This is a genomic window from Microbacterium pollutisoli (assembly GCF_053586795.1).
Genome location: NZ_JBNYWT010000001.1, coordinates 737,723 through 794,163 on the forward strand (window position 1 = coordinate 737,723; position 56,441 = coordinate 794,163).

General features: G+C 70.5%; 56 protein-coding genes and 2 riboswitches (2 of these 58 running past the window's edge). Of the genes, 27 read left to right on the forward strand and 29 right to left on the reverse strand.

Annotated features, from left to right (window positions below):
* Positions 1-479, forward strand: the 3' portion of a protein-coding gene (locus tag ACQ143_RS03600) for a PH domain-containing protein (RefSeq protein WP_449569335.1). Its footprint begins 127 nt before the window's first position; the window shows 479 of its 606 coding nt (coding positions 128-606); its start codon lies off the left edge, out of view; the stop codon is at positions 477-479.
* A 14-nt stretch (positions 480-493) separates the two neighbouring features.
* On the opposite strand, the gene ACQ143_RS03605 is transcribed toward ACQ143_RS03600, so the two are convergent.
* The 3 genes from ACQ143_RS03605 to ACQ143_RS03615 form a co-directional block, all read right to left on the reverse strand.
* On the reverse strand, positions 494-1,546 hold the full coding sequence (locus ACQ143_RS03605) for an ABC transporter permease (protein ID WP_449569336.1): 1,053 nt from the start codon (positions 1,544-1,546) through the stop codon (positions 494-496).
* Entirely contained in the window at positions 1,546-3,081 is a 1,536-nt protein-coding gene (locus ACQ143_RS03610; protein ID WP_449569337.1) for an ABC transporter permease, read from the reverse strand. The genes ACQ143_RS03605 and ACQ143_RS03610 overlap by 1 nt, the downstream gene beginning before the upstream one ends.
* Before the next feature lie 155 nt (positions 3,082-3,236).
* Positions 3,237-5,012, reverse strand: coding sequence for an ABC transporter family substrate-binding protein (locus ACQ143_RS03615; RefSeq protein WP_449569338.1), 1,776 nt, complete (start codon positions 5,010-5,012; stop codon positions 3,237-3,239).
* A gap of 161 nt (positions 5,013-5,173) precedes the next feature.
* Between ACQ143_RS03615 and ACQ143_RS03620 the strand changes: the two genes are divergently transcribed.
* Positions 5,174-5,977 carry a CPBP family intramembrane glutamic endopeptidase gene (locus ACQ143_RS03620; protein ID WP_449569339.1) on the forward strand — a complete coding sequence of 268 codons (804 nt, stop codon included), beginning with the start codon at positions 5,174-5,176 and terminating at the stop codon, positions 5,975-5,977.
* Positions 5,978-5,996: 19 nt separating this feature from the next.
* Here the strand turns inward: ACQ143_RS03620 and gcvP are convergent, their stop codons facing one another.
* The 4 genes from gcvP to ACQ143_RS03640 form a co-directional block, all read right to left on the reverse strand.
* Complete coding sequence (gene gcvP, locus ACQ143_RS03625) at positions 5,997-8,813, reverse strand: aminomethyl-transferring glycine dehydrogenase (protein WP_449569579.1); 2,817 nt, start codon at positions 8,811-8,813, stop codon at positions 5,997-5,999.
* 53 nt (positions 8,814-8,866) lie between these two features.
* Positions 8,867-9,244, reverse strand: coding sequence for a glycine cleavage system protein GcvH (gcvH, locus tag ACQ143_RS03630; protein ID WP_449569340.1), 378 nt, complete (start codon positions 9,242-9,244; stop codon positions 8,867-8,869).
* The gene (gcvT, locus tag ACQ143_RS03635) at positions 9,241-10,380 is read right to left on the reverse strand and encodes a glycine cleavage system aminomethyltransferase GcvT (RefSeq protein WP_449569341.1); all 1,140 of its coding nucleotides are present in this window, start codon (positions 10,378-10,380) and stop codon (positions 9,241-9,243) included. The genes gcvH and gcvT overlap by 4 nt, the downstream gene beginning before the upstream one ends.
* A gap of 45 nt (positions 10,381-10,425) precedes the next feature.
* Positions 10,426-10,519, reverse strand: a riboswitch (glycine riboswitch).
* Positions 10,520-10,609: riboswitch (glycine riboswitch) on the reverse strand. It lies immediately after the preceding riboswitch.
* A gap of 50 nt (positions 10,610-10,659) precedes the next feature.
* On the reverse strand, positions 10,660-11,832 hold the full coding sequence (locus ACQ143_RS03640; RefSeq protein ID WP_449569342.1) for a MarP family serine protease: 1,173 nt from the start codon (positions 11,830-11,832) through the stop codon (positions 10,660-10,662).
* A gap of 117 nt (positions 11,833-11,949) precedes the next feature.
* Here ACQ143_RS03640 and ACQ143_RS03645 point away from each other — a divergent pair, with 117 nt between their 5' ends.
* The 6 genes from ACQ143_RS03645 to ACQ143_RS03670 are packed head-to-tail and all read left to right on the forward strand — an operon-like array spanning position 11,950 to position 18,531.
* Positions 11,950-12,654: an NUDIX hydrolase gene (locus tag ACQ143_RS03645; RefSeq protein ID WP_449569343.1), complete on the forward strand. Its 705-nt coding sequence runs from the start codon at positions 11,950-11,952 to the stop codon at positions 12,652-12,654.
* A 25-nt stretch (positions 12,655-12,679) separates the two neighbouring features.
* A complete protein-coding gene (gene nadA / locus ACQ143_RS03650) occupies positions 12,680-13,990 on the forward strand; it encodes a quinolinate synthase NadA (protein ID WP_449569344.1) in 1,311 nt (436 codons plus the stop codon).
* Complete coding sequence (nadB, locus tag ACQ143_RS03655) at positions 13,987-15,579, forward strand: L-aspartate oxidase (RefSeq protein ID WP_449569345.1); 1,593 nt, start codon at positions 13,987-13,989, stop codon at positions 15,577-15,579. The genes nadA and nadB overlap by 4 nt, the downstream gene beginning before the upstream one ends.
* Positions 15,579-16,433, forward strand: coding sequence for a carboxylating nicotinate-nucleotide diphosphorylase (nadC, locus tag ACQ143_RS03660; protein WP_449569346.1), 855 nt, complete (start codon positions 15,579-15,581; stop codon positions 16,431-16,433). Before nadB ends, nadC begins: the two co-directional genes overlap by 1 nt.
* Positions 16,433-17,572 carry a cysteine desulfurase family protein gene (locus tag ACQ143_RS03665; RefSeq protein ID WP_449569347.1) on the forward strand — a complete coding sequence of 380 codons (1,140 nt, stop codon included), beginning with the start codon at positions 16,433-16,435 and terminating at the stop codon, positions 17,570-17,572. Before nadC ends, ACQ143_RS03665 begins: the two co-directional genes overlap by 1 nt.
* Positions 17,569-18,531 carry a glycosyltransferase family 2 protein gene (locus tag ACQ143_RS03670; RefSeq protein WP_449569348.1) on the forward strand — a complete coding sequence of 321 codons (963 nt, stop codon included), beginning with the start codon at positions 17,569-17,571 and terminating at the stop codon, positions 18,529-18,531. The genes ACQ143_RS03665 and ACQ143_RS03670 overlap by 4 nt, the downstream gene beginning before the upstream one ends.
* 13 nt (positions 18,532-18,544) lie before the next feature.
* Here ACQ143_RS03670 and ACQ143_RS03675 read toward each other — a convergent pair whose 3' ends face one another.
* Positions 18,545-20,491, reverse strand: coding sequence for an ABC transporter ATP-binding protein (locus ACQ143_RS03675; RefSeq protein ID WP_449569580.1), 1,947 nt, complete (start codon positions 20,489-20,491; stop codon positions 18,545-18,547).
* A gap of 194 nt (positions 20,492-20,685) precedes the next feature.
* On the opposite strand from ACQ143_RS03675, the gene ACQ143_RS03680 reads away from it, so the two are divergent.
* Complete coding sequence (locus tag ACQ143_RS03680) at positions 20,686-22,155, forward strand: MDR family MFS transporter (protein WP_449569349.1); 1,470 nt, start codon at positions 20,686-20,688, stop codon at positions 22,153-22,155.
* A gap of 83 nt (positions 22,156-22,238) precedes the next feature.
* On the opposite strand, the gene ACQ143_RS03685 is transcribed toward ACQ143_RS03680, so the two are convergent.
* Positions 22,239-22,367 carry a hypothetical protein gene (locus ACQ143_RS03685; RefSeq protein ID WP_449569350.1) on the reverse strand — a complete coding sequence of 43 codons (129 nt, stop codon included), beginning with the start codon at positions 22,365-22,367 and terminating at the stop codon, positions 22,239-22,241.
* 184 nt (positions 22,368-22,551) lie between these two features.
* Here ACQ143_RS03685 and adhP point away from each other — a divergent pair, with 184 nt between their 5' ends.
* Positions 22,552-23,574, forward strand: coding sequence for an alcohol dehydrogenase AdhP (adhP, locus tag ACQ143_RS03690; protein ID WP_449569581.1), 1,023 nt, complete (start codon positions 22,552-22,554; stop codon positions 23,572-23,574).
* 115 nt (positions 23,575-23,689) lie between these two features.
* On the opposite strand, the gene ACQ143_RS03695 is transcribed toward adhP, so the two are convergent.
* Genes ACQ143_RS03695 through ACQ143_RS03705 form a run of 3 tightly spaced genes read right to left on the reverse strand, consistent with a single transcriptional unit; the run spans position 23,690 to position 25,988 of the window.
* Positions 23,690-24,649, reverse strand: coding sequence for a cation diffusion facilitator family transporter (locus ACQ143_RS03695; RefSeq protein ID WP_449569351.1), 960 nt, complete (start codon positions 24,647-24,649; stop codon positions 23,690-23,692).
* Positions 24,646-25,107, reverse strand: coding sequence for a hypothetical protein (locus tag ACQ143_RS03700; RefSeq protein WP_449569352.1), 462 nt, complete (start codon positions 25,105-25,107; stop codon positions 24,646-24,648). The genes ACQ143_RS03695 and ACQ143_RS03700 overlap by 4 nt, the downstream gene beginning before the upstream one ends.
* Positions 25,108-25,109: 2 nt before the next feature.
* Positions 25,110-25,988 carry an SDR family oxidoreductase gene (locus ACQ143_RS03705; protein WP_449569353.1) on the reverse strand — a complete coding sequence of 293 codons (879 nt, stop codon included), beginning with the start codon at positions 25,986-25,988 and terminating at the stop codon, positions 25,110-25,112.
* Between the two features lie 189 nt (positions 25,989-26,177).
* On the opposite strand from ACQ143_RS03705, the gene ACQ143_RS03710 reads away from it, so the two are divergent.
* The 3 genes from ACQ143_RS03710 to ACQ143_RS03720 all read left to right on the forward strand — a co-directional run bounded on the left by ACQ143_RS03710 (position 26,178) and on the right by ACQ143_RS03720 (position 28,472).
* The gene (locus ACQ143_RS03710) at positions 26,178-26,786 is read left to right on the forward strand and encodes a flavodoxin family protein (protein ID WP_449569354.1); all 609 of its coding nucleotides are present in this window, start codon (positions 26,178-26,180) and stop codon (positions 26,784-26,786) included.
* Positions 26,787-26,907: 121 nt separating this feature from the next.
* Positions 26,908-27,945 carry an FUSC family protein gene (locus ACQ143_RS03715; RefSeq protein WP_449569355.1) on the forward strand — a complete coding sequence of 346 codons (1,038 nt, stop codon included), beginning with the start codon at positions 26,908-26,910 and terminating at the stop codon, positions 27,943-27,945.
* Positions 27,946-28,175: 230 nt separating this feature from the next.
* Complete coding sequence (locus ACQ143_RS03720; RefSeq protein ID WP_449569356.1) at positions 28,176-28,472, forward strand: hypothetical protein; 297 nt, start codon at positions 28,176-28,178, stop codon at positions 28,470-28,472.
* A gap of 122 nt (positions 28,473-28,594) precedes the next feature.
* Here the strand turns inward: ACQ143_RS03720 and ACQ143_RS03725 are convergent, their stop codons facing one another.
* Complete coding sequence (locus ACQ143_RS03725) at positions 28,595-29,197, reverse strand: acyl-CoA-like ligand-binding transcription factor (RefSeq protein WP_449569357.1); 603 nt, start codon at positions 29,195-29,197, stop codon at positions 28,595-28,597.
* Positions 29,198-29,292: 95 nt separating this feature from the next.
* Between ACQ143_RS03725 and ACQ143_RS03730 the strand changes: the two genes are divergently transcribed.
* Positions 29,293-30,930: an FAD-binding protein gene (locus tag ACQ143_RS03730; protein WP_449569358.1), complete on the forward strand. Its 1,638-nt coding sequence runs from the start codon at positions 29,293-29,295 to the stop codon at positions 30,928-30,930.
* A gap of 207 nt (positions 30,931-31,137) precedes the next feature.
* On the opposite strand, the gene ACQ143_RS03735 is transcribed toward ACQ143_RS03730, so the two are convergent.
* Entirely contained in the window at positions 31,138-31,653 is a 516-nt protein-coding gene (locus ACQ143_RS03735; protein ID WP_449569359.1) for an AAA family ATPase, read from the reverse strand.
* Between the two features lie 7 nt (positions 31,654-31,660).
* Positions 31,661-32,731 carry a redox-regulated ATPase YchF gene (gene ychF / locus ACQ143_RS03740; RefSeq protein WP_449569360.1) on the reverse strand — a complete coding sequence of 357 codons (1,071 nt, stop codon included), beginning with the start codon at positions 32,729-32,731 and terminating at the stop codon, positions 31,661-31,663.
* A gap of 211 nt (positions 32,732-32,942) precedes the next feature.
* On the opposite strand from ychF, the gene ACQ143_RS03745 reads away from it, so the two are divergent.
* Both ACQ143_RS03745 and ACQ143_RS03750 read left to right on the forward strand, forming a co-directional pair.
* Positions 32,943-33,530 carry an exonuclease domain-containing protein gene (locus ACQ143_RS03745; RefSeq protein WP_449569361.1) on the forward strand — a complete coding sequence of 196 codons (588 nt, stop codon included), beginning with the start codon at positions 32,943-32,945 and terminating at the stop codon, positions 33,528-33,530.
* Between the two features lie 43 nt (positions 33,531-33,573).
* Positions 33,574-34,857 carry a DNA recombination protein RmuC gene (locus ACQ143_RS03750; RefSeq protein ID WP_449569362.1) on the forward strand — a complete coding sequence of 428 codons (1,284 nt, stop codon included), beginning with the start codon at positions 33,574-33,576 and terminating at the stop codon, positions 34,855-34,857.
* A gap of 26 nt (positions 34,858-34,883) precedes the next feature.
* Here ACQ143_RS03750 and ACQ143_RS03755 read toward each other — a convergent pair whose 3' ends face one another.
* Entirely contained in the window at positions 34,884-35,075 is a 192-nt protein-coding gene (locus ACQ143_RS03755) for a UDP-N-acetylmuramyl pentapeptide phosphotransferase (RefSeq protein ID WP_449569363.1), read from the reverse strand.
* A 158-nt stretch (positions 35,076-35,233) separates the two neighbouring features.
* A complete protein-coding gene (gene glpX, locus ACQ143_RS03760) occupies positions 35,234-36,226 on the reverse strand; it encodes a class II fructose-bisphosphatase (RefSeq protein ID WP_449569364.1) in 993 nt (330 codons plus the stop codon).
* 185 nt (positions 36,227-36,411) lie between these two features.
* Here glpX and fbaA point away from each other — a divergent pair, with 185 nt between their 5' ends.
* Positions 36,412-37,443: a class II fructose-bisphosphate aldolase gene (gene fbaA, locus ACQ143_RS03765; protein ID WP_449569365.1), complete on the forward strand. Its 1,032-nt coding sequence runs from the start codon at positions 36,412-36,414 to the stop codon at positions 37,441-37,443.
* Positions 37,444-37,524: 81 nt separating this feature from the next.
* Here the strand turns inward: fbaA and ACQ143_RS03770 are convergent, their stop codons facing one another.
* Both ACQ143_RS03770 and ACQ143_RS03775 read right to left on the reverse strand, forming a co-directional pair.
* Complete coding sequence (locus tag ACQ143_RS03770) at positions 37,525-38,067, reverse strand: DUF6264 family protein (protein WP_449569366.1); 543 nt, start codon at positions 38,065-38,067, stop codon at positions 37,525-37,527.
* A complete protein-coding gene (locus ACQ143_RS03775; protein WP_449569582.1) occupies positions 38,064-39,053 on the reverse strand; it encodes a 4-hydroxy-3-methylbut-2-enyl diphosphate reductase in 990 nt (329 codons plus the stop codon). Before ACQ143_RS03775 ends, ACQ143_RS03770 begins: the two co-directional genes overlap by 4 nt.
* A 142-nt stretch (positions 39,054-39,195) precedes the next feature.
* Between ACQ143_RS03775 and xseA the strand changes: the two genes are divergently transcribed.
* Genes xseA through ACQ143_RS03810 form a run of 7 tightly spaced genes read left to right on the forward strand, consistent with a single transcriptional unit; the run spans position 39,196 to position 45,098 of the window.
* Entirely contained in the window at positions 39,196-40,503 is a 1,308-nt protein-coding gene (gene xseA / locus ACQ143_RS03780) for an exodeoxyribonuclease VII large subunit (RefSeq protein WP_449569367.1), read from the forward strand.
* A gap of 10 nt (positions 40,504-40,513) precedes the next feature.
* The gene (locus ACQ143_RS03785) at positions 40,514-40,735 is read left to right on the forward strand and encodes an exodeoxyribonuclease VII small subunit (protein ID WP_449569368.1); all 222 of its coding nucleotides are present in this window, start codon (positions 40,514-40,516) and stop codon (positions 40,733-40,735) included.
* A complete protein-coding gene (locus ACQ143_RS03790; protein WP_449569369.1) occupies positions 40,732-41,361 on the forward strand; it encodes a DUF4245 family protein in 630 nt (209 codons plus the stop codon). The genes ACQ143_RS03785 and ACQ143_RS03790 overlap by 4 nt, the downstream gene beginning before the upstream one ends.
* Positions 41,358-41,996, forward strand: coding sequence for a carbonic anhydrase (locus ACQ143_RS03795; protein ID WP_449569370.1), 639 nt, complete (start codon positions 41,358-41,360; stop codon positions 41,994-41,996). Before ACQ143_RS03790 ends, ACQ143_RS03795 begins: the two co-directional genes overlap by 4 nt.
* Positions 41,997-42,050: 54 nt before the next feature.
* Entirely contained in the window at positions 42,051-43,457 is a 1,407-nt protein-coding gene (locus ACQ143_RS03800; protein WP_449569583.1) for a class II fumarate hydratase, read from the forward strand.
* Between the two features lie 10 nt (positions 43,458-43,467).
* Positions 43,468-44,445 carry a sensor histidine kinase gene (locus ACQ143_RS03805; RefSeq protein WP_449569371.1) on the forward strand — a complete coding sequence of 326 codons (978 nt, stop codon included), beginning with the start codon at positions 43,468-43,470 and terminating at the stop codon, positions 44,443-44,445.
* The gene (locus ACQ143_RS03810) at positions 44,442-45,098 is read left to right on the forward strand and encodes a response regulator transcription factor (RefSeq protein WP_449569372.1); all 657 of its coding nucleotides are present in this window, start codon (positions 44,442-44,444) and stop codon (positions 45,096-45,098) included. Before ACQ143_RS03805 ends, ACQ143_RS03810 begins: the two co-directional genes overlap by 4 nt.
* Positions 45,099-45,131: 33 nt before the next feature.
* Here the strand turns inward: ACQ143_RS03810 and ACQ143_RS03815 are convergent, their stop codons facing one another.
* The 3 genes from ACQ143_RS03815 to ACQ143_RS03825 form a co-directional block, all read right to left on the reverse strand.
* Positions 45,132-46,496 carry a PhoH family protein gene (locus tag ACQ143_RS03815; protein ID WP_449569373.1) on the reverse strand — a complete coding sequence of 455 codons (1,365 nt, stop codon included), beginning with the start codon at positions 46,494-46,496 and terminating at the stop codon, positions 45,132-45,134.
* Between the two features lie 167 nt (positions 46,497-46,663).
* Positions 46,664-47,842, reverse strand: a complete 1,179-nt coding sequence (locus tag ACQ143_RS03820; protein WP_449569374.1) for an aminotransferase class V-fold PLP-dependent enzyme — start codon at positions 47,840-47,842, stop codon at positions 46,664-46,666.
* A 54-nt stretch (positions 47,843-47,896) separates the two neighbouring features.
* Positions 47,897-48,682, reverse strand: a complete 786-nt coding sequence (locus tag ACQ143_RS03825; protein ID WP_449569375.1) for an isoprenyl transferase — start codon at positions 48,680-48,682, stop codon at positions 47,897-47,899.
* Positions 48,683-48,782: 100 nt separating this feature from the next.
* On the opposite strand from ACQ143_RS03825, the gene trhA reads away from it, so the two are divergent.
* Complete coding sequence (gene trhA / locus ACQ143_RS03830; protein WP_449569584.1) at positions 48,783-49,481, forward strand: PAQR family membrane homeostasis protein TrhA; 699 nt, start codon at positions 48,783-48,785, stop codon at positions 49,479-49,481.
* Here the strand turns inward: trhA and ACQ143_RS03835 are convergent.
* Positions 49,459-49,749, reverse strand: a complete 291-nt coding sequence (locus ACQ143_RS03835; RefSeq protein ID WP_449569376.1) for a hypothetical protein — start codon at positions 49,747-49,749, stop codon at positions 49,459-49,461. The two genes, trhA and ACQ143_RS03835, sit on opposite strands and share 23 nt — an antisense overlap.
* 60 nt (positions 49,750-49,809) lie before the next feature.
* Between ACQ143_RS03835 and ACQ143_RS03840 the strand changes: the two genes are divergently transcribed.
* Together ACQ143_RS03840 and greA are read left to right on the forward strand one after the other, a co-directional pair.
* Entirely contained in the window at positions 49,810-50,205 is a 396-nt protein-coding gene (locus tag ACQ143_RS03840) for a DUF4307 domain-containing protein (RefSeq protein ID WP_449569377.1), read from the forward strand.
* 91 nt (positions 50,206-50,296) lie between these two features.
* On the forward strand, positions 50,297-50,785 hold the full coding sequence (gene greA / locus ACQ143_RS03845) for a transcription elongation factor GreA (protein ID WP_449569378.1): 489 nt from the start codon (positions 50,297-50,299) through the stop codon (positions 50,783-50,785).
* 9 nt (positions 50,786-50,794) lie between these two features.
* Here greA and ilvA read toward each other — a convergent pair whose 3' ends face one another.
* The 6 genes from ilvA to ACQ143_RS03875 all read right to left on the reverse strand — a co-directional run.
* Positions 50,795-52,039 carry a threonine ammonia-lyase gene (ilvA, locus tag ACQ143_RS03850; RefSeq protein ID WP_449569379.1) on the reverse strand — a complete coding sequence of 415 codons (1,245 nt, stop codon included), beginning with the start codon at positions 52,037-52,039 and terminating at the stop codon, positions 50,795-50,797.
* Positions 52,036-53,226, reverse strand: a complete 1,191-nt coding sequence (locus ACQ143_RS03855; protein ID WP_449569380.1) for an AI-2E family transporter — start codon at positions 53,224-53,226, stop codon at positions 52,036-52,038. The genes ilvA and ACQ143_RS03855 overlap by 4 nt, the downstream gene beginning before the upstream one ends.
* A 48-nt stretch (positions 53,227-53,274) precedes the next feature.
* The gene (locus tag ACQ143_RS03860; protein WP_449569381.1) at positions 53,275-54,159 is read right to left on the reverse strand and encodes a M48 family metalloprotease; all 885 of its coding nucleotides are present in this window, start codon (positions 54,157-54,159) and stop codon (positions 53,275-53,277) included.
* A 15-nt stretch (positions 54,160-54,174) separates the two neighbouring features.
* Positions 54,175-54,741 carry a LemA family protein gene (locus tag ACQ143_RS03865; protein ID WP_449569382.1) on the reverse strand — a complete coding sequence of 189 codons (567 nt, stop codon included), beginning with the start codon at positions 54,739-54,741 and terminating at the stop codon, positions 54,175-54,177.
* A gap of 77 nt (positions 54,742-54,818) precedes the next feature.
* The gene (locus tag ACQ143_RS03870) at positions 54,819-56,132 is read right to left on the reverse strand and encodes a D-arabinono-1,4-lactone oxidase (protein ID WP_449569383.1); all 1,314 of its coding nucleotides are present in this window, start codon (positions 56,130-56,132) and stop codon (positions 54,819-54,821) included.
* Positions 56,129-56,441, reverse strand: the 3' portion of a protein-coding gene (locus tag ACQ143_RS03875) for an alanine racemase (protein ID WP_449569384.1). 923 nt of this gene lie beyond the right edge of the window; 313 of the gene's 1,236 nt are visible here — the last part of the coding sequence; the start codon falls outside the window, past its right edge — the gene reads right to left on this strand; the stop codon is at positions 56,129-56,131. Before ACQ143_RS03875 ends, ACQ143_RS03870 begins: the two co-directional genes overlap by 4 nt.

Consider the following 56,441-nt stretch of genomic DNA (forward strand, 5'->3'; position numbering starts at 1 on the left):
CGGCCGCCGCCGCGACGAGCGTGCTCGCCTGGGTGGCGCTGTGGCGCCCCTGTGTGGAAGTCGTGGATGCCGGAGTCCGACTGCAGAACGTGACCCACCAGGTGCTGGTGCCCTGGGAGGCGCTCGTGCACGTGGATACGCGCCGCGCTCTGACGCTGCGCACCCCGGCCGGCGATTTCGTCGCCTGGTCGGCTCCCGCGCCGGGTCTGCTGTCGGCGTTGGGCTCGAACGCCCGCGCCGCGCGGCGCGAGGCACGTGCGGCCGGCCAAGAGGTGCGCAACAGCGACCTGGTCGGCTCCGACTCGGGCAACGCGGCCGTCGTGGTGCGTGAACAGTGGGCGCGGCGACGCGAAAGCGGTCAGATCGAGCTCGGGGTGGCCGGCAGCACGGCGGTGCGCCGCCACTGGGAACCCGTCCTGCCGGCGCTGGCCGTCGCGCTGATCGTCGCGACCATCTGGGTGATGATCGCCACGGCGTGAAACCCGCTGGTCGATCACGGCTGCGCCTTCGCGTCTTCCTCCGCTGCGGCGCCGTCCGTCACCACCGCCGCGTCCTCGGGCAGCTCCTTCACCCGCCGGAACACGATGCGCTTCTGCCGCGGGTCGAACGCGTCGCGCAGACCGTCGCCGACGAAGTTGACCAGCAGCGACAGCAGCACGATCAGCGACGCGGGCCACCAGAACAGCCAGGGGCGGGTCTGGAACGCCGCTTCGTTGTCCGCGATGAGCAGGCCCAGGGACACGTCCGGCGGCCGCACGCCGTAGCCGAGGAACGACAGCGACGTCTCGAGGATCACCGCGGCGGCGATCAGCAGGGTCGTCGACACGATGACGACGCCGATGGCGTTGGGCAGGATGTGCTTGAAGATGATCCGCGCGTCCGAGGCACCGGCCACCCGGGCCGCTTCGACGAACTCCCGCTCGCGCAGGCTCAGGAACTCGGCGCGCACCAGACGGGCGACACCCGTCCAGGCGAAGAAGCCGAGGAAGATGGCCAGCACGACCGGACCGAATCCGCCCGCGGCAGAACCGACGACGGCGCCGATCACGATGATCGGGATGACGATGACGACATCGGTCAGGCGCATCAGCACGGCATCCACCCAGCCGCGGTAGTAGCCGGCCACGGCGCCGATCACGACGCCGATGAAGGATGCCAGCAGGCCGATCACGAACATGATGTAGGACGAGTTGACCAGACCGCGCATCACCATCGCGAAGTAGTCCTTGCCGACGGTGTTCTGACCGAACGGGTGCTCGCCGAGCGAGAACGGGAACAGGGTCAGCGTCGGACGCCCGCCCTCCACCGGCGGGAGCAGCTGGGTGTGGTTCCACTTCCACCAGCCCGCCCACGATCCGATGCCGGTGGCGCTCACGGCGAAGGCCACGATGAGTATGAACAGGATCGCGCTGATGACGGCGGGTTTGTGTGCCAGGAACCGGCGCAGCGTCAGGCGGCCCTGGCTGATACCGCGTTCGTCCGACGTGACGACGTGGGCCTTCGGCGCCTCTTCTCCGGCGTGGCCGCGTTCAGTGGGAAGTGCCATCACTTGACCCTCACTCTCGGATCGATGGCGGAATACGCAAGGTCGGCCAGGAAGTTGAACGTGATCGCGAAGATCGCGATGACGATGAAGTACGCCATGACCGGATTGGGGTCACCCCGTTTGAGGCCGGAGTCGAACAGCGCGCCCATGCCGCTGAAGGCGAAGATGCGCTCGGTGATGATCGCACCACCGATCAGCGCGCCCACATCGGCGGCGACGATGGTCGTGATGGGGATCAGCGAGTTGCGCAGCGCGTGACGCACGACGACCGTCCGCTCGGGCAGACCCTTGGCCCGCGCGGTGCGGATGTAGTCCTGGTTGAGGGTCTCCAGCATCCCGCCACGCGCGTACCGCGTGTAGCCGGCGAACGAGATGAGCATGAGGCTGATGGTGGGCAGCAGCAGGTGGGTGAACGAGTCGATCCCCGAGATCCAGAAATCGCCGCCAAGGTTCGGCGTCTCGGCGCCGACGGTCGCGATCGGGCGCCCGCGCACACGCGGGTGGCGCACGTAGGAGTTCCAGTGCTGCATGAACTGGTCGAGCACGATCACGCCCGCGCCCAGCAGACCGCTGAGCGCGCCGATGCGCATCGCCTGCCCCTTGTCGTACTCGCCGAGCAGCCAGCCGGCCACCAGACCCACGACGAGCGCGAAGACGAACAGGCCGACGGCGCCCCAGCCGCCCCATGCGGCCAGCACGGGCTGCAGCGCGAAGTAGCAGATGATGACGACGATCGCCGTGGCACCCGCCGTGCGCCAGGCGTAGCGGGCGCGGGCGCCGGCGATCATGACGACCATCGCGGCGGCGAATGCGGCGATCAGCAGCGGCGCGACGACCGGGCCCAGGGCCGGGTCGAGGAACCACGCGGTCACGCTCATGAAGTAGAGGATGACGATCGTCGCGACGGTGCCGGCGGCGAAGGTGATGAGCCGGCGCGTGCGGGGCCCGCCCACCATGGCCTGCAGGAAGACGCCCATCAGCAGTGATGCGACGATGATGAACGGCCAGGTGAAGACGGGTTCGGCGAGCCAGTCGTTGAAGGTGAGGGCGACGAACACCTTCAGCAGAACCGCCATGACGAACGACGGGAGCGAGTAGAAGAGGAAGCTCGCGAAGGTGAACGTGTAGTCGATGGCGCTGTACTGGCGCAGCGCGGAGACGATGCCGACGATGATGCCCAGGACGATCGCGAGGAGCGTCGAGGCGGTGACCAGCTGGAGGGTCGCGCCCATGGCGCGGCCGAGGAGGATGGTGACCGGCTGGTTCTGGATGGTGACGCCGAGGTCGCAGCCGGCGAACGGGACGACACAGCGGGCCGCACCGACGAACCAGTTGAACCAGCGCACCGGGATGGGCTGGTTCAGACCGAGCCATTCGACCCGCTGCTGGATGAGCTGGTCCCGGTTGGGACTGTTCGACGCGTAGAGGTCTTCAAGTGGGTCGCGGGCGATGGCGACCATGCCGTACATGAGGAACGACGCGGCGATCAAGATCAGGATCGATACGCCGATGCGTCGAAGGATGAAGCTAAGCACGGGGTTGGCCCTTCATGCAGAGAACGTAGCAGGCGTGCCGGGGGGAACTCGTGATTCCGCGCGTCGGCAGGCTGCCGGTGGACGGTCTGCACGCGCATGGGGCGCCGGGTTACGAGACCCGACGCCCCTGCGTCGTACGTCAGGCGGTCAGCCGATTACTCGGAGACCGTCCACTCCCAGAAGTTCCAGATCGGACCGGTCTGGTTGCCCATGTAGGTGATGCCCTGGACACGGTCGGTGTGGGCCTCCAGGCCCGCGCTCTGGAACAGCGGCAGGCCGTAGCCGTCCGCGAACAGCTCGCCGTCCGCCTCGATCGTCAGCGCGTCGATCTCCTCGGGGTCGAGGGTGACCGGGATGGTGCGCGCGATCTCGTCGACGCGGTCGTTGGCGTACTTGTTGAAGTTGCTACCACCGAAGCTCGCGAAGATCTGCGGGATGGTGCCGTTGCCGACACCGGGCGAGGCCCAGCCGAAGATCACGGCGTCGTAGATGTCGGAGCCCAGCTGCGAGCCCCAGTCCTCACGACCCACGTCCTCGACGGTGATACCGGCCTCAGCAGCCGAAGCCTGGATGGCCTCGAACGCGTTGACGCGGTTCGGGTTGTTGATGTTGTACATCAGGCGCACGGTCGGGGTGGCACCGGCGAGCAGCTCCTTGGCGCCCTCGATGTCGACCTCGGCGTAGGCGTCCGAGCCGTTGTTCGCGATCGCGTCGGCGTAGGCCGGCTGCGCGGGGATGAACAGCTGCGAGTTCAGCACCTCGGCGGCCGGGTTGACCGGCTTGATCAGCGTGTCGACGATCTGCTGACGCGGGATCGTCTTCAGGAACGCCTCACGCACGTTCTGGTCGGCGAACACGCCGGCGAAGGTGAGGTCGATGTGGTCGTACGACAGCTCGTCGCCCTGAAGCACCTGGATGCCGTCGATGCCCTCGAGCGCGGTGAGCACGTCGCCGCTGGCCTGCGGGACGATCAGGTCGACCTCGCCGTTCTGGAGGGCCGTGACCTGCGCCTGCGAGTCACCGATGAAGCGGATGACCATCTCGCTGAACTGCGGCTTGAGGTCGCCCTGGTAGCTCTCGTTCAGGGTGAGCGTCATCGACTGCGACGGCTCCCACGACTCGATGATGAACGGGCCGCTCGACAGGTACAGCGACTCGTCCTCGGGCAGCGACGTCATGTCGAAGCCGGTGTTCCAGAAGTCGGCCGCGGCCTTCAGCGTCTCGTTGACGGGCGCCGGGTTCTCGGCGTCGCCACGGGGGCTGGTGAGGATCGTGTCGACGAGGTCGGCGATCTCGACGCCCGCCTTCTCGGCCAGCACATGGATCGGCTGGTCGATGAGGCCGTTGAGGTTCCAGTCCACGAAGGGCTGGTCGTACTCGAGCACGAGCGAGAGCTTGTCGTCGCTGACCTCGGTGATCGTCGAGGTCTTCAGGCCCTCGGTGCTGCCGGCGTACTGGAAGTACTGCGTGCCTTCGGTGACGTTGCCTTCGGCGTCGAAGGACGCGTCGTCGAAGATGCCCGAGCTCACAGCCCAGCCGAGGACGAGGTCGTCGGTGTCGATCGCGTCGCCGTCCGACCAGACGAGGCCCTCGTTGAGGGTGTACTTCACCTGGAGCGGGTCTTCGGAGACGATCTCCATCGTGCCGAACGACTCGTCGGGGACGATCTCGTAGGAGTCGTTGACGTAGTAGAAGCCGGCGCGGGTCAGGTAGTTGACCTTGCCGTTGATGTCGAGGTTACCCGTCGCGCTGATCGCGTTGGTGCTGGTGAACTCGTTGACCTCGGCGATGGTGACGGTCGCGGCAACGACGTCGCCCTCGTCAGGCTCGTTCGTTTCCGGGGTGGTCGAGCAGCCGGCGAGTGCGAGGGTGGTAACCCCCACACCGGCGACGAGCCCGAGGGCGCGATTGCGCCATGTCCTCTGAGACACGCTGATTCCTCCTGTGCAGGTTGATGTGCCTGCCGCGGACATCAGCCCCCGGCGGCACGGATAGGAACACAATAGGCATCACTGCCGAGTCGACCAAAACAACTGCCCAAAACGTTACAGAGCCTTAACTCAAACCGCCTTCGATGTGACACTCTGACAAGGTGAGCCCCGATCACGCCTTCGACGCCGACCCCGCCGAGCAGGCTCGCCGACGCACCCGACTGTGGTGGGAGATCAGCATCGTGCTGGCACTGTCGGTGGGGCGGTCGGCCGTATATTCTGTGCTGTCCCTGGTGCGGGCGCTCACCCGCGAGACGCCGCTGGGCGACCAGTCCACGTCGCTGAACCCCGGTGCCGCGGCCGAGCAGTTCTGGGAGGTGCTGAACCAGTTCCTGTCGCAGCTGTTCGCCCTGGCGCCGGTCGCACTGGCGGTCTACCTGCTGTGGGAGCCGGGCCGCAACGCCTTCCGGCGGATCGGTCTGGATTTCCGCGTCTTCGGTCGCGATCTGGGCGCCGGCATCCTGCTGGTCCTGGTCATCGGAGTACCCGGACTCGCGCTCTACGCGGGCGGGCGGGCCCTGGGCATCACCGTGCAGGTCGACGCCTCACCGCTGGCCGGCACGTGGTGGACGATCCCGCTGCTGCTGCTGGCGGCGCTGCGGGCGGGACTGACCGAAGAGGTCATCATGATCGGCTACCTGTTCGACCGGCTGCGTCGTCTGGGCTGGGGCCCGTGGACGATCATCCTGGCCTCCGCCGCCCTGCGTGCGGCCTACCACGGCTACCAGGGCTTCGGCCCCCTCGTCGGCAACTTCGCGATGGGTGTCGTGTTCGGCTGGGTCTACCAGCGGTGGGGGCGGGTCATGCCCCTCGTGGTCGCCCATACCCTGATCGACATCGTCGCCTTCATCGGCTACCCACTCGCCGCCGCCTGGATGCCGGGACTGTTCGCCCCGGCATCCTGACCCTCGCCGGCACCGGACGTCAGGCGAAGGCTTCGATCGGCGGGCAGGCGCACACGAGGTTGCGGTCGCCGTAGGCGTTGTCGATGCGCCGCACCGGCGGCCAGTACTTGGCGCGCACGAGCCCGCGCACCGGGTACACCGCGACCTCCCGGGAGTACGGGTGCGTCCACTCGCTCGCGACCGCGGCCTGCGCGGTGTGCGGCGCGTTGGCGAGCGGGTTGTCGTCGGCCGGCCACTCCCCCGCAGCGACCGCCTCGGCCTCGGCGCGGATCGCGATCATCGCTTCGACGAACCGGTCGAGCTCGTTGAGGTCCTCCGACTCGGTCGGCTCCACCATGAGGGTGCCCACGACCGGGAACGACATCGTCGGCGCGTGGAATCCATAGTCGATGAGCCGCTTGGCCACGTCGTCGACCGTGATGCCGGTGCGCTCCTTCAGCGGCCGCAGGTCGAGGATGCACTCGTGGGCCACGAGGCCGCCCTCCCCCGCGTACAGCACGGGATAGTGGTCCCGCAGCCGCGCCGCGATGTAGTTGGCAGCCAGCACCGCGGCACCGGTCGCCTGCCGCAGCCCCTCGGCGCCCATCATGCGCACGTACGCCCACGAGATGGGCAGGATGGATGCCGAGCCGTACGGCGCCGCCGACACCGGCCCGCCGTCGAACACATACCCGCCGGCGTGCTCGGCGCGCTGCGCGAGCGGGTGCGCGGGCAGGAACGGTGCCAGGTGCGCCTTGGCCGCCACCGGCCCCACCCCCGGCCCTCCGCCGCCGTGCGGGATCGCGAACGTCTTGTGCAGGTTGAGGTGCGACACGTCGCCGCCCAGGTCGCCGAACCGCGCATAGCCGAGCAGCGCGTTGAGGTTCGCGCCGTCGACGTACACCTGGCCGCCGGCGTCGTGGACCGCAGCGGTGATGTCGACGACATCGTGCTCGTACACGCCGTGCGTCGACGGGTAGGTGATCATGAGCGCCGCCAGGCGCTCGGCGTGCGCGTCGACCTTGGCCCGCAGGTCAGCCAGGTCGACGTTTCCGGCCTCGTCGCACGCGACGACCACGACCCGCATCCCGGCCAGCACCGCCGACGCCGCATTGGTGCCGTGTGCCGACGACGGGATGAGGCAGACGTCCCGCTGCACGTCGCCCCGCGACCGGTGGTAGCCGCGGATCGCGAGCAGTCCGGCCAGTTCGCCCTGCGATCCCGCGTTGGGCTGCAGCGAGACGGCGTCATACCCGGTGACCTCGGCCAGCCACGACTCGAGCTGCTCGATCATGACCAGGTACCCGGCCACATCCTCGACGGGCGCGAACGGATGCACGCGCGCGAACTCGGGCCACGACACGGCGGCCATCTCGGTCGCCGCATTCAGCTTCATCGTGCACGACCCCAGCGGGATCATGCCGCGGTCCAGGGCATAGTCCCGGTCGGCGAGCTGCTTGAGGTAGCGCATCATCGCCGTCTCGGACCGGTGCGCCGAGAACACGGGGTGGGTGAGGTACTCGTCGGTGCGGCGCAGGTTCTCGGGCAACCGCACGCCACCCTCATCCGCGGCGAAGCCGAAGGCCCGCTTCTCGGGACCCCCGAACACCTGCGCGAGCGCGTGCAGCTCGGCGACGGTCGTGGTCTCGTCGACCGAGATCCCCACCGAGTCCGAGTCGCGGAACCACAGCTGGAATCCGCGGCTCCGGGCCAGCGCGACGATGCGCTCGGCGTCACCGGGCACGGCGACCACGAGCGTGTCGAAGAAGCTGTCGCACAGCACCGACGCGCCCGCATCTTCCAGCCACCGGGCCAGCAGCGCCGCCTTGCCGGCGACGTCCGTGGCGATCGCGCGCAGCCCGTCGGCCCCGTGGTAGACCGCATACATCGCGGCCATGACCGCCAGCAGCACCTGCGCCGTGCAGATGTTGCTCGTGGCCTTCTCCCGCCGGATGTGCTGCTCGCGCGTCTGCAGCGAGAGCCGGTAGGCGGGCTGTCCCGCGGCATCCACCGACACGCCGACCAGCCGCCCCGGCAGCTGGCGCTCGAGTCCCGACCGCACCGCCATATAGCCGGCGTGCGGGCCGCCGAAACCCATCGGAACGCCGAAACGCTGCGTCGTGCCGACCGCGACATCGGCGCCCAGCTCCCCCGGTGAGCGCAGCAGGGTCAGCGCGAGCAGGTCGGCGGCCATGACCGCGAGCCCTCCCTGCGCGTGCACGGCCGCGATCACCGCCGACGGATCCCACACGCGGCCGGTGGCACCCGGGTACTGGATGAACACACCGAAGGCGTCCGGCTGTTCCTGGGCACCGGCATCCGTGCCGGCGAAGTCGACCTCGACGAGCTCGATGCCCACCGCGGCCGCCCGGTGCGCGAGCACCGCTTTGGTCTGCGGGAGCGCGTCCGCGTCGACGAGGAACACATCCGACGCGGTCTTCGACGCGCGGCGCGCCAGCAGCATGCCCTCCACCACCGCGGTGGCCTCGTCGAGCATCGAGGCGTTCGCGGTGTCGAGCCCGGTCAGGTCGCTCACCATCGTCTGGAAGTTGATGAGCGCCTCCAGGCGCCCCTGCGAGATCTCGGGCTGGTACGGCGTGTACGCGGTGTACCAGGACGGGTTCTCGAACACGTTGCGTGTGATGACCGCAGGGGTGATCGTGTCGTAGTAGCCCAGTCCGATCATGGCGCGGGCCGGCCGATTCTGGGAGGCGAGCTCGCGCAGCTCGGCGAGGGCCTCGGCCTCGGTGGCCGCCGGCGGGATGACGCTCTGGTCGGTCGGCGACATCTGAATGGATGCCGGGACCGCACGCTGCACGAGGTCGGCGACCGTCGCGTGGCCCAGCACCTGAAGCATCCGCTCCTGGGCGGACGAGTCGGTGCCGATGTGCCGCGAGCTGAAGCCGGCGGTCACGCCTCGCCGCCCGTGAGTGCGGCGTAGCCGGCACGGTCGAGCAGTCCCTGCGGCTCCGCGGTGACGGTGACCTTCATCAGCCACGCGGCGTAGGCGTCGGCGTTGATCAGCGACGGGTCGTCGACGACCGCATCGTTGACGGCGGCGACGGTGCCGGTCACGGGGGCGTACAGTTCGCCGACCGACTTGGTCGACTCGATCTCGCCGCACACCTCGCCGGCGGTGACCGCCTGGCCGACGGCGGGCAGGTCGACGTAGACGACGTCGCCGAGCTGGTCGGCGGCGTAGTCGGTGACGCCGACGGTCGCCTCGTCGCCGTCACGGGCGATCCACTCGTGCTCGGCGGTGTAGGACAGGGCGTTGCGGTCGGTCATTTCTTCCTCCGGTAGAACGGCAGCGGGGTGACGGTCGCGGGGATCCTCGTCCCGCGCACGTCGATGGTCAGTGCGGTGCCGTCGGCGGCGACGGCGGGGTTCACGAAGGCCAGCGCGATCGGGTGACCCAGCGTCGGGCTGAGCGCACCGCTGGTCACCGTGCCCACCGGCGCGTCGCCGTCGTGGACCGCGTAGCCCGCCCGCCCGGCGCGCCGCCCCTCGCTGACGAGACCGACCAGCACCGGCGCCTGCGCCGACACGATCGATGCGAGCGCGGCCTGGCCGACGAACGAATCCTTGTCGGCGGCGACGATGCGCGACAGACCCGCCTGTGCCGGCACGATGTCCGTCGACAGCTCGTGCCCGTACAGCGGCATGCCGGCCTCCAGGCGCAGCGTGTCGCGGGCGGCGAGCCCGGCGGGCACGAGTCCGTGCGGCGCGCCCGCGGTCGTCAGCGCCTCCCACAGCGCCGCCCCGGCGGCGGCGGGCACCAGCAGCTCGAAACCGTCTTCACCGGTGTAGCCGGTGCGGGCGATCAGCAGGGGCTCCTGGCCGAAGCGGCCGCGCGTGACCGCGTAGTAGGGCAGGTCGGCGAGCGGCCGGGCGAGCTCGGTGATCGCGGCCGTCTGCTCGACGATCAGGCGCGCCTGCGGACCCTGGACAGCCAGCAGCGCGAACCGGTCGGTGGCGTCGTCGACGACGACGTCACCGGCGACGCGTTCGGCGAGCGCCGCGGCGACGGTCTCTCTGTTGCCGGCGTTGGCGATGACGAGGAACCGGTCCTCCTCGAGCCGGTAGACGATCACGTCGTCGAGGATGCCGCCGGATTCGGCCAGCAGCAGCGAGTACTTGGCCTTGCCGGTGCCGAGCGTCGACAACCGGCCGGCCAGCGCGTAGTCGAGGAACGGGCCGGCCTCGGGCCCCTCGACGAAGAACTGCGCCATGTGCGACACGTCGAACAGGCCGGCCGCCTGCCGTACCGCGTGATGCTCGGCCAGGTCCGACGTGTACCGCACCGGCATGAGCCAGCCGCCGAAGTCGGTGAACGTCGCGCTGAGCCGTTCGTGCACATCCGCCAGGGGGCTGCGGCGCGGTGGGGGCGCCGAGCCCGGTGTGGCGTGCTCTGCCTCGCTCATGTCGAGGAACTCCTTTCCCGGGCATCGGTGCCCGTTGTGGTGAGTTCCTCCCGTTCTGTCATATCGGCCTGAGAGTTTCCGCGCGACCTCTTCGCGCTTGCCCCGTCGGCGGGCGCCTGCGCGCCGCTTTCCAGAGTGACCTGCCGTCACGGTACGGGTGCCTGAGAGATTCCGGGAGGGGTTGCTCCTACGGCAGCCGCGCTCGGCGGCGTTCTCCCGTGACGGGTGGACGGTCGTTTTCGGTTGTCACCAGGAGTCTAGCCCGACCGGGCCCGCGGATCACGCTATGCAGCGCCCCGGCGTGACAGCGCCGTCCAGGGCGGGGGCGCGTTCGGCGATGGTGGCCACCTCCGCGACGGTCATCGCGTAGCCGAGCTCGGGGTCGCCGTCGGCGCGCGCGAACACCAGACCGGCCACCTCGCCGTCGTCGGTGACGAGCGGGCCGCCCGAGTTGCCGGGACGCACCCGGGCCTGCAGGGCGGCGATGTCGCGCGCGTTCCACGTCTCGTCGTAGATGTCCGGCACCGGCACGATCCCCGTCGACAGCACGACGGCCGGGGCACCCGTGAACGGGCCGCCGTGAGGGTACCCGAGCACGACGCCCGTGCTGCCGACGATGTCGCCGTCCGCCAGGGGCAGGGCGGCCGCCGCGAGATCGGGCACGGCGATCACGGCGATGTCGTCGATGGGGTCGAAGTAGACCACCCGGCCCTCCCGGGCGCCCACACCGGGCAGTTCGACCACCGGGCGGTCGACGCCGGCCACGACGTGGGCGTTGGTCACGATGCGGTCGGCGGCGATGACGAAGCCGCTGCCGGTCATGCTGCGCCCGCACGCATACGCTGTGCCCGACACCCGGGCCACCGAGGCGGCCGCGGCGGTCACCTCGGGATCGTCCAGCGCCACGGGCGCGGCCGGCTGCACCGCACCAGGCGTGAGCAAGGTGCCCAACCGTGGCAGACCGTCGTCGAGCACCGCGGCGCGCACCTCCGACAGCGCGGTCTCGACCGGTGCGGGCACGACCGCGTCGATGGCCTGCAGCACGCGCGAGGAGGCGACGGCGGCCGACACCACCGGCATCCCCCCGGCGGTGATCGCCGGGGCGATCAGCACCATGATGAGGGCCGCGACGACGACCCCGGCCACCCCGCCGAGCAGGCGCTCGATCACGCGCAGCCGGAGCCGGTCGGCACCGGCGCGGACCAGGCCGCCGACGAACGATCCGAGCAGGGCGCCGCACAGCAGCAGTGCGGCCGTCGCGCCGATGACCGACACCGGCCGCCATTCGGGCGCCGGCACCCATCCGTTGACGAGCGGGGTGAGCCAGAACGCGGCGACGGCGCCGGCGGCCAGCCCGATGAGCGTTCCGAGGCTCGCGAACAGTCCGCGACGGATGCCGGTGACCAGCGCCGCCAGCAGGACCAGCACCGCCAGCACATCGACCACGATCATTCCCGTGCTCCCCTCGGATCCTCACTTCGAGCCTAGGCGCCGGGCGACGCGCCGTGACACACGCGTTGCACTTCGGGTCATCACGACACTATGATCGAGCTTGGAGTTATTGTCACCATGACCAGAACTGATGCGTCCCCTGCCACCGGCCCCACGCGGGTCGCCGTCTCGACGGTGATCTTCGGGCTGCGGCGCCTGCCGGGCACCGGGGAGGCCGCCGTGGTGCTGCCGCTTGTGCGCCGCACCCGCGACCCGCACGACGGCAAATGGGCGCTGCCCGGCGGCTGGCTGGGCGAGCACGAGAACCTCGAGACCGCGGCCTCGCGGACGCTGGCCGAGACGACGGCGCTGACTCCCAGCTACCTCGAGCAGCTGTACGCGTTCGGGGACGTCGACCGCTCCCCGACCCGGGTGGTCTCGATCGTCTACTGGGCGCTCGTGCGCGAGGACGAGATGAGTTCGAGCCAGGAGGGCGCGCAGGAGAACGTCGCGTGGTTCGCGGCCGCCGAGCTGCCCCAGCTCGCGTTCGACCACAACCTGATCGTCGACTACGCCCTGTGGCGCCTGCGCAACAAGGTGGGCTACAGCCGTATCGCCCACGGCCTGCTGGCCGACGAGTTCACCCTGGCGGAGCTGCGCGAGGTGTACGAGGCGATCCTGGGCCGGCGTCTGGACCCGGCGAACTTCCGCCGTCAGGTCGAGAACGCGGGCACGCTCATCCCGACCGACAGCTTCCGCACCGGCAGCCATCGCCCGGCGCGCCTGTACCGCTACAACCAGGACGTCGAGCTGGCCGAGCGCGGCCCGCTCTCGGTCCGCTGATCCCGCACAGCAAGGGAGCCCATCCATGTCCACCCAGAACCTCGCCGCTCCGACCCTGCGCGACGCGTCGGTCGACCACGCGATCCAGGCGATCGTCGCCGGCGCCTCCACCGCGTCGACCTGCACCACCGACCTCGCCGCCGGACCGTGGGACTTCGACACCCGGCCCGGGTACGGCCCGGGCTCATCGATGGGCGATGTCATCCCCACCGGCGCACCCCGCCAGGGCGAGCTGCCGGCCGCCTACCGCGAGGCGTCGGAGGCGGAGCTGGCCGACCGCATCGTCGCGGCCAAGACCGCCCTCGGCGACCGGGTCGTCGTGCTCGGCCACTTCTACCAGCGCGAGGAGGTCGTCATCCACGCCGACTACGTGGGCGACTCGTTCCAGCTCGCCAACGCGGCTCTGGAGCACCCCGACGCCGAGGCCATCGTGTTCTGCGGGGTGCACTTCATGGCCGAGACCGCCGACCTGCTCTCGCGCCCGGAGCAGGCCGTCATCCTCCCCAACCTCGCCGCCGGATGCTCGATGGCCGACATGGCCTCGATCGACGAGGTCGAGGAGTGCTGGGAGCAGCTTGCCGACGTCTTCGGGGACCTGGACACCCCGGACGCGGACGGACTGGTGCCGGTGATCCCGGTGACCTACATGAACTCGTCGGCGGCGATCAAGGGCTTCGTCGGGCGGCACGGCGGCATCGTGTGCACCTCGTCGAATGCCCGGACCGTGCTGGAATGGGCCTTCGCCCGCGGGCGCCGCGTGCTGTTCTTCCCCGACCAGCACCTGGGCCGGAACACGGCCAAGGCGATGGGCGTCCCCCTCGAGCGGATGCCGATGTGGAACCCGCGCCGCCCGCTCGGCGGAGCGGACGCGGAGACCCTGATCGACAGCCGGGTGATCCTGTGGCACGGATTCTGCTCGGTGCACCGCCGGTTCACCGTCGACCAGATCGAGCAGGCCCGCGCCGCGCACCCCGGTGTGCGGGTGATCGTGCACCCCGAGTGCCCCATGCCCGTCGTCGACGCGGCGGACGAGTCGGGGTCGACCGACTACATCCGTCGTGCCATCGCCGCGGCCACTGAACCGACCGTCTTCGCGATCGGCACCGAGATCAACCTGGTGCAGCGGCTGGCGGCCCAGTTCCCGCAGCACGAGATCTTCTGCCTCGACCCGGTCGTCTGCCCCTGCTCGACCATGTACCGCATCCACCCCGGGTACCTCGCGTGGGTGCTCGAGGGGCTGGTCGCCGGCACCGTGCACAACCGCATCCAGGTGCCGGACGATGTCGCGGCTCCGGCCCGGCTCGCCCTGGAGCGCATGCTGGCGGCCCGCCCGTGACCCAGGCGCACGTCGCCGTGGTCGGCTCGGGCATCGCCGGGCTGACGGCGGCGCTGCACGCGGCGGCCGCCGGCTGCCGCGTGACCCTGGTCACCAAGGCCGGGCTGGAGCAGACGAACACACGGTTCGCGCAGGGCGGCATCGCGGGGGTGATGTCCGACGACGACCGTGTCGAGGACCACGTCCGCGACACGCTGCGCGCCGGCGCCGGGCTGGGCGACCCGGAGGCGGTGCGCGTGCTGGCCGAGGAGGGACCGGCGCGAATCCGTGAACTCGTGGCTCTGGGCGTCGCCTTCGACCGGGAGCCGGACGGCACCTGGGTGCGGGGCCTGGAAGCCGCGCACTCCGCCCCGCGGATCCTGCACGCCGGGGGCGACGCGACCGGCGCCGCCATCCAGAAGGCGCTCACCGTCCGCCTGCGCGGCACCGCGGTCGAGGTGCTCGAGCACGCGTTCCTCGTCGACCTCGTCGTCGAGGCGGGACGGGCCACCGGAGTCGATCTGCTGATCGGGCACCACCGGCGCGTCCTGACGGCCGATGCCGTCGTCCTGGCCACCGGCGGCGCCGGGCAGCTCTACGCCCACACCACCAACCCGTCCGTCGCGACCGGCGACGGCGTCGCCGCCGCCCTGCGTGCCGGGGCCGCGGTCGCCGACCTGGAGTTCTTCCAGTTCCACCCCACCGTGCTGGCCGCCGGCGCCGCGTTCCTGGTGTCCGAGGCCGTCCGCGGCGAGGGCGCGGTGCTGCGTGACGAGCGCGGGCGGCGCTTCCTGCTCGACCGGCATCCCGACGCCGAGCTGGCGCCGCGCGACGTCGTCGCCCATGCGATCGCCGAGACCATGGCGGACCAGGACGGCCGCCCGGTCGTCCTCGACGCCACCGCGCTGCGCGCGACCCCGGCGGCGACCGCCGCGTTCCTGGCCGCCCGCTTCCCCACGATCGACGCCGCCGTACGCGAGCGCGGGCTCGACTGGGCGCGCGAGCCGATTCCGGTGACCCCGGCCGCACACTACCTGATGGGCGGCGTGGTGACCGATCTGCACGGCCGCACGAGCATCCCCGGCCTCTACGCCGTCGGCGAGGTGGCCCGCACCGGCGTGCACGGGGCCAATCGCCTGGCATCCAACTCGCTGCTGGAAGGCGCGGTCTTCGGCGCACGCGCCGGGGACACGATCGCGGCCGACGTCGCATCGGGCCGCACGACGCCGGCACCCGTGGCCCTCGCACCGGCCGGCCGGTCGCACCGGCCGGCCGCAGGAGCCCCCGAGCCGTTCAGCCGCCGGGCGCTCCAGGAAATCCTGTGGCGGGACGCGGGTCTCGTGCGCGACGCGGCGGGCCTGGCCCGGGCCACGGACACCCTCGCCGGCTGGCAGGCGATGCCGCGCACACCGCGCACGCGGACCGAGTTCGAGGACGAGAACCTGCTCGCCGTCGGCGCCGCGCTCGTCGCCGCCGCGCAGGACCGTCCGGCCTCGGTGGGCGCCCATGTCCGCAGCGACCAGGCTCCGCACGGCGGCGTGACGCTCGGCATCCGCGCCGCGATCCCGACCCCCCTCAGCCCGACCGTCGACCGGAAGGTTCCCGCCTGATGCTCACCCGCACCCAGATCGACCGCGCCGTGGCCGCCGCCCTCGAAGAGGACGCGCCGTGGGGCGATGTGACCGCCGAGTACCTCATCCCGGCCGAGGCCGCCGGCACCGCCGACCTCGTCGCACGCCAGACCGGTGTCTTCAGCGGCGCGGAGGTCTTCGCCGCCGCGTTCACGCTCACCGACCCCGCCGTCGAGGTGCACGTCGACGTCGAGGACGGCGAGCTGTTCACTCCGGGCAGCCGGCTGGCCACCGTCACCGGACCCGCCCGCGCGATCCTCACGGCCGAGCGGGTCGCGCTCAACTTCGTCCAGCGCATGAGCGGCATCGCCACCCTCACGAACATGTACGTGGCAGAGGTCGCCCACACCGCCGCCCGGATCGCGGACACCCGCAAGACGACCCCCGGCCTGCGGGCGTTCGAACGGCACGCCGTGCGCAGCGGCGGCGGCCACAACCACCGCCACTCGCTGTCCGACGCCGTGATGGCCAAGGACAACCACCTCGCCGTGCTCACCCGCGGCGGCGGGTCGGTCACCCTCGCACTCGAGGCGGCGCTGTCCCGGCTGCCGCACACGACCCACGTCGAGGTCGAGGTCGACCGGCTCGATCAGATCCCCGCGGTGCTGGCCGCCGGGGTGGGCACCATCATGCTCGACAACTTCACCCTGGACGATCTGCGTGCCGGTGTCGCCCTGATCGACGGACGGGCCACCGTGGAGGCCTCCGGCGGTGTCACGCTGGACACCGTCCGCGCCATCGCCGAGACCGGCGTCGACGTCATCTCCGTCGGCGCGCTCACCCACTCCGCCGGCGCGATCGACCTGGGGCTCGACCTGCGCATCGAGGCCTGATGCTGTACCTCGACAACGCCGCGACCGGACCGGTGCGTCCCGAGGTGCGGGAGGCGATGGCTGCGCACCTGGCCCGGTTCGGCAACCCGTCGAGCACGCACACCGTCGGCGAGCACGCGGCGGCGGTGCTCGCCGATGCGCGGGCGCGGGTCGCGACCGTGTTCGGCATGCGGGCCGGTGACATCGTGTTCACCTCGGGCGGCACCGAGGCCAACAACCTCGCCGTCAAGGGCATCACCGTCGCCGCCGCCCTCGCCCGCGGCCGCCCGGCACACCTGATCACGACGCCTGTCGAGCACGAGTCGGTCCTCGCGTCCTGCGAATATCTGCGTCGCGTGCACGGGTTCACCGTGACCGAGGTGGGGGTGGATGCCGGTGGCCGCGTCGATCCGGCCGCGGTGGCCGCCGCGATCACCGACGACACCGCGCTGATCACCGTGGGCTACGCGAACAACGAGGTGGGCACGGTGCAGGACGTCGCTGCGCTGGCATCCCTCGCGCAGGCGGCCCGGGTACCGTTGCATCTGGACGCCGTGCAGGCCGCCGGGTGGCTGCCGCTGGCGGGCACCGGCGCCGACGCCCTGTCGGTCGCGGGGCACAAGGTCGGCGCGCCGCAGGGCACCGGCGTCCTCGCGGTGCGCGGCCGCATCCCGCTCGAGCCCCTGCTGCACGGTGGCGGGCAGGAGCGTGACCGCCGCAGCGGCACCGAGAACGTGGCCGGCGCCGTGGCCCTGGCCACCGCGCTGGAACTGGCCGAGCGGGAGCGCACGGACGACGCCGCGCGCGTCGGCGCCCGCTGTGCCGACTTCATCGCGCAGGTGCTGGCCGCCGTCCCGTCGGCGCGGCTGACCGGTGACCCGGTGCACCGCCTGCCGGCCACCGCGAGCTTCACGTTCGCCGGTGTCAGCGGGGAGGCCGTGCTGCTCGAACTCGAACGCCGCGGCGTGATCACCTCGAGCGGCTCGGCCTGCGCGGCCGGCAGCGCCGACCCCTCCCACGTGCTGCTCGCCCTCGGCGTGGCGCCCGAGGTCGCGCAGACCGCCGTGCGGGTCACCTTCCCGCACGGGTTCGACGGGGAGGTCCAGCCCCTGGTCCGCGCGGTCGTCGACGCCGTCGCGGCGGTACGATCGGAGGGGTGAGCACCCCCGTCGTCACCGTCATCATCCCCGGCCGTGACGTGCAGGCCTTTGCGGCCGACGCGATCTCCTCCCTCCTCGAGCAGACCCTCACCGGGTGGCGCGCGATCCTCGTCGACGACGGATCGACCGACGCCACCGGCGTCCTGTTCGACCGGGCTGCGGCATCCGACCCCCGCTTCCGCGTTCTGCACCACCCGCGGCCCCGGGGCCTCGGCGCCGCGCGCAACGCGGCCCTCGATCTGGTCGAGACACCGCTGGTCGCGTTCCTCGACGCCGACGACGTCATGACCCCCCGCGCCCTCGAGGTGCTCACCGACGCGGTCACCGACAGCGGCAGTGACTTCGCCGTCGGCGCATATGTACGGCTCCGGCCGGATGCGCTCGGCCGATACTCCCCCGGCCCGGTGCAGCCCTGGGTCGCCGCGGCGACCGACCCCGCGCGCCGGCGGACGACCCTGGCCGACCACCCTGAGGTGACCGGCAACATCGTCGCCTGGTCGAAGGTGAGCCGGATCGAGTTCTGGCGTCGCAACGACCTGCGCTTCCCCGAGGGACACCTCTACGAAGACCAGATCGTCGCACAGCGTATGTACACGCGCGCGCGGGCGTTCGACGTCGTCCCCGAGGTCGTCGTCCATTGGCGGGAGCGCGCCGACGGCTCGTCGATCACGCAGCACACCGGTCAGCGCCCGGTGCTGACCGAGTATCTCACCGCCATGCGGTCGGGCCTGGCCGTGCTCGACGCCGCCGGTCACCGCGAGGCGGCGCGGGCGCGCATCCGTCTCATGCTCGACATGGACGTGCCGCCGCTGATCCGACTGGCCCGCACCCATCCCGACGACCAGTACCGGCGCACGCTCGGCGAGTTCGTGCGCGAGCTGATCGCGCGGGCGGATGCCGAGACGGTCCCCCTCTCCCCCGAGAGCGCTCCGCTGCGCGACGCCGCGCTGCTGTGGTGAGACGCCCGTCGTCTCAGGGGGCGACGGTGTCGTCGGGTGCCCGGTCGGCGCGCCGCTGCGGCAGCGCGGGAGCCGGGTCGGTCATGCCCTCGATGCGTGCCGACGCCAGCTGCTGGGCGGCCAGCTCGGCGTAGAGGCCGCCCCGGGCCAGCAGTTCGCTGTGCGTGCCCGATTCGACGATCCGCCCGTTCTCGACGACATGGATGGCGTCGGCGCCGACGACGGTCGAGAGGCGGTGGGCGATCGACAGCGTCGTCCGCCCCCGTGAGGCCGCTTCCAGCGCCTCCTGCACGACGCGCTCGGAGACGGTGTCCAGGGCGCTGGTGGCCTCGTCGAGCAGCAGCACGGGCGGGTCCTTGAGCAGCACGCGGGCGATGGCGATCCGCTGCTTCTCACCGCCGGAGAGGCGATACCCGCGCTCCCCCACGACGGTGTCGTAGCCGCGTTCGAAGCCGGTGATGACGTGGTGGATGTTCGCCGCCACGCACGCGGCTTCGATCTCGGCGTCGGTGGCCTCGGGCTTGGCGTACCGCAGGTTCTCGCGGATGGTGGCGTGGAAGAGGTAGGTCTCCTGCGACACGATGCCGACGTGGTCGATGATCGACTCCATCGTGAGGTCTCGCACGTCCTCCCCCGCGAACAGGACACTGCCACCGGTCGCCTCGTACAACCGGGGTGCCAGGTAGAGCACGGTCGTCTTGCCGGCGCCGGAGGGGCCCACGAAGGCGACGTGCTGTCCGGGCTGGGCGACGAACGATACCCCGTCGAGGGTGGGGCGGGTTCCGGCCGCCGCATCGGGGTAGCGGAAGGTCACGTCGCGGAACTCGATGCGTCCGATCGGCCCGCGCGCAGCATCCACCGTCTTCGCACCGGGGGCGTCGGCGATGGCCGGCACCAGGTCGAGGTACTCGAAGATGCGCGCGAAGATGGCCGCCGAGGTCTGCAGATCCAGGGCGACGCGCATGAGCCCCATGAGCGGTTGCAGCAGCCGGGCCTGCACTGTGGTGAAGGCGACGATCGTCCCGGCGGTGATGGCCGCGTCGCCACCGGCGACGAGATACCCGGCCACGAGGTAGATGATCGCCGGCACCGACGACATCAGCACCTGCACGATCGCGAAGAACCCCTGACCGCTCATCGCGCGCCGCACCTGCAGGCGGATCTGATTGATGTTCTCACCGCCGTACCGGGCGGACTCGGCCCGCTGCCGGTTGAACGCCTTCGACAGCAGGATGCCGGAGACCGACAGTGTCTCCTGGGTGATCGCCGACAGCTCGGACAGTGACTCCTGCGTCTGGCCCGCGATGCGCGCCCGAACCTGACCCACCCGCCGCTGCACGAACACGAGGAACGGCATGAGCACGACGGCGATGATCGTCAGGCGCCAATCGATGAGGATCATCGCCACCAGGGCCGAGATGACCGTGACGACGTTGCCGAGGATGCTGGTGACCGTGTTGGTCAGCACACCCGCGACCGCACCCACGTCATTCTGCAGCCGGGACTGGATCACGCCCGTCTTCGTGCGGGTGAAGAAGCCCAGGTCCATGCGCTGCAGGTGGTCGAACAGCTTCACCCGCAGGTCGCCGGTCACGCGGTTGCCGACGGTGGCGGTCAGCCACGTCTGCAGCACGCCCAGCCCCGCCGACAGCAGGAACAGGCCGATCATCGTCAGCACGAGGCGCACCAGCAGCGGCAGGTCGGGCGCCGAACCGTCGACGGGGAACAGCGCGTCGTCGAACACCCGCTGGACGATCAGCGGGGGCACGACCGCCACGGCGGCGCCGACGATCACCAGCAGCCCGGTGATCGCAATGCGCCCCAGATACGGACGGAACAGGGCCACCACGCGTTTCCCCAGCTGCGGGATCTGCGGCGCCTGGGCGTTGATCCGGCGCTGCGCCTCGGCGTCGACCGGGCCCAGTCCCGGCCCTCCGCGGTGACCGCCACCGCCTCGCATGCTCATCCCCGTCAGCATAGGCCGAGGCGGCGCGTGCGGGCGGTTCCCACACTCGCCCGGGGTTGGGGGAATGCGATGTCGGTGGCACCCGTTAGCCTTGTTCTCTGCCTTTCGCGTTCTCACGCGTCTTCTTCTCGTCCGCCGTCCGCGCGCACCGTCTCCGCGCGCCGCGACCCTCCGAAGGAACGTCACCCATGCTGGACACCTCCGTCCCCGCCGCCGGCACAGCCGCGCAGCAGCCGCCGAAGACGGGACGCGTCATCGCGCTCCTGGTCGTCGCCGCGTTCGTGGTCATCCTCAACGAGACGACGATGGGCGTGGCGCTCACGCCGATCATGGCGGACCTGGGCATCACCGCCGCGACGGGTCAGTGGCTGACCACCGGGTTCCTGCTCACCATGGCGATCGTGATCCCGCTGACCGGCTTCCTGCTCGAGCGGTTCCCCGTGCGCACGGTGTTCTTCTCGGCCATGATCCTGTTCAGCGCCGGCACCCTCGTCGCCGCCCTGGCACCCGGGTTCGAGGTCCTGCTCGCCGGCCGGATCGTCCAGGCCTCCGGCACGGCGATCATGATGCCGCTGCTGTTCACGACGGTTCTGAACATCGTGCCCGCGTCGCACCGCGGACGGATGATGGGGGTCATCAGCGTGGTCATCGCCGTCGCCCCCGCGATCGGCCCGACCGTGGCCGGGGTGATCCTGTCCACGCTCACCTGGCACGCCATCTTCTGGATCGTCCTCCCCATCGCACTGCTGGCCCTCGCGCTCGGCGCGGTGTGGGTGCGCAACGTCACGACCACCCGTCCCGAGGCGCGCTTCGACGTGTTGTCGGTGGTGCTGTCCGCACTGGGGTTCGGCGGGCTGATCTTCGGCCTCAGCAGCATCGGTGAAGCGGCCTCCGGCCACGCCGTCGTGCCGGTGTGGATCCCGCTTCTCGGCGGCGCCGTGGCGCTGATGGCGTTCGTCTTCCGTCAGCTCCGGCTGCAGAAGGTCGACGGCGCGCTGCTCGACCTGCGCACGTTCCAGAGCCGGTCGTTCACCCTCGCCATCGTCCTGGTCGTGATCGTCATGGCCGCGCTGTTCGGCTCATTGATCCTCCTGCCGATCTACCTGCAGCAGGTGCTCGAACTCGATGTTCTCGCCGTCGGCCTGATGCTCCTGCCCGGTGGCGTGCTGATGGGTGCCATGGCGCCGGTCATCGGCAACATCTTCGACCGCGTCGGACCGACGCCGCTCGTCATCCCCGGAATGATCGTCGCGGCCGCCTCGCTGTGGGGTATGGCGACATTCGATCAGACGACGGCGGTCGGATGGATCATCGCCGTGCATCTCGCCCTGAACCTCGGACTCGGTGCCGTCTTCACCCCCCTGCTGACCTCGGCGCTCGGCTCACTGCCGCCTCGGCTGTACCCGCACGGCAGCGCCATCGTAGGCACGGTGCAGCAGGTCGCCGGCGCTGCGGGCACGGCGGCGTTCGTCACGATCTTCTCGGTGACGACGGCGACTGCGCTCGCGGCGGGCGCCGACGACATCCTCGCGAAGGCCGGCGGCATCCACGCGGCGTTCCTGGTCGGTGCGATCGTCGCCTCGGCCGCGGTGGTCCTGGCCTTGTTCGTGCGCAAGCCCGCCGAGGGTTCGCTCGTGGAAGGCGCGCCGGTTCACTGACCGGCATCTGGGCCTTCAACCGAGAACGGCGACGCCCGTGCCCGTTGCGGGCCGGGCGTCGCCGTCGTATGAGGTCCGCGGGGTCAGTTCCCGCAGCAGCTGGAGCCGCCGCAGCACGACGCGCCGTCTTCCACGACGGCGAGCAGGTTCTTGTCGTCGGCGACAGCGGTCAGCGGCTGGAGGTCAGGTGTGGGCAGGTTCGAGGTGGTCATCGCTCCATCGTAGGCGCGCGGGAGACCACGGGGCGTTTTTGTAGGGTTCCCACAGTGTTTCGATGTGGTCTGACCACATGGGCGTATCCTGTTCTTCGGAAGCACAGATCCACTGATGAAGGAGATGAGCACCATGAACGAGGTGCTGAACACCATCGATCGAGGAACCGTCCGTGAGGGCGTCATGCGTGCGGCCGTCGTGGTCGCGCCGGACCAGCCCCTCCGGCTCGCCGACGTGCCGATCCCTGTGCCCGGTCCCCGCGAAGCCCTGGTCCGCGTGATCACGAGCGGCGTCTGCCACACCGACCTGCACGCCGCGCGCGGCGACTGGCCCGTGCCCCCGAAGCCTGATCTGATCCCCGGCCACGAAGGCTATGGCGAGGTCGTGGCTCTCGGCACGGACGTCACCGAGCTCGCGATCGGCGACAGGGTCGGCAACGCCTGGCTGTGGAGCGCGTGCGGCGTGTGCGAGTACTGCCGCAGCGGCTGGGAGACGCTGTGCCCCGACCAGAAGAACGGCGGCTACGGCGTCGACGGCAGCTTCGGCGAGTACATGCTCGTCGACGAGCGCTACGCCGCGCGCATCCCCGCCGGTTCGGACCCCGTCGAGGTGGCCCCGATCCTCTGCGCGGGCATCACCGTCTACAAGGGACTCAAGGAGACCGAGGTGCGGCCCGGCGAGTGGGTGGTCATCTCGGGTATCGGCGGTCTCGGTCATGTCGCGGTGCAGTACGCGGTCGCGATGGGCATGCGCGTGGCCGCCGTCGACATCGACGACGAGAAGCTCGACCTCGCCGCCCGTCACGGCGCCGAGGTCACGGTCAACGCGGCCACCACCGATCCGGTCGCGGCGATCCAGGAGCAGACCGGCGGTGCGCACGGCGTGCTGGTGACCGCCGTCCACCCGGAGGCGTTCGGGCAGGCCACCGGTATGTGCCGGCGCCGCGGAACGGTCGTGTTCGTGGGTCTGCCTCCGGGAACCTTCCCCGCAGACATCTTCTCCACCGTGCTGAACCGGATCACGATCCGCGGGTCGATCGTCGGCACCCGGCAGGACATGGTCGAGGCACTCGACTTCTACGCGCGCGGTCTCATCCACCCGACGGTGTCGTCCGTCGAGACGCTCGACGACATCAACGACATCTTCGAACGCATGGAGCAGGGCAAGATCGAGGGCCGCGTCGTCATGCGGTACGCCGACGCCTGAACCAGGCTCTCAGAGGGGCGGTCGCGGCTACGCGCCCGCCCCTCTGATCTGCTGACTCCCGCATGGCATCAGGATGCCACGTCGACCCGCCGGCGCGCTTGCCCGGCCCCGCCCGTCACCGGTCCGCTTCGTCCGGCAGTTCGGTCAGGATGACGACGAGCACGTCCTGCATCTTCCAGTCCATCTGCGCGATGGCCTCCCGCGCAGCCTCGATCTGCGCGACGGAGACCGACCGACGGCGGGGCACGACGAAGGCCTCCACGTGGAACACCTGCCCCATATCGCGCATGCGGACGGCCGACTCCCGGACCCAGGGCTGCCTGTTCAACGCGGAGACGATCTCTGCGATGAGCGGCTGTTCGCTGTCACCGTCGGTCGTGCGGGCACGCTGGTCCATCAGGTCCAGCACCGCGGTGCGCGTATTCTTGATCCCGTCCCACACGATGCCGATCGAGATGAACAGCGCGGCGGCACCGTCCAGCCACCACACCCCCATTCCCACGCCGAGCACCCCGATGATCGAGGCGGCGGACGTGGTCCAGTCCGCTTTCGCCATATCGGCATCCGCGTGCAGCACCTTGTTGTGGAGGACGGGTGCGAGCTGGGCCTTCGCGTGACCGTAGATGAACGGTCCGATCACGATCACGCTCATGACCGCGATCATGAGCCAGCCCAGCCAGATCGTCTGGCCGAAGAGGCGGACGGTGCCGATGGCGGGATGCTCGGCCCGGATCAGGCCGGCGGCCGACTCGTAGGCGAGCAGGCCACCGACGGCCAGCAGAGCGACGCCGGCGACGAGGTGTCCGATACCCATGGTGCGATGCAGCCCGTACGGGAAGCCGCGCGTGGGCCGGTGACGGATGAACAGCAGCGCGACCAGGAACGAGATCTGCGGGATGAGCGAGAGGATGTCCTCGATCCACGCCGTCTTCATGGCCTGCGAGCCGCCGAGCACGAACGCGATGAGCACGATCGTGCAGACGGTGTAGCCGATGGTGATCCACTCCCACCGCACCGCCGAGCGCAGCGCCCGCGCCTGTTCGGCGGGCAGGTCGGTGCGCCCGAGCGAGATCATGGCGCCACTTCCTCGTCGAGGAACCGCTCCAGGGCCGCCTGGGTGCCGTTCTCGCCCATCGGCAGCAGGATCACCACCGGATCGCCCTCGGAGCCCGGGATGGTCGGGTAGGACCGCGTCACCGCCACCCGATCAGCCCACGGCGTCGCGTCGGTCATGCCCCCGATCGCAAGGTCGAGTCTGCCCTCCTCGAGGCCCGCGACCAGTTCCTCCTCGCTTCCGACGACCCACTCGACGCGCGCCCCGCGCTCGTCGGCGAAGTCTTCGACCAGCTGCGCGAGCTCGCCCGACACGCGCGTGCCGCCGACGGTGACCAGCGTGCCGCTGGGTGAGGCGCCCACCCGCACGAGGCCCGCGTCGATGCGGCCCAGGGTGCCCGACGGGTCGACGGGGATCCCGCATCCGGCCAGCGTCAGCGTCGCCGCCGCGACCAGGCTCGCCAGCGCACGGCGCGGCATGGTTACAGTCCTTTGCCCCCGGTGACCGGGAGCACCGCGCCCGAGACGTAGGAGGCGGCCTCGGATGCCAGGTAGACGTACGCGCCGGCGAGCTCGGCGGGCTGCCCCGGCCGGCCCAGCGGCGTATCGGTCCCGAACGTCGAGATGCGCTCGGCATCCCATCCGGTGCCGGGGATCAGCGGGGTCCAGATCGGACCGGGGGCCACAGCGTTCACCCGTACGCCCTTCGGCCCGAGCTCCTCGGCGAGCGCGCGCACGAACGCCACCTGCGCCGCCTTCGTCATGGCGTAGTCGATCAGCGCCGGCGACGGGTTGAACGCCTGGATGGAGGAGGTCACGATGATCGACGCCCCCGCTGCCAGGTGCGGGACGGCGGCCCGCGCCGTGAACATGAGGCTGTACTGGTTGGTGCGGAACACCCGGTCGAGTTCGCTCGTGTCGAGCGTTTCCAGGCCGTCGCGGTCGCGCTGATACGCGGCGTTGAGCACGACGATGTCGAGGCCGCCGAAGGCGTCGACGGTGTCGCCCACCACGCGATCGGCGAACTCCTCGTCCCGCAGGTCGCCCGACAGGTCGAGGGCACGGCGCCCCTCGGCTTCGATGAGGGCGATCGTGTCGGCGGCGTCCTCGGCTTCCTCGGGCAGATGGGCGATGGCGACATCCGCGCCTTCGCGCGCGTAGGCGATCGCCACCGCCCGGCCGATGCCGGAGTCACCGCCCGTGATGAGCGCACGTCGCCCGGTGAGCCGCCCGGACCCACGGTAGGACTCTTCCCCGTGGTCGGGTTCGGGGCGGGTCTGGCTCGTCAGCCCGGGCTGGGTCTGCTCCTGCGCAGGGAATCCGCCTTCGGGGTGCTTCGTACGGGGATCGTCGGGGCTCATGGGTCCTCCTCGTCGGTTCGGGATTCACCGTACGCACGGGCCGGGGCCGGTCGAAGGGGCTTGACGGAACGCCCGGTGTTGTCCTATCCGCATCGCCGCGCCCCGGCATCCACCGCACGCTTTACCTCATTCCGCGCGCAGAGGGAAAACCCTCGTCGTCCCCGTGACGGTCGACTACACACGGAGCACATGACCACCGAGCTGAAAGCACTCACGATCTCCTGCTCCCTCAAGCCCAGCCCGGCCAAGTCGAGCTCCGAACTCCTCGGTCGTCAGATCGGTGCGGAGCTGGCCAAGTCCGGGGCCACCGTCGAGAGCATCCGCGCGGTGGACTACGCCATCGCGCCGGGGGTGGAAGTCGACATGGGGCCCGGCGATGACTGGCCGGGACTGCGACAGAAGGTGCTCGACGCCGACATCCTGGTGTTCGTGACGCCCACCTGGCTCGGGCAGCACTCCAGCGTCGCCCAGCGCGTGCTCGAGCGGCTCGACGCCGAGCTCAGCGAGACCGACGAGCAGGGTCGGCCCATCCTGTTCGACAAGGTGGCGCTGGCCGGCGTCGTCGGCAACGAGGACGGCGCACACCACATCGTCGGCATCCTGTACCAGTCGCTCAGCGACGTCGGCTTCACCATCCCCGCACAGGGGTGCGTGTACTGGAACGGCGAAGCCATGCAGAGCACCGACTACAGCGATCTCGGAGCCATCCCCGAGTCCGTCGAGGCGGCCATGAAGACCGCGGCGTCCGGCGCTGTCCACCTTGCGCGCAGCCTGCGACGCGAGGGCTATCCGGCCTGAGGCCCGGATAGGCGAGAGGCTCACGCGGTGGGTGGTCGCGTGAGCCTCTCCGCATGCGCGCATCGCTCATTCCCGGCCGCGCGGACCCATACAGGCGGCGGCCGCGGCATATCGTGAACGCATGCGCATGACCGACGCCGTCCGCTCCCCCCAGCGCTCACCGCTGCTGCAGATCGTGAAGTCGGCCGCGGCGACGATCGCGGCGTGGCTGCTGGGCGGAGTGTTGGTTCCCGGCACACCGCCGGTGTTCGCGGCGATCGCGGCGTTGTTGGTCGTGCAGCCGAGCGTGACCCAGTCGTTCGGCAAAGGGATCGAGCGCACTGTCGGCGTGATCACCGGCGTCGCCATCGCCTCGGCCATCGGGCTCGCGCTGGGCGAAGGGTCGTGGGCGATCGCCCTGGCCGTCGTCGCCGCGCTCATCACCGCGTGGGCCCTGAAGATGACGCCCGGCACCGCCAACCAGGTCGCCATCAGCGCACTTCTCGTGCTCGCCCTCGGGGTGTCCACCCCGGGGTACGCGAGCGCGCGCGTGCTCGAGACGCTGATCGGCGCGGTGATCGGGTTCGTCGTGAACGTGCTCGTCGTCCCGCCGGTGTCGGTGGGACCGGCCCGCCGGGCGATGGAGGAACTGGGGGCCGAGCTCGCCGATGCGCTCGACCGACTGGGCGACGCGTTCGACGCGCCCCGCTCTCCCGGCGAGCTGACCGCGCTGCTGCGCCGTGCCCGCGCGGTGCGCCCGGCGCGCGACGCGGCCGAATCCGCGATCGTCGCCGCCCGCGAGTCGCTGTCGCTCAATCCCCGAGGACGCGCGCACCGCTCGGAGCTGGCGCGGCTCGACGATCTGCTGGAGCGCTTCTCGCCGATCGTGACCCAGATGATCGGCATGACCCGCACGTTCACCGACCGCTACGACGACGCGCTGGCGTCCGAGCCGACCGTGCGCGCGATCGCCGAGCAGCTGCACCGGGCGGCGCACGACGTGCGGCTGGCCGTGCGCAGTGACACCGCGTCGGCGGATGCCGCGGACCTGCAGCCGGCGCTGACCCGGCCCCTCAGCGTCTCTACGCCGTCGTCCGGCCACTGGATCCTGATCGGGTCCCTGCTGATCGACCTGCTGCGCATCCACACCGCCCTGGCGCAGGCCGACCCGGTCGAGTGAGGCCGCGCCTCACACGTTGAAGCGAACTCCTCCGGGTTACGTCACCGTTAGCGGTGTGCACGGTGGCGGTCGAACGCGGAAAGATGGAGAGCATGTGCGCCACCAATCTGTGGGTAATCAACGCCGCAGCCTTCACTTCGGAATTCCAGCGATTCACTGAGGACAGGCTGGGCATGCCGCCCGTGCAGACCACCATGCGCATAGCCTCGCGTCGAGTCCGAGGCTCGTCCGTGGTGTTCACTCTGACCAGCGGGATGTGTGACTGCGACAGTCTCATCGGGCGTCGCAGCGACGCGCCGGTCCACGGTGAGATCGAAGCCGACGTGTGGCTCGGGTGGTTGCGCGACATGCCGGACCACGTCTCGAACGTCTCGCGCGTCGCTGTGCTCCGCGCGTGGAGCCCTGAGGACGACGAGGTCGTGCCCTCCCACGCTCGAGGTGTCCGAGTGGGAGATCTCACCGAGGACGTGCTCCGCGACATCCGCGACGACAGTCTGCTGACGATCGACTACCCGCGGGTGGTCTGAACGCAAACTGCCCGGAGCTTCCGCTACACGTTGAAGCGGAACTCCACCGCGCCGCGATCCTGCCCCCGGCCGGCCCGCGCCGAAGTGCAACGACCGTGCCGAACGGGATGCCCAAGCCGAGGTCAGCGAGCGAAGGCTAGCGAGAACCCCGCTCCGAGCGCGTCGAGGGCCTCCGCGACCACGACGTCCGGGTCATCGTCCTCGATGTTGGTGGCCCACCAGACAAGAGCCGACATCGTCGTGACCTGCACCGCTGAGCCGGCGATCGCCGGCAGCAGATCGAGCGGATCCGAACCGGTGCGTGCAGCCACGAAGTCGACGATCGACTGGCGCCAGCGCCTGAACGGCTCTGAGCTGTTCGCCCTAAGCTCCGGAGTACGCCCGATCAGACTCATGCGCAGCCGAGTCGTATGCTCGTCCTCCGGGTGGTCGGCGAACGAGGCGATGATGCCCTCGCGCAGCGCCCTTACCAGCGGCATCTCGACCGGCGTCTCATCGAGGCGCTGCCGCAACGACTGGAACGAGACATCCACGGGCCCCCAGACGATGTCGGCCTTCGTGGGGAAGTAGCGGTGCAAGGTTCGGATGCTCATACCTACCTCCGCCGCGACATCCGCCATCGTGCACTCCTTATAGCCCCGTGCATCGATGACCCTCAGCGCCTGGGTGGCGAGCACGCCCGCATCAGCGCTCTTTGGCCGCCCGCGCCCCTGTCTCACAGTCATCGATTCAGAATACTCGGCGCTCTGGACTTCGAAGGATTTTTGACATAGCCTGCCAAATAGCCCTACGGGGTGACACTGGATGTGAGGAGCTCAGCGTGGAGACCACAACGGAAGAGTTCGACGTCATCATCGTGGGCTTCGGCGCCGCAGGGGTCACGGCGTCCATTGAGGCGGCAGACGCAGGAGCGCGCGTTCTCGTGCTCGACCGCGGATACGGAGGGGGCGCATCGGCTCTTTCCGGCGGAGTGGTGTACGCGGGAGGCGGCACCCCGATCCAGCAGGCCGCCGGAGTCGAGGACTCACCGGAGAACATGTTCGACTACCTCAAGCAGGAAACGAGAGGTGTCGTCTCAGATGCGACGCTGCGCCGATTCTGCGAGGGAAGCGTCGAGCAGATCGCGTGGCTCGAGAAGCAGGGCGCCAAGTACCGCGGAACCCTTGCCCCCTACAAGACCTCGTATCCGACTGACGCGCACTACCTCTACTACTCCGGAAACGAGAAGGCCTACCCCTACAAGAACGAGGCCACGCCCGCCCCGCGCGGGCACCGCCACGTAGCCAAGGGCCTAGGGTCCGGCAAGGCGTGGATGGCGGAGTTGATCACCTCGGCGCTCGCCAAGGGCATCGACTTTCGCCCACTCAGCCGGGTTGAAGACCTGGTCATAGAGGAGGGCAGAGTCACCGGTGTGACCTACCGCTCGCTCCGGTCGGATGCGCCAGGTCGGGCTCAGCACAAGCGCCTGAGCAAGATCGGCGGCAAGCTCGGCATCTGGGCGCCTCCCATCGGCGCGAAGATCAACGCAAGAGCGCAGAGCATCTGGGAGCGGGGAGCCACCTCCCACATCGCGAAAGCACCGTCGGTGATCCTCAGCGCTGGCGGATTCATCTTCAACCCTGAGTGGAAGGCCAGGTACGGCGCACCGTATAAGGACATCACCCCCCTCGGCACCGTCGGCGACGATGCTCACGGCATCGAGCTCGGTCTCTCAGCCGGTGGCTCGATCTCGAACATGGAGCGGATGACGGCCTGGCGGTTCATGTCTCCCCCGAGCGCCATGATCGAGGGGGTGTCGATCGGCGGAGACGGGACCCGCATCCTCAACGAGGACCTCTACGGCGCAACTCATTCGGAGGCGCTCATCCACCAGCACGCCGGACGTGGCTACCTCATCAATGACAAGCGGGCCTGGGAGAAGGCTCGCCGGCAAGTGAAGGAGCAGACCCAGGCGTTCCAGGCGGCGCAGCTGCTCTACGTCTTCACCATCGGGCACAAGAGGGCCGCGACCCTTGCGAAGCTCGCCGACAAGATCGGCGTCCCTGCTGCTGAGCTGGAGAAGACCGTTTCGGAATACAACACCGGCATCGCCCCCGGTGGCGCGGGAGACCCGGCGCACAAGGCAGCCGAGCTGTGCAGCCCGGTGCAGACAGGTCCGTTCTATGCGGTTGACATTTCGATCAAGAACTCGCCTTTCTACCCTGCACCAGGCCTCACTCTGGGCGGCCTGCGCGTCGACGAAGAGACCGGCAACGTGCTGACCGAGGACGACAAGCCGATCGCCGGACTCTACGCGGCGGGCCGTACTGCCGTGGGGATCTGCTCGAACAGCTACATCAGCGGACTCTCGCTCGCCGATGCTGTGTTCAGCGGACGCCGAGCCGGCGTTCATGCCTCTGCCGCGTCGAGGCCCGCGATGGCCAAAGCCGCGAAGCCGAAAGCAGCAGGCTTGGACTGAGCGAGCTTGACCCATGGCGAACGACGATCCCTCCACGGCTCGATCGACAGGAGGCTCCGTGAGACGACTTCGCACGTGCTCGATCGACGAGTCGCCAGCGGCCATGGATCAAGGCTCACATCGGCCTCACATCCGCGAAGTCGACGGCGCCCACAGGGAAGCGTGCAACTCATGGGACCGATTGGCCCACTCGACGGCGCCTGATGCCTAACTGTGGCGGAACTCCACGACGTATCGTTCGACATCTGCAGCGATCTGTTCCCCACTCCTGCCCGACACATCGATCGCCCCGTGGACATCAACCCACGGCGCGACCTCCCGCCCGGCAACCTCGGTCCAGGTCGGCTCGACGACATGCGTGAAGCCCCGATCACGTTCGTGGAGCCGCGACGCGTGGCCGATGGTGTCGCTCATCGTCAAGACGACCCAGCACAATGCCGCGTCCGCTGAGTCGGCCGCTCGACGCCAGGTCTCACGCGCTGGCTCGCTGTCATTGACGGCATCCACCACGACTGTCCGACCGGTCCGCAGATTCAGTTCAGCCATCGCGCGAACCGCTTCGTAGGCGGCGACGCCCGTCTCCCACCCGTGCGGGAAGCCCGCACCGAGCAGGGCTTCCTCGACCGGGTCGATGGACAGACGCGTCGCGCCGAGACGAGCGCCGACGAGGTCAGCGACGGTCGTCTTGCCCACGCCGGGCAGCCCAGAGATCACAACGAGCATCAGATGCCTAACTGTGACGGAACTCCACGACGTCGCCGTCCTGCATGACGTAGTCCTTGCCCTCGAGGCGCGCCTTGCCCTTGGCCCGCGCCTCCGCGACAGACCCGAGCGCGACCAGGTCGTCGAACGAGATGACCTCGGCCTTGATGAAGCCCTTCTCGAAGTCGGTGTGGATGACGCCGGCGGCCTGCGGGGCCTTCCACCCCTTGCCGATCGTCCACGCACGCGCCTCCTTGGGCCCCGCGGTCAGGTACGTCTGCAGCCCCAGCGTGTCGAATCCGATGCGGGCGAGCTGATCGAGGCCCGACTCGTCCTGCCCGGTGGATGCCAGCAGCTCGGCCGCGTCCTCCGGGTCGAGGTCGATGAGCTCCGACTCGATCTTGGCGTCGAGGAACACGGCCTTGGCCGGGGCGACGAGAGCCTCGAGCTCGGCCTTGCGGGCCGGGTCGGTGAGCACCGCCTCGTCGACGTTGAAGACGAAGATGAAGGGCTTGGCCGTCAGCAGGCCGAGCTCCTTGATCGGGGCGAGGTCCAGGCCCGACGCCGACAGCAGCTCGCCGCGCTGCAGCGCGTCACGGGCGGCGACGGCCGCGTCGAGGACCGACGGGTCGAGCTTGCGGCCGCGCACCTCCTTCTCATAGCGGGCGATCGCCTTCTCGAGCGTGTCGAGGTCGGCCAGTTGCAGCTCGGCGTTGATGGTCTCCATGTCGGATGCCGGGTTGACGGCCCCGTCGACGTGGACGACGTCGTCGTCGGCGAAGCCGCGGACGACCTGTGCGATGGCATCGGCCTCCCGGATGTTGGCGAGGAACTTGTTGCCCAGGCCCTCTCCCTCGCTCGCACCGCGGACGATGCCGGCGATGTCGACGAACGACACGGCGGCCGGCAGGATGCGCTCGGATCCGAAGATCTCGGCGAGCTTGTTCAGCCGCGGGTCCGGCAGGTTCACGACCCCGATGTTCGGCTCGATCGTCGCGAACGGGTAGTTCGCCGCGAGCACCTGGTTCTTGGTCAGGGCGTTGAACAGGGTGGACTTGCCGACGTTGGGCAGACCGACGATACCGATAGTGAGAGCCACGGGCGTCAAGTCTACGGGGCCCGCCTGTGGCTCCCCGCGCGGCCTCCCAGGCATTGTCGTCATGGGATCGGCCTATGCGCTGGGCGTCCTGCGCGCCGTACTCCCCTCCGCGCCGACACGGTGACCGGTGCGCGTGCCGTCGCCGGCATCGGCTCGAGGTCGGACGGCGTGCCCTCCCCCGTTCGGGTGAGCAACAGACCATGCTGAGAGCGTGGCTTTGGATTTCACCGCGATCGACTTCGAGACGGCGAACTCCTCCAGCGCCTCCGCGTGCGCCGTGGGCCTGGCCCGGGTGCGTGACGGACAGGTCGTCGCGCAGACCGGCTGGCTGATCCGCCCGCCTGCCGGCCACGACCGGTTCTTCGAGGTGAACATCGGCATCCACGGCATCCGGCCCGCCGATGTGGCCGACGCGCCGACCTGGGCCGAACAGCTCCCGGTGATGAGCGATTTCATCGGCGATGACATCCTCGTCGCACACAACGCGGGATTCGACATGCGCGTGCTGCAGAGCGCGTGCTTCGCCGCCGCGCAGCCCTGCCCGCCCTACAGCTACGCCTGCAGCCTGCAGATCGCGCGACGCAGCTATGACCTGCCCTCGTACCGGCTGCCGTCGGTGGCCGCGGCCGCCGGATTCCTCGACTTCGCCCACCACGACGCGGCGGCCGACGCGCTCGCCTGCGCGCACATCGTCGTCGACGCGGCCCGCCGCGCGGGCGCCGGCGACCTGGTCGAACTGGCGATGCTGCTCGGGGTGCGTGTGCCGCAGCTGGCCACCCCCGCCGCCGTCGGCGCCTGAGTGTCGCCCCGGCGATGTCGGGGGTCGGCGGCATCCTGTCGGTATGGATGCCACTCTCGCCATCGTCCTGGCCGTCACGTGCCTGCTGGCCGGCGTGCTCGCCGGCTGGTTCGCCGGCGGGGCACGTGCCGCCGGTGCCGCTGCCACCGACCGTGCGTCGCTGAGCGCGCGACTGGCGGCCGCTGACGCGGCCCAGGCTGCTCTGACGGCGCAGCTCGAGCAGCAGCGCGCGCTGCACCGGGAGTTCGGGGCGCAGGCGCGCGCCGACCAGATGGCCCGCGAAGAGCGCGAGCGGCGTGAGCAGCTGGTGCTGCGCGCACTCGCGCCGGTGCAGGAAAGCCTGCAGCACATGCAGCAGAAGGTGGACGAGCTCGAGCGGGAGCGGCAGTCGCAGTACGGGGCCCTCGCCGAGCAGCTGCGCCGCGCGCAGGAGTCGGATGAGGCGCTGCGCAGCACGACCGAGTCACTGGCCGGCGCCCTGCGATCGAATTCGACGCGCGGCGTGTGGGGTGAGACGCAGCTGCGCCGGGTCGTCGAGTCGGCAGGGCTGACCCGATACGTCGATTTCGACACGCAGGCGGCGATCACCTCCGATGCCGGTGCGGGCCGCCCCGACATGGTCGTCCGGCTCCCCGGCGGCAAGGCGCTCGCGGTGGATGCGAAGGTCCCGCTCGACGCGTACGTCGAAGCCAGCGCGATCCCGCTCACCGCCACCGGCGACGAGGCCGTTCGCCGCAAGAGCCTGCTCGACAAGCACGTCCGCGCCGTGCGCGCGCACGTCGATGCGCTGGCGAAGAAGTCGTACTGGGCGGGCCTGACGGCCAGTCCCGAGTTCGTGATCTGCTTCATCCCCAGCGAGTCGCTGCTGGCCGCCGCGCTCGAAGAGGACCCGTCTCTCCTGGACCACGCGTTCGGCCGGCGCGTGGCTCTCGCCTCGCCCGTCAACCTGTGGGCGGTGCTGAAGACGGTCGCCTACACGTGGACGCAGCAGGATGTGTCCGATGAAGCCCGCACACTGTTCGACCTCGGCAACGAGCTGTACCAGCGTCTGGGCAGCCTCACCGGCCACGCCGACGACTTGCGGCGCGCGATCGAGCGCACCGTCGACAGCTACAACCGATTCGCCGGGTCGCTGGAGTCACGCGTGCTCGTGACGGCGCGGAAGTTCCCGGGCATCGACGAGACCAAGCTCGACGCCACGACGCCGCCGGCGGCGATCGAGAAGGCGCCGCGACGGCTGACAGCCGTCGAATTCACCGATGCCGAGGCACTCACGGCGGATGTCGGCGACCTGCGGCTGCGTCTGGACGGTGAGCGCGGCCGCTGACTGCGATCAGCAGGCGACGGCGACGTTCAACCGCCGGGGAAGAAGTTCATCAGACCGACGACGAGCAGCGAGACGCCGACGAATGCGCCGATCATCCACCAGGCGCTGACTTTGTGGCCTTCGGGAGCGCGACGGCGCAGCAGCACATCGGGGCGGCGCGCGGGGTCGACGGGCATCATGATCTGGCCGGTCGGCGGGCTGCTCGATGCTGCGGTCATGTGTTCACTCCTGGATGCGCCCGGGCACCATGCCGCCGGTCACACCGGCACCATTGTGCCAGAGCCAAGCTGGGAGAACGCGAGGCGACGCGCGTCTTCGCGGTCTCGATCAGGTCACGGTCGCGTCGATGTCACGCCGTGGGAGCCGGCCTCGCCGGTTACAGCCACTTGGACGTGAGGTGCTCCGAGGTGATACGCCGCAGCGTCCCGGACACCCCGCGCAGGACCACGCTCTCGGTGATGAGGTAGTCCGGGCCCGAGCGCCGCACACCGTCGACCAGTTCGCCGTTGGTGACCCCGGTGGCCACGAAGATCGTGTTGTTCCCGGTGACCAGCTCGTCGGCCTCGTACACGTAGTCGTCCAGCTTCAGGCCGGCGTCGATGCCGCGCTGCTTCTCGTCGTCGTCGCGCGGCCACAGACGCCCCTGGATGTGCCCGCCCAGCGCCTTGATCGCGCACGCGGTGACGATGCCTTCGGGACTGCCGCCGATGCCGATGCACATGTCGGTGCGGGCATTGTACCGCGCGGCGTTGATCCCGCCGGCCACGTCGCCGTCGCTCATCAGCCGCGTTCCGGCGCCCGCCTCGCGGATCTCCTCGATCAGCCGCGCGTGCCGGGGCCGGTTCAGCACCGACACCACCATCTCGTCGACGGGCTTGCCGAGCGCCTTGGCGAGGCGCCGGATGTTCTCCCCGACCGGGAGGCGGATGTCGACGACGCCCACGCCCGCCGGACCGGTGACCAGCTTGTCCATGTAGAACACCGCGGAGGCGTCGAGCATCGTGCCGCGTTCGGACACCGCCAGCACCGACAGGGCGTTGTTGCGGCCCTCGGCCGTGAGGGTCGTGCCGTCGATCGGGTCCACGGCGATGTCGCACTGCGGCCCGCGGCCCGTGCCGACCCGCTCGCCGTTGTACAGCATCGGGGCGTTGTCCTTCTCGCCCTCGCCGATCACGATCACGCCGTCGAAGTTGACGGTGGTCAGGAAGGCGCGCATCGCGTCGACCGCGGCGCCGTCGGCCAGCTCCTTCTTGCCCCGCCCGATGAACGGCACCGAGCGGATCGCGGCCGCCTCGGTGGCCCGCACCAGCTCCAACGCCAGGTTCCGGTCGGGGTGAAGGGGGCTCATGTCTGCGGTCAGGCTCACCATGGGCCCAGCCTACGGTGCGCGGTCCAATCCAGCCGCCGTTTTCTTGGTCCACGGCGTGAAGGATCCGTGATTCTTTACACAGGCGAAGACCGGGTCGTTCCCCGCCCGGCCCCGCCCCTTCGCCGCGACCGACCCTCTTCGATAGGCTGGCGGTGCAATCCGCCGACGCCGAACAAGGAGCTGACATGCCCGTCGCCACACCCGACCAGTACGCCGAGATGCTGGACCGCGCCAAGGCCGGCGGCTACGCCTTCCCGGCGATCAACGTGTCGAGCTCGCAGTCGATCAACGCCGTCCTCCAGGGGCTGACCGAGGCCGGATCGGACGGCATCATCCAGGTCACCACCGGCGGCGCCGACTACTTCGCCGGCCACACCGTGAAGGGCCGCGCGCAGGGCGCGATCGCGTTCGCGAAGTTCGCCACCGAGGTCGCCAAGAACTACCCGATCACCGTCGCCCTGCACACCGACCACTGCCCCAAGCCCGCGCTCGAGGACTTCGTGCTGCCGCTCGTGGCCGCCAGCGAGGAAGAGGTCAAGGCCGGCCGTGAGCCGCTGTTCCAGTCGCACATGTGGGACGGCTCGGCCGTGCCGCTGGCCGAGAACATCGAGATCGCCAAGGACCTGCTCCCCCGCGTCAAGAACATCAACGCGATCCTCGAGGTCGAGATCGGCGTCGTCGGCGGCGAAGAGGACGGGGTCAAGCACGAGGGCTCCAACGAGGCGCTGTACACCACGGTCGCCGACGTCACCCAGGCCGTCGAGGCGCTCGGCCTCGGTGAGCACGGCCGCTGGATCGCCGCGCTGACCTTCGGCAACGTGCACGGCGTGTACAAGCCCGGCAACGTGAAGCTCCGTCCCGAGCTGCTGGGCGAGATCCAGGCGGGCATCGCCGAGAAGTTCGGCACCGACGCCAAGCCCCTCGACCTGGTGTTCCACGGCGGCAGCGGCTCGACCCCCGAGGAGATCGCCCTGGCGGTGGCCAACGGCGTGATCAAGATGAACATCGACACCGACACCCAGTACGCGTTCACGCGCTCGGTCGCCGGCTTCATGTTCCAGAACTACGACGGCGTGCTCAAGGTCGACGGCGAGGTGGGCAACAAGAAGGCCTACGACCCGCGCGCCTGGGGCAAGATCGCGGAGTCCGCCATGGCCGCCCGCGTCGTCGAGGCGACCCAGCAGCTCGGTTCGGCGGGACACTCGATCAGCATCTGATCAGCGACGCACAAAGTGGATGCCGCGGGCTCGTGCCCCGGCATCCACTTTCTGTATGCGGGACCGCCGCCGCGGCCCGGCTCAGCGGGCGCCGAAGTGCGACGCGATGGCCGGGTCGCCCAGCAGCGGCACCACGAGGCAGCCGCTGACCACGAGGAAGGTGACGATCGCACCGACCAGCGGCATCCACCACGACAGCCGGCCCCGACGCATCCACCGCCAGGACAGCAGGGCGGTCAGCAGCCAGCCGCCGATGAAGACGGCGGTGCCCACACGACCCCACAGCACCCCGGCGGCCACGTTGGTGAATTCCGCGTCGACGCCGACGACGTCCATCCAGGTCTCGGCGAACCCGGTGAAATCGAGCATCTGCGGCACCGCGCTCACGACGGTCACCAGGCCGTAGGCCAGCAGCGCGAAGGTGATGATGCGGTCGGCGGAGCGCGACGGCCGTGCCGCGTCGGTGGTCGGGCGCGGGTGCGGCGGGTGCGGCGCGTAGGGGGTCTCGCCGGGCGTCGGCGGCGCGAGCGCCGGGTCAGGCTGCTGGATCCGCGCCCGCTGCTCCTCCGGCGTCGCGTACTCGCCGTACTGCGGCGCCGGGCGCGGGTCGTCGGGTGAGCTCACCGGCGGCTCCGGCCACCCAGCGCACGCTCGTCGCGCTTGCCCGAGAGGTCCTGACGCAACTCCTTGGGAAGGGAGAACATGAGGTCCTCTTCGGCGGTGCGCACCTCCTCGACATCGCGGTAGCCGGCACCGGACAGCTCCTGCAGCACCTCTTGCACGAGCACCTCCGGCACTGAGGCGCCGCTGGTCACCCCGACCGTCGCCACGCCGTCGAGCCAGGACTGCTGGATCTCATCGGCGTAGTCGACGCGGTAGGCGGCCTTCGCCCCGTGCTCCAGCGCGACTTCCACCAGGCGCACGCTGTTGGAGGAGTTCGCCGAACCGACCACGATCACCAGGTCGGCCTGCGCGGCGACCTTCTTGATGGCGACCTGGCGGTTCTGCGTGGCGTAGCAGATGTCGTCGGAGGGCGGGTCCTGCAGCTGCGGGAACCGTGCCCGCAGCCGGCGCACGGTCTCCATCGTCTCGTCGACCGACAGGGTGGTCTGCGACAGCCAGACGACGCGGTTCGGGTCCTTCACCTGCACGGTGTCGGCCTCGTCGGGCGAGTTGACGACGGTGACGTGGTCGGGTGCTTCACCGGCGGTGCCCTCGACCTCTTCGTGGCCGTCGTGGCCGATCAGGAGGATCTCGTAGTCGTCGCGGGCGAACCGCACGGCCTCACGGTGCACCTTGGTGACCAGGGGGCAGGTCGCGTCGATCGCGTGCAGTCCGCGGTCGGATGCCGCGTTGACCACGGCCGGGGAGACTCCGTGCGCGCTGAAGACGACGTGGGCGCCCTCGGGCACCTCATCGACCTCGTCGACGAAGATGGCGCCCTGGGCTTCGAGCTCGGTCACGACGTGGATGTTGTGCACGATCTGCTTGCGCACGTATACCGGCGCACCGTAGCGCTCGAGCGCCTTCTCGACGGCGATGACGGCCCGGTCGACACCCGCGCAGTAGCCGCGCGGCGCCGCCAGCAGCACCTTCTTGTGTCCGGCCACCGGGGTATTCTGGAGCCGCCCGCGCGCGGCCGGGACGCGGGGCGAAGGCAGACGGACGGCAGTGGTGCTCACACCTCGAGTCTACGGAGCCGCCGCTGGGAAGGGGCCGCACACCCCGGCAGACCCGTGCGGAGAGGATCAGATGACGTCGTTCCAGACGGCCGCAGGTCAGCAGCCGCCCCCCGACGCGGTCAGTCCCCGGGACTCGTCCCCGCAGACGCCCACCTCGGTGTCCCGGCTCAACGAGACGATCCGGGGGTTCATCCAGAAGTGGGGGGCGGTCTGGGTCGAAGGCGAGATCACCGCGTGGAACCTGCGCGGCGGCAACGTCTTCGGGCGTCTCAAAGACACCACCACCGACGCGACGCTGTCGTTCCAGCTGTGGTCCTCGACGCTGCGCCGCCTGCCCGACGACCTGAAGGTCGGCGACCGTGTCGTCACGTGCGTGAAGAGCGAGTACTACGTCAAGAACGGCTCGTTCAGCTTCACCGTGTCCGACATGCGCCACGTCGGCCTGGGCGATCAGCTCGAACGTCTCGAGCGACTGCGCGCGCAGCTGCGCGGCGAGGGACTGTTCGATCCCGCACGCAAGAAGCCGCTCCCCTTCCTCCCGCACGTCATCGGCCTGATCACCGGGGAACGCAGCGACGCCGAGAAGGACGTGCACCGCAACGCCGAGCTGCGCTGGCCGCACGTGCGGTTCCGCACGGTGCACGCCGCCGTGCAGGGTGAGCGGTGCGTGCCCGAGACGATCGCGGCGCTGCAGCTGCTGGACGCCGATCCCGAGGTGGACGTCATCATCATCGCCCGGGGCGGCGGCGACCCGCAGACCCTGCTCGGCTTCAGCGACGAGCGACTGCTGCGCGCCGTGGCCGCCGCTGCGACCCCGGTCGTGTCGGCGATCGGACACGAGAACGACCACCCGATCCTCGACGACGTCGCCGACCTGCGCGCGTCCACGCCGACCGACGCCGCCAAGAAGGTGGTGCCCGATGTGTCGGAGCAGCGTGCCCTCGTCGAACAGCTGCGCAGTCGTGCCCGGTCGCGTCTGACCCAGCGGGTGGCCCACGACATCGCCCAGCTCGAGCAGCTGCGGTCGCGTCCGGTGCTGCGCGACCCCGAGTCGCTGCTGACCGGCCGCGCGCACGAGGTGTGGACGCTCGCGTCCCGCGGCCGCGAGATCGTGCGTCGCAGCCTCGACGCCGCCGCCGCGTCGGCCGCCGAGCTGCGGGCCGCGCTGCGTGCGCTCTCCCCCGGGGCGACACTCGCGCGGGGCTATGCGATCGCGCACGTGGGCGACGGCGTCGTGGTCCGCGACGCCGCCCAGGCCCCCGCGGGCACGTCGCTGGTGGTCACCGTGGCGGCCGGGTCGTTCGCGGCCCGCTCGGAGGGCGCCGTGGCCGAGGGCGGCCCCGGCGACGCGGCATCGACTGTGCCCGGGCCGAACTAGGATGGAGAGCATGTCCCGCGACCCGTCACCCGATGTGGCCGAGTTGTCGTTCGAGCAGGCCCGCGACGAGCTCGTGCGCGTCGTCGCCGAGCTCGAACAGGGCGCACCCACCCTCGAGCAGTCCCTCGAACTGTGGACCCGAGGCGAGGCGCTGGCGGCCCGGTGCGAGCAGTGGCTGCTGGGGGCCAAACAGCGTCTCGATGCGGCTCGCGCCGCCAATGCGGAGTCATGATGGCGAAATCCCCGCGCGTCGTCGCGGAACTCGGTCGCCCCGAGACCCCCGATGAGACGGCGGCCCGTAAGGCTGCGGCGTCGCACGCCTACCGGTCGAGCCAGACCATGCGCAACCTGCTGGTCGCCCTCGGCGTCACCCTCATCGTGGTCCTCGCGATCGTGTGGTCCGTGCCGCGCGGTTCGTACGACGACCCGGCGGAGATCGACGTCGTCGCCGCCGCGCAGACGGCGTCGGCGACCGCGGGCGGCACGCTGATCGTCCCCGAGGTGCCCGAGGCGTGGCGCGCCAACTCCGCACGCATGGAAGGCGCGATGTGGCGCGTCGTCTACGCCCCCGACGACGACCCCGGGTACATCCGCGTCGCCCAGCTGATCGACGCGGAGCCGACCGCCGCCGCGGCCCTGGTGGGCGGCGTCGCCCCCACCGGCACGATCACCGTGGACGGCATCGAGTGGGACGAGTACACCACCTCGGCGTCCGACGACAACGTCTCGTACGCGCTGGCGACGGCCGCCGGCGACGACACCGTCGTCGTCTACGGCTCCGCCACGCCGGCCACGGCGGCCATCGCCGCGGCGGGTGTGACCGACGAAGTGCATCGACTGCGTGAGGAGAGCCAGTGAGCGAACGACCGAGCCCGCAGAAGGTCTGGGAGGAGATGCGCCGCGGCAACGCGCGCTTCGTGGCGGGCAAGCCCCGTCATCCCCGGCAGGACGTGGAGCGCCGACACGAGCTCGAGCACACCCAGAAGCCGCGGGCGGTGCTGTTCGGCTGCTCCGACTCGCGCCTGGCCGCCGAGATCATCTTCGACAAGGGCCTGGGCGACCTGTTCGTCGTGCGCAATGCCGGGCAGGTCGTGTCCGACTCGGCCATCGCCAGTCTCGAGTACGCCGTCGCGATCCTCGACGTCTCGCTCGTGGTCGTTCTCGCGCATGACGAGTGCGGTGCCGTGCGCGCCGCCATCGATTCGACCGACCCCAGCGCCGACGAACTGCCCCCGCACATCTGGCGGCTCATCGCCAAGATCGTCCCGGCCGTCCGACGCCTGCTGCGCGCCGACCCGGACGCCACACCGCAGAACCTCGACGCCGAACTGGTCGGCCGCGAGCATCTGCGCAACACGGTCGACGACCTGCTCGCGTCGTCCAAGCTCATCAGCGACGCCGTTGCCGACGGCCGCCTGGGCATCGTCGGCGCCAACTACCGCCTCGCCGACGGCACCGCCCACGCGCACGTGACCGTCGGCCTGGACGACTGACCGGCGCCGTCGGCGCCGACCCACCCCCACACAGGAAACGAGGACGTGACCGACATGACCGACCCGACCACCGGCATCGAATACCGCATCGAGCACGACACGATGGGTGAAGTCCGCGTGCCGAAGAACGCCCTGTACGCCGCGCAGACGCAGCGCGCTGTGGAGAACTTCCCGATCTCGGGCACCGGGCTCGAGTCGACGCAGATCGCGGCGCTGGCCCGCATCAAGAAGGCCGCCGCCCTGGCCAACAAGGAGCTGGGCACCCTGGACGGCGCCATCGCCGACGCGATCGCGTGGGCCGCCGACGAGGTGGTGACCGGACGGTACGACGCGCAGTTCCCCGTCGACACCTACCAGACCGGTTCGGGCACCTCGTCGAACATGAACATGAACGAGGTGCTGGCCACCCTCGCCACGCAGCGCCTGGGTGCGACCGTCCACCCCAACGACCACGTCAACGCGTCGCAGTCGTCCAACGACGTGTTCCCCACCTCCGTGCACATCGCCGTGACCCAGGCTCTCATCGATGACCTCATCCCGGCGCTCGACCACCTCGCCGTGGCTCTCGAGGCCAAGGCCGAGCTGTGGAAGGACGCCGTCAAGGCGGGGCGCACCCACCTGATGGATGCCACGCCGGTGACCCTGGGGCAGGAGTTCGGCGGCTACGCGCGCCAGATCCGCCTGGGCATCGAGCGCGTGCAGGCGGTGCTCCCCCGCGTCGGCGAGGTGCCGCTGGGCGGTACCGCCGTCGGCACCGGCATCAACACCCCCGTCGGCTTCCCCCAGAAGGTCATCGAGCTGCTGCAGGCCGAGACCGAGCTGCCCATCACCGAGGCCAAGGACCACTTCGAGGCGCAGGCCAACCGCGACGGCCTCGTCGAGGCCTCGGGCGCCCTGCGCACGATCGCCGTATCGCTGACCAAGATCAACAACGACCTGCGCTGGATGGGCTCCGGCCCCAACACCGGCCTGGGCGAGCTGCACATCCCCGATCTGCAGCCCGGCTCGTCGATCATGCCCGGCAAGGTCAACCCGGTCGTCCCCGAGGCCACCCTCATGGTGGCCGCGCGCGTCATCGGCAACGACGCCACCGTGGCGTGGGCCGGCGCGTCGGGGTCGTTCGAGCTGAACGTGGCGATCCCCGTCATGGGCACCGCCCTGCTCGAATCCATCCGTCTGCTCTCCAACGCCATGCGCGTGCTCGCGGACAAGACGATCGAGGGCCTCGAGGCCAACCTCGAGCGCGCGGCCGCCTTCGCCGGCATGTCCCCGTCGATCGTCACCCCGCTGAACAAGGTGATCGGCTACGAGGCCGCCGCGAAGATCGCCAAGCACGCGGTCGCCAAGGGCATCACAGTCCGCGAGGCGGTCATCGACCTCGGGTACGTCGAGCGCGGCGACATCACGCTGGAACAGCTCGATGAGAAACTCGATCTCCTCTCGATGACCCACCCTGGTTGATAATCGGAGTGTGAACCGCACCCCGGCGCTGCCGCAGCGCCGCACCCGCATCGCAGGGCTCGTGCTGGCCGTGGCCGGCGCCGGCTTCGCGGTCGCGGCGCTGGGTATCGGCATCGTGCACCTGGTGACCGATGTGCCGCTGCACTGGGCGGCGGTGGGCGTCTACCTCGCCGTGGCCGTCGGCACCCTGGCGGTTCTGGGCGTGGTGGTGTGGATCGTCGCCGAGGACGTCCCGGCCGATGCCGGCGCCGCCGACTCGGCCGAGACGGCGTTCGACGCCCAGCGGCGCCTGCTCGACGACATCCGTCACGAGCTCAAGACGCCGATCACGATCGTGCGCGGGCATCTCGAGGTGCTCGACCCCACCGACCCGAAGGACGTCACCGCGATCCGTGACCTGGGCATCGCCGAACTCGACCGCATGACGCGGCTCATCGGGGACATCGACCTGCTGGCCGCCGTCGAATCCGACCACTACACGATCGGCGACGTCGACCTGGCGGCGCTCACCCACCGGATCTCGGAGCTGGTCGCCGTGATCCCCGGACACACCTGGAGCATCGAGCACACCGCCGACGCGGTCATCCGCGGCGACCGGGACCGTCTGCTGCAGGCCTGGCTGCAGCTGGCCGACAACGCCGCCAAGTACACGCCGCCGGGCAGCCCCATCGAGCTGGGCAGCGCCGTCCACGCCGGCGGAGCGCAGCTGTGGGTGCGCGATCACGGACCCGGCATCCCGCACGCGATGCGCCATCGCATCTTCCGCCGATTCGACCGCGGCGCCGGCAAGCGCTCCGTGGGCGGCTCCGGCCTGGGGCTGGCGATCGTGGATGCCATCGCGAAAGCCCACCACGGACGCTGTACCATCGCGGATACCCCCGGTGGCGGTGCCACCTTCACCCTGGACGTGCCGATGGGGACGCGCGCGGATCTTCCGACGCCCGTCCGCGCCGGCGACGTCGTCCTGCAGCGAGAGGCCACTGGATGACCCGCATCCTCGTCGTCGACGACGAACCCCACATCGTCTCGTTGGTCACCCGCGGGCTGCACACCGAGGGTTACGAGACCGTCGTGGCCGAGGACGGCCACCAGGCACTCGACCTCGCCCTGGAGGGCGACGTCGACCTCGTCGTGCTCGATGTGGGCCTGCCGGGCATCGACGGCTTCGAAGTGCTCCGCCACCTGCGGGCCTCCGGCAGCGCCGTGCCGGTGATCATGCTGACCGCGCGCAGTTCGACCCGCGACGCGATCGAGGGGCTCGACGCGGGCGCGAGCGACTACGTGCCCAAGCCGTTCGCCGTGGCCGAACTGCTCGCCCGGGTGCGGTCGCGTCTGCGTGAGCGGGCGCCCGCCGCCCCGGTGATCCTCTCCCGCGGTGATGTCACCCTCGACATCCTCGCGCGCCGCGCCACCGTCGCCGGCCGCGAAGTCGACCTGTCCGCACGGGAGTTCGCGCTGGCCGAGCAGTTCCTGCGGCACGCAGGCGAGGTGCTCACGCGCGAGATGCTGCTCAGCCGGGTCTGGGGCCTCGAGTTCGATCCGGGCTCGAACGTGGTCGACGTCTACGTCCGCTACCTCCGCGCCAAGCTCGGTGCCGAGAACATCGTCACCGTCCGCGGTGAGGGATACCGCTGGGACTGACCGTCGGCCGTCCCGCGGCATCCCTCACGGCGTTCAGCTGAGCTCCCCCGCCTCCAGCAGTTCGGTGACCAGGGCGGCGATCGACGACCGCTCGGAGCGCACGAGCGTCACGTGTGCGAACAGGTCGTGGCCCTTCAGCGTCTCGATGACGCTGGCGACGCCGTCGTGGCGTCCGACCCGCAGGTTGTCACGCTGCCCCACGTCATGGGTGAGCACGACGCGGGAGTTCTGGCCGATGCGGCTGAGCACCGTCAGCAGCACGTTGCGCTCGAGCGACTGGGCCTCGTCGACGATCACGAACGCGTCGTGCAGTGACCGCCCGCGGATGTGGGTCAGGGGCAACACCTCGAGCAGGCCCCGCGAGATGACCTCTTCGAGCACGTTGCCCGACACCACCGAACCGAGGGTGTCGAACACGGCCTGCCCCCACGGGTTCATCTTCTCCTGCTGGTCGCCCGGCAGGTAGCCCAACTCCTGACCGCCGACGGCGAACAGCGGACGGAACACGATGATCCGCTTCTGCTGCTGCCGTTCCAGCACCGCCTCCAGCCCCGCGCACAGGGCGAGGGCCGACTTGCCGGTGCCCGCGCGGCCACCCAGCGACACGATGCCGACGTCGGGGTCGAGGAGGACGTCGATGGCGATGCGCTGCTCGGCGGACCGGCCGTGCAGGCCGAACACGTCACGGTCACCGCGCACGAGACGGTAGGAGCCGTCGCCGGTGACCCGCCCGAGCGCCGAGCCCCGCTCGGAGTGCACCACCAGGCCGGTGTTGACCGGAAGCCCCCGCACCTCGTCGCCGGAACCGACCTCGGTCTCGTACAGGTCGCTCATCTCGTCGCCGGAGATGGAGATGCTCGCGATGCCGGTCCACCCCGAGTCCACGGCCTGCTCGGCCAGGTACTCCTCGGCGTGGATGCCGAGGGATGCCGCCTTGACCCGCATGGGCACATCCTTGGAGACCACGGTGACGTGGTGCCCCTCCTGGGCCAGATGCATCGCCACCGCGAGGATGCGGGTGTCGTTGTCCCCCAGTCGCATGCCGGCCGGCAGCACGCTGGGGTCGGTGTTGGTCAGCTCGACCCGCAGGGTGCCGTCCGCGCCGACGGGCACCGGATAGTCCAACCGGCCGTGTTCGATGCGCAGCTCATCCAGGTTGCGCAGCGCGCGGCGGGCGAAGTACCCGATCTCCGGGTCGTGCCGTTTGGCCTCGAGTTCGGTGATCACCACGATCGGGATCACGACCGAGTGCTCGGCGAACCGGAACAGCGCGCGTGGATCGCTCAGGAGCACGGACGTGTCGAGCACGTACGTCCGCAGATCCTGGTCGGCATCCGCCGCGGCATCGTCCAGCTGGTTCGGGTCCTCGAGGTGCTGCTGAGGTACCTGTGTGGTCACGACCCACTCCCCGCCCCGGGCGCATCGGGCCCGGCAGTCACGAGTCGGCCGTTGCCACGAGTCAGTGGGGGGCCGACCCGACCGGGCGCTCTGCCCGATGCCTTGACCGTATGGCCGCAACCGGTCCGCTCCGGCGTCCGACACGCCGCCGGGAGGAGCAGAGAATGTTAATTCTCGGTGTCGTGGGAGGTCGGGCCGCCGGCGGTGAGCTCGGGCGCGCCCGCCACGGCGCCCCGGCGCGCGGCCACGGACGCCAGCGCGTCGCCGAGCAGGACGAACGAGTCGGCGGCGGTGCCGGCGTGCGGGGAGATGCGCAGCATCCCCTCCCGCGCGGTGGCGGCCACACCGTGATTGGCCAGCGCCGCGGCGATCGCGCCCGCCTCGTGGGGCACCGGCGCGAGCGTGACGATGCCGGCGTGATGTTCGCGCGGCGTGACCACCGGCACGTCATACCGGTCGGCCAGCGCGATGACATGCTCCGCCCGGTCGTGCACCTCGGCAGCGATGGCGGCCACGCCGGCGGCGGCGACCTCGCGCAGGGCGGTGACCAGGCGGGCGGCGGCCAGAGCGTCCACCGGCGAGACCGTGTAGGCCTGCGCGTCGGTGCGCGGATCAGGGACACCGACGCTGGTGACATCGCCGGCCATCCCCGTCGTGCCCGACAGCACCGGCTCGATCCGCTCCCGCGCGTCCGGGGAGAACCACGCGAACCCGGTGCCGCGTCCGGCACGCAGCCACTTGTAGCCGTTGCCGCAGACGACGTCCGCGGCAGACCAGTCGGCGTCGACCACGCCGAAGCCCTGGATGGCGTCGACGATCAGCAGCCGGTCGCCGATGACGTCGCGCAGCGCGGTGAGGTCGGCGAGGTAGCCCGTGCGGAAGTCGACCAGGCTGACGGCGACGGCGGTGATGTCGTCGGTGAGGGCGTCGCGCACGGCCTCGGGGGTGACGAACACGTCGGGCCCGGGCGCGGGCAGCTCGCGTACGGTGAGCCGTCCCCGGGCGTCCTGGGCACGGCGGGCTGTGACCGGGATCGCGGGGAACTCCCGCGGGGACACGAGCACTTCGCCGCTCAGCCCGAACATCGCCTGTTGCAGCCCGTGCGTGGTCGACGGCTGCAGGGTCACCTCGTCCACCGGGGCTCCCAGCAGCTCGGCCAACACCTCCTGGGCCTCGCTCGACCGTCCGGCCACCAGGTCGATGCCCGAGGCGCGGCCCGTGCCCAGAAGTTCCGCATCGGCCAGCGCCTCGTCGCGCACCGCCGGGGACAGCGGCCCGTAGGCCGCCCAGTTCAGGTAGCCCGGGTCGGTCGAGAACGACGCGAGATACGAGTCCAGATCGGTCACGCCTCACATTGTGGCACGCGCACCCGGGCCGTTCAGCCGCCGTGGCCCTGCCGTTCAGCCCCCGTAGCGGCGGTCGCGGGTGGCGTAATCGCGGATTGCGCGGAGGAAGTCGACCTCGCGCAGATCGGGTCCGAGCGCCTCCACGAAGTAGAACTCCGAATGCGCCGACTGCCACAGCAGGAAGTCGCTGAGCCGCTGCTCCCCGGAGGTGCGGATCACCAGGTCGGGGTCCGGCTGGCCACCCGTGTAGAGGTGCTCGCCGATCTGTTCCGGGGTCAGGCTCTCGGCGAGCTCTTCGAGGGATCCGCCGTGCTGCCTGTGCTGGACGATGATGCTGCGCACGGCATCCACGATCTCGCCGCGACCGCCGTACCCGACCGCCAGGTTCACGTGCATGCCCGTGTTGCCACGGGTGCGCTCCTCGGCCGTCTCCAGCACGCGCGCCAGCTCGGGCGGCAGGATCTCGGCGCGCCCGACGTGTTTGACGCGCCAGCCCGGCTCGTGCGACAGCGCGTCGGCAAGCTCCGCGATGATCTCGATCAGGTCGGCCAGCTCGCGCGAGTCGCGCTTGCGCACATTGTCGGTCGACAACAGGTACAGCGACACGACGCCGATGCCCAGCTCGTCGCACCAGCGCAGGAACTCACGCATCTTCGCGGCGCCGGCCCGATGGCCGTCGGCGACGGTCGGATAGCCGGCCTGGCGCGCCCAGCGCCGGTTGCCGTCGATCATCATGGCCACATGCCGGGGCACTGCCTCCGGCGTGAGCTGCCGCCGCAGCCGGGAGGAGTAGACCCGGTAGAGCAGTCCCCGACCTTGCCTCTCCGCCGCGCGCGTCACACCCTTACGCTACCGTCCCGGGTGCCGCATGTGCGTTGCGGCATGCTGTGCGGCGTAGGCTCGATCCGTGACCCGCACACCCGCCGACGACGGCGCCGAAATGCCCCAGCTTCCCCTCTTGGATGCCGCGAGCGTCAGCGCGCATGTCGAGCTCAAGCCGAGCTGGCGCGGCTGGATCCACGCCGCGACCTTCCCGGTGGCGATCGCCGCCGGCGTCGTGCTCATCGTGCTCGCCTCGGGCGGCGCGGCCAAATGGGCCTGCGCGGTGTTCATGGCCAGCTCGCTGCTGCTGTTCGGCAACTCGGCCGTCTACCATCGCTTCGACTGGGGCCCGACGACCAAGGCGGTGCTCAAGCGCATCGACCACGCCAACATCCTGCTGCTGATCGCCGGCACCTACACGCCGATCGCGACGCTCGCGCTGCCACCGGACCAGGGCGTGCTGCTGCTGGTGCTGGTGTGGACGGGGGCGCTGCTGGGCATCCTGTTCCGCGTGTTCTGGATCAATGCACCGCGCTGGCTGTACGTCGCCCTATATCTGCTGCTGGGGTGGGCGGCGGTCATGTACATCGTGCCGCTGTTCCAGGCCAGCGTCCCGATGATGGTGCTCGTCATCGTCGGCGGCCTGCTCTACACGGGGGGCGCCATCGTCTACGGCCTCAAGCGCCCGAACCCCTGGCCGGGTCACTTCGGCTTCCACGAGATCTTCCACGTGTGCACCGTCCTGGCGTTCCTGTGCCATTGGACGGCGTGCCTGCTGATCGCGCTGCGCCCGCTCAGCCCTTCGCTGGGGGCGTGAGGTCGTCGCCATCGGGCCGGTCGGCGTCCGGCGCCGTGCGGTCCCCGTCGGCCTGGGCCGAAGCCTGGATCTCGGCGTCGAGCTCTTCGCCGATCTCCGACCGGTAGCGCGCGCGACGGATGCGGCGCAGCATGTCCATCAGCAGCAGCACGACCGCGGCTGCCAGCACGCCGACGGCGATGAAGCCGGCCACGCCCGGGGTCACATCGTCGGGATTCACCGTCGGGGTCGGCGTGGGAGCAGCCGCCCACCAGATCAGTGCATCCATGTGTCCTTCTTCCTCGCTGCGAGCGATTAGCCTGGAAGTCCAGCCTAGAACGGATGCCGCATGACCACCGCCGCCGCCGAGCGCAAGCTCGCCGATCGATACGGCACGTCGCGCCCCCGGCGCAGGGCGTGGGTCGTGGTGGGCCTCGTCGCGGCCGCGCTGATCGGCTATGTCGGCTGGGCGACGGTCTCCGGGGCGCTGAACTCCGTGGACTACGACACCACGGCGTACGAGGTCGATCCGCCGCACCGCGTCACGGTCCACTTCCAGGTGACCGCGCGCCCCGGCACCCCCGTCGCGTGCACGGTGGAAGCCCTCGACACCGAGCACGGCGTGGTCGGCTGGCGGGTCGTGGAATACCCGGCCGCCGAGGCCACGACGCAGAAGTTCGACGTCACCGTCCCCACGGTCGCCGAGGCGACGACGGGATTGGCCAGCCACTGCTGGATCCCGTAAACTGACACCACAACACCCGCGCCCCGGCTCGACGCCGGGGCGTTTGGCTTACGCCCCTGCCGTACCCGGCATCCACCCCCAAGGAGACGATGTGTCCAGCGACAGCACGACCTTCCTCACCCAGGACGCGTACGACCGACTCGCCGCCGAGCTCGAACACCTCTCGACGACCGGGCGCGAAGAGATCGCCAAGCGCATCGAGGCCGCCCGCGAAGAGGGCGACCTCAAGGAGAACGGCGGCTACCACGCGGCCAAGGACGAGCAGGGCAAGCAGGAGGCGCGCATCCGCACGCTGCAGCAGCTGCTCAAGGACGCCAAAGTCGGCGAGGCTCCGGAGTCGGACGGCACCGTGACGCCCGGCACCGTCATCACGGCGTTGGTCGCCGGCGGCGAAGAGGTGTTCCTGCTGGGGAACCGCGAGATCGCCGCGAACTCCGAGCTCGACGTCTACAGCGAGGCCTCGCCCCTGGGCAGTGCCATCATCGGCCTGTCCGAGGGCGACAAGACCTCGTACACCGCGCCCAACGGCCGCGAGATCGCCGTCGAGATCGTGAAGGTCGAGACCTACTCGGGCCAGTGACCGGCCGGGTCAGTCCTCGACGAGCTTCGGGGTGAACCCGGCGTTCTCGAGCACGGAGATCACCTGCGCGCGGTGCTCCTGACCGCGTGTCTCAACGCTCAGCTGCAGCACGACCTCGCTGATCTGCAGACCCTGCCCGTGGCGGGTGTGCAGCACCTCGATGACGTTCGCCCCGGCGATCGCGAGCAGTTCGGAGACCCGGGCGAGCTGGCCGGGACGGTCGGGCAGCGGGATCTGCAGGGTCATGTAGCGCCCGGATGCCGCCAGACCGTGGGAGACGACGCGCTGCAGCAGGAGCGGGTCGATGTTGCCGCCCGACAGGATCGACACGGTCGTGCCGGTCGCGGTGACCTTGCCGGCGAGGATGGCCGCCACGCCGACCGCGCCGGCCGGCTCCACGACCACCTTCGCCCGTTCCAGCAGCACCAGCAGGGCGCGCGCGATGTCGTCGTCGGTGACGGTGACCACCTCGTCGACCAGGTCGCGGATGATCTCGAACGGGATGTCGCCGGGCCGGGCCACGGCGATGCCGTCGGCGATCGTGGGGGTGGTGGCCACCTCGAGCGGGTGGCCGGCCGCGAGCGAGGGGGGGTAGGCGGCGGAGTTGGCCGCCTGCACGCCGATGATGCGCACCGTCCGCCCGGCCGCGGCGGCCCGCGCCTTGATGGCCGCGGCGACCCCGGCGATGAGGCCTCCCCCGCCGATGCCCACCAGGACCGTGTCGACGTCGGGGACCTCGTCGAAGATCTCGAGGCCGAGCGTGCCCTGACCGACGATGATGTCCCGGTGGTCGAACGGCGGGATCAGCACGGCGCCGGTGCGCTCGGCGAACTCCGCCGCCAGCCGCAGCGGCGTTTCGACGGTGGCGCCTTCCAGGACGACGTCGGCGCCGTACCCGCGGGTGGCGAGGAGCTTGGGCACCGGAACGCCCAGCGGCATGAAGATCGTGGCGGCGATGCCCAGCGCCTGCGCGGCCCGGGCCACGCCCTGCGCGTGGTTGCCGGCCGAGGCGGCAACCACGCCGCGCGCCCGTTCGGCGTCGGTGAGCCGGGCCAGCCGGTACGCGGCGCCGCGGATCTTGAACGATCCGGTGCGCTGCAGGTTCTCGAGCTTGAGCAGCACGGGCGCCCCGAGCACGTCGCTGAGGTGCTCGGAGTGCTCCAGCGGGGTGCGCAGGATGACGTCCTGCAGCGCCGCGGCGGCGTCCTCGAACTCGGCCAGGGTCGGGTGCGCGGTCTTCGTGTCCTCCGTCACGCGGGGGTCCTCCTCGTCCGGGGCACGGTGCTCCAGATCAGATCGTCGGGTCGGATGGCGACGTCGCCGGTCTCCCAGCCGCGTCGCGAGAGATAGAGCCATACGACGTTCACGAACGCCGCGAGCGGAACGGCGAACAGGGCGCCGGGGATGCCGGCGACCATCGCGCCGCCGGCGACGACGAGCACGACCGCCAGGGGGTGCACCTTCACGGCGGCGCCCATCAGCAGCGGCTGCAGGATGTGGCCCTCCAGCTGCTGGACACCCAGGACCACCACCAGCATCCACAGCGCGATCCACGGGCCGTTGTAGACCAGGGCGAGGAACACGGCCAGCGCGCCGGTGACGATGGCGCCGACGAACGGGATGAACGCGCCCAGGAAGACGAGCACGCCCACCGGGATCGCCAGCGGCACGCCCAGCAGGAACGCGCCCAGGGCGATGCCGACCGAGTCGATCGTGGCGACCAGCAGCTGGGTGCGGGCGTAGGTCACGACCGTGCGCCAGCCGGCGTGACCGGCCCCGTCGACGGCCGCGCGGGCCCGCGTCGGGAACAGCCGCACCGTCCACCGCCAGATGCCGCCGCCGTCGGCGAGCAGGCAGATCAGGATGAACAGGGCCAGGAGGGCGCCGGTGGCGACGTGGCCGACGGTGCTGCCGATGGCGAGGGCACCCGACAGCAGCAGGTCCACCTGTTCCTGCAGAAGCGTCCAGCCCTGCGCGAGCATGTCGTCGATCTGGCCGGCGGTCAGGTGCAGCGGGCCGTTGATCAGGTAGGTGCGGAACTCGTCGAGCGCGGCCACGGTGCGTTCGCGCACCGAATCCCACTGCAGCCCGATCTGCCACACCGCCAGCCACACCAGGCCCGTGATGATGGCGAGGGTGCCCACCACGGCGATGACGATCGCGAGCCAGTGCGGGAAGCGGTGGCGCATCAGGAACGTGAACGCGGGCCACACCAGCGCCGTCACGAGGATCGCCACCAGCAGCGGGATGACCAGCAGCTTCAGTTCGATGATGAGCCAGATGCCCACGCCCAGGGCGGCGGCCACGATCAGGAGCCGCCAGGCGTAGGCGGTGGCCACGCGCAGGCCGCGCGGTACGCCCTCGGCGATGTCGGTGCTCACCGTCCGGGTGCGCAGCGCGTCGAAGAACTTCCCGCGGGGGGTGTCCTGGCTTCCGCTCACCGTGTCAGTCTAGGCGCGCGTGCGTTCCGCGTTCCGCATGTGTCACCGTCAGAAGCGGTCGGCCATGCGGGTCAGCCGGGCGATGCGATCGGGAATGGGCGGGTGGGTCGCGAACAGGCGGGTCAAGCCGCTCGGGCGCAGCGGGTTGCGCAGCCACAGGTGCGCCGTGGAGGTGTGGGCGCGCCGCAGCGGGGTGTCATCGCCGCCGATCTTGGCGAGGGCGGATGCCAGGCCGTCGGGGTCGCGCGTGGTCATGGCCCCCGTCGCGTCGGCCAGGTACTCGCGCTGGCGCGAGACGGCCGCCTGGACCACGCCCGCCAGCAGGGGCGAGACGATCGCGGCGACCACGCCGAACAGGAGGAAGATCACAGCCGCCTGGTTGTTGCCCGCGCGGCGACCGCCCAGGAACGCGAACCGCAGGAACAGGTCGGCGAGGATGCCGACGGCCACGACGAGGCCGAACACGATCGTCGAGACCCGGATGTCGTAGTTGCGGATGTGGGCCAGTTCGTGGGCGAGCACCCCGTCGAGCTCACGGTCGGTGAGCCGTTCGAACAGACCGGTCGTCACCGTGATCGCCGCCTTGTCGGGCGTGCGGCCGGTGGCGAAGGCGTTCGGAGACGGGTCGGTGACGACGTAGAGCGCCGGCATCGGCGTCCCGGTCGTGATGCACAGGTTCTCGACCAGGCGGTGGAAGCGCGGCGCGTCGGCCCGGGTGACCTGCTGCGCGCCGGACAGCGCGAGGGCCTCGCGGTCGGCGCAGAAGTACTGGACGGTCGCGTACCCGGCGGCGAACACCAGGATGAAGGCCGTGATCCACCAGTTGTTACCCGCCAGCCACCCGGCCACGACGCCGATCAGGCCGAGCGCCAGGAGGAACCCGATGAGGATGAACCAGGTGTTCCGCTTGTTGCGGGCGATCGCCGAGTACATGGCTGCCCGGCGGGGTCAGAACTGGATGCGCGGCGGTTCCGCGATCGCGGCCCCGTCGACCACCTCGAAGAACTCCCGCTCGGTGAAGCCGAGGTTGCGGGCGAAGAGGTTGTTCGGGAACACCTTGATCTTGGTGTTGAGCTCGCGGACACCGCCGTTGTAGAAGCGGCGGGATGCCTGGATCTTGTCCTCGGTGTCGACGACGGCCTGCTGCAGCTGCAGGAAGTTCTGGCTGGCCTGCAGCTGGGGGTACGCCTCGGCGACCGCGAACAGCGACTTCAGCGCCTGCTGCATGTGGCCTTCGGCGACGCCCGCCTCACCGGGCGACGACACCGACAGGGTCTCGGCTCGCGCGCGTGTCACGTTCTCGAAGACGGCCTTCTCGTGCGCGGCGTAGCCCTTGACCGCCTCGATGAGGTTCGGCAGCAGGTCGGCGCGGCGCTTGAGCTGGACGGTGATGTCGCTCCACGCCTCATCGACGCGCACATTGAGCGCGACGAGCGAGTTGTAGGTGGCCCAGAGGTAGATGCCGACGATCACGACCAGACCGACGACGATCAATACCGGGATCAGCCATTCCATAGCACTCCCATCGTTGTGCTCCCAATCCTATCGGCCACCGCCTGACCGCCGCCGGAGCGGGGGCCATCTCTCAGCGGTTACTCACCGAGCACGCGCTCGAGGTACGGGTTGCCGAACGTCCGGTCCGGATCGAGCCGGTCGCGCAGCGCGACGAAGTCGTCGAAGCGCGGGTAGCGCTCGCGCAGCGTCGCGGCGCGCTGGGTGTGCATCTTCCCCCAGTGCGGCCGGCCGTCGTGGGCGGCCATGATCTCCTCGACCGCGGCGAAGTACTCCGCCGGGTCGGCGCGCACGTACCGGTGCACGGCGATATAGCCGGTGTCGCGACCGTGGGCGGTCGACAGCCACAGGTCGTCGGCGGCGGCGGTGCGCACTTCGACCGGGAACTCGATACGCCAGCCGCGCTCGTCGATCAGCGCCCGCAGCCGGGTGAACGCGGCGCCCAGCTGCGCGACCGGCAGGGCGTACTCCATCTCCCGGAAGCGGACCCCGCGGGTGGTCGTGAACACGCGGTGGGAGCGGTCGGAGAACGACCGGCGTCCCCAGACCGCCGCCGAGGCGCGATTGATCGTCGGCACCAGGGGCGGCGCGATGCGGCCGACCGTGCACACGGCCTGATGCACGCCGGTGCCGATGAGCCGGTCGTCGACCCAGCGCCGCAGCGGCGAGAGGGGCGCCAGCGGTTCGGTGGCCGGCATCCGGGTGTTCGTCTTCGTCTGGGCCCGGTCGGTGTGCGGGAACCAGTAGAACTCGAAGTGGTCGGCGGCCGCCGTGCGGTCGGCCAGGGCCGCGACGACGTCATGGACCGGCTCGGCCTGCTCGACGGCCCGCAGGCCGAACGCCGGCACGCACTGCAGCGTGACGTCGACGAGCACGCCCAGCGCGCCGAGGCCGAGCGCGACGGCGGGCAGGAGCTCCTCGTCGTGGTCGTCGTCCACCCGCAGCAGCTCACCGTCCGCGGTGACGAGGGTGGCGCCCACGACCTGGGTGGCGATGCCGCCGAAGCGCGCTCCGGTGCCGTGCGTGCCGGTGGAGATCGCGCCGGAGATCGACTGCCGGTCGATGTCGCCGAGGTTGGCCATGGCCAAGCCGTATGGGCGCAGCAGTGCCGGGATGCGGTGCAGGCGCGTGCCGGCCAGCAGGGTGACGCGGGCGCGGTCCGGGTCCACGGACACGAGGCCGGACAGGTCGGACAGGTCCAGCAGCACGCCGGGCGCCACGGCGATGCCGCTGAAGCTGTGGCCGGCGCCGACCGCTTTGACCTGCAGGCCGCGCGTGGCCGCCGCCTGCACGGCGCGGCGCACAGCCGCGACCGTCGAGGGGTACTCCACCCGCAGTGGGCGGATCTTCTCGGTGCGCCCCCAGTTCTGCCACGCCCCTCCCGGGCGGGTCACAGGAAGCTCTTCCCCTCGCCCCGGTACGTCGGGGCCTCTCCCACGATGCGGTCACCGGAGGTGAGCACGTAACGGTCGACGCGTTCGGCGAGCTCGCCGCTCTTCGCGTGGCGGAACCACACCCGGTCGCCGACGTGGAGGGCGCGGGCGGTCAGTCCCTGCAGCGGGGTCTGCACCTCGCCGGCCCCTTCCCGCCCGAGGGTGCGCAGGCCCTGCGGCCAGACCGCGAGCGGCTGCCGGGAGGCGACCGGCGGGCCCGAGGCGATCCACCCGCCGCCGAGGACGGTGGCGATGTCGGGTGCGGGTTTG

Coding starts and splice junctions, on each gene's coding strand:
- gcvP (WP_449569579.1), bottom strand. CDS start 8,813: ATGCTTCAGGTGCTGGGCCACGCGACGGTCGCCGACCTCGTGCAGCGT.
- ACQ143_RS03790 (WP_449569369.1), top strand. CDS start 40,732: ATGATGGCGAAATCCCCGCGCGTCGTCGCGGAACTCGGTCGCCCCGAG.
- ACQ143_RS03700 (WP_449569352.1), bottom strand. CDS start 25,107: ATGCCGCGCCGTGCGCTGGCGAGCCTGGTCGCGGCGGCGACGCTGACG.
- nadA (WP_449569344.1), top strand. CDS start 12,680: ATGTCCACCCAGAACCTCGCCGCTCCGACCCTGCGCGACGCGTCGGTC.
- ACQ143_RS03685 (WP_449569350.1), bottom strand. CDS start 22,367: ATGACCACCTCGAACCTGCCCACACCTGACCTCCAGCCGCTGACCGCT.
- ACQ143_RS03605 (WP_449569336.1), bottom strand. CDS start 1,546: ATGGCACTTCCCACTGAACGCGGCCACGCCGGAGAAGAGGCGCCGAAG.
- ACQ143_RS03710 (WP_449569354.1), top strand. CDS start 26,178: ATGACCACCGAGCTGAAAGCACTCACGATCTCCTGCTCCCTCAAGCCC.
- ACQ143_RS03860 (WP_449569381.1), bottom strand. CDS start 54,159: ATGTACTCGGCGATCGCCCGCAACAAGCGGAACACCTGGTTCATCCTC.
- ACQ143_RS03725 (WP_449569357.1), bottom strand. CDS start 29,197: ATGACTGTGAGACAGGGGCGCGGGCGGCCAAAGAGCGCTGATGCGGGC.
- ACQ143_RS03800 (WP_449569583.1), top strand. CDS start 42,051: ATGACCGACCCGACCACCGGCATCGAATACCGCATCGAGCACGACACG.
- ACQ143_RS03715 (WP_449569355.1), top strand. CDS start 26,908: ATGCGCATGACCGACGCCGTCCGCTCCCCCCAGCGCTCACCGCTGCTG.
- ACQ143_RS03865 (WP_449569382.1), bottom strand. CDS start 54,741: ATGGAATGGCTGATCCCGGTATTGATCGTCGTCGGTCTGGTCGTGATC.
- ACQ143_RS03840 (WP_449569377.1), top strand. CDS start 49,810: ATGACCACCGCCGCCGCCGAGCGCAAGCTCGCCGATCGATACGGCACG.
- ACQ143_RS03645 (WP_449569343.1), top strand. CDS start 11,950: ATGACCAGAACTGATGCGTCCCCTGCCACCGGCCCCACGCGGGTCGCC.
- ACQ143_RS03785 (WP_449569368.1), top strand. CDS start 40,514: ATGTCCCGCGACCCGTCACCCGATGTGGCCGAGTTGTCGTTCGAGCAG.
- glpX (WP_449569364.1), bottom strand. CDS start 36,226: ATGGTGAGCCTGACCGCAGACATGAGCCCCCTTCACCCCGACCGGAAC.
- ACQ143_RS03640 (WP_449569342.1), bottom strand. CDS start 11,832: ATGATCGTGGTCGATGTGCTGGCGGTGCTGGTCCTGCTGGCGGCGCTG.
- trhA (WP_449569584.1), top strand. CDS start 48,783: ATGCCCCAGCTTCCCCTCTTGGATGCCGCGAGCGTCAGCGCGCATGTC.
- xseA (WP_449569367.1), top strand. CDS start 39,196: ATGACGTCGTTCCAGACGGCCGCAGGTCAGCAGCCGCCCCCCGACGCG.
- ACQ143_RS03735 (WP_449569359.1), bottom strand. CDS start 31,653: ATGCTCGTTGTGATCTCTGGGCTGCCCGGCGTGGGCAAGACGACCGTC.
- ACQ143_RS03755 (WP_449569363.1), bottom strand. CDS start 35,075: ATGACCGCAGCATCGAGCAGCCCGCCGACCGGCCAGATCATGATGCCC.
- ACQ143_RS03695 (WP_449569351.1), bottom strand. CDS start 24,649: ATGATCTCGCTCGGGCGCACCGACCTGCCCGCCGAACAGGCGCGGGCG.
- ACQ143_RS03665 (WP_449569347.1), top strand. CDS start 16,433: ATGCTGTACCTCGACAACGCCGCGACCGGACCGGTGCGTCCCGAGGTG.
- ACQ143_RS03810 (WP_449569372.1), top strand. CDS start 44,442: ATGACCCGCATCCTCGTCGTCGACGACGAACCCCACATCGTCTCGTTG.
- gcvT (WP_449569341.1), bottom strand. CDS start 10,380: ATGAGCGAGGCAGAGCACGCCACACCGGGCTCGGCGCCCCCACCGCGC.
- ACQ143_RS03675 (WP_449569580.1), bottom strand. CDS start 20,491: ATGCGAGGCGGTGGCGGTCACCGCGGAGGGCCGGGACTGGGCCCGGTC.
- ACQ143_RS03835 (WP_449569376.1), bottom strand. CDS start 49,749: ATGGATGCACTGATCTGGTGGGCGGCTGCTCCCACGCCGACCCCGACG.
- fbaA (WP_449569365.1), top strand. CDS start 36,412: ATGCCCGTCGCCACACCCGACCAGTACGCCGAGATGCTGGACCGCGCC.
- nadC (WP_449569346.1), top strand. CDS start 15,579: ATGCTCACCCGCACCCAGATCGACCGCGCCGTGGCCGCCGCCCTCGAA.
- ACQ143_RS03705 (WP_449569353.1), bottom strand. CDS start 25,988: ATGAGCCCCGACGATCCCCGTACGAAGCACCCCGAAGGCGGATTCCCT.
- ACQ143_RS03750 (WP_449569362.1), top strand. CDS start 33,574: ATGGATGCCACTCTCGCCATCGTCCTGGCCGTCACGTGCCTGCTGGCC.
- adhP (WP_449569581.1), top strand. CDS start 22,552: ATGCGTGCGGCCGTCGTGGTCGCGCCGGACCAGCCCCTCCGGCTCGCC.
- ACQ143_RS03680 (WP_449569349.1), top strand. CDS start 20,686: ATGCTGGACACCTCCGTCCCCGCCGCCGGCACAGCCGCGCAGCAGCCG.
- gcvH (WP_449569340.1), bottom strand. CDS start 9,244: ATGACCGACCGCAACGCCCTGTCCTACACCGCCGAGCACGAGTGGATC.